This is a genomic window from Microbacterium esteraromaticum (assembly GCF_016907315.1).
GTDB classification, from domain to species: Bacteria; Actinomycetota; Actinomycetes; order Actinomycetales; family Microbacteriaceae; genus Microbacterium; species Microbacterium esteraromaticum.
The window spans coordinates 3107345-3163538 of record NZ_JAFBBS010000001.1; the positions used below are offsets into that span (position 1 = coordinate 3107345).

Here is a 56194-nt window from a genome sequence, read left to right on the forward strand (position 1 = left end):
CGTCGAGCAGGGCGGTGCGACGCACGGTGCGGTCCTGCCGGAGAAGCCCGAGCTATGGCACGCCGCGACCCGGATCATCGGTCTTCGGACACCGCGCGAAGAGCTCGTCCAACGCCTCGACCGGCGTGTCGAGCGAATGTGGCAGGACGGGATGCTCGGCGAAGTGGAGCGGCTTCGGGACGAAGGCCTGGAGCAGGGCGTCACCGCCTCACGTGCGATCGGCTACGCGCAGGCGCTCGGGCAGCTGCGCGGCGATCTCACTCAGGATCAGGCGATCGCCGAGACCCAGGCGCTCACACGCCGTTACGCTCGGCGTCAGGTGTCGTGGTTCAAGCGCTATCCCGACATCGAATGGGCCGAAGGGTCCGTCGATGTCGCCGCTCTCACCGACTGAGGGCCTGGCGAGTGTCGGTGGTCTCCTGCACGATGAGCACATGGCTACGCATTTCTACACGGCGTCATCGCTCGACGGCTTCATCGCCACCGCCGAGCACTCCCTCGACTGGCTCCTGACGCAGGATTTCGATGAGAACGGGCCGATGGCCTATCCCGGATTCATCCGCGGGGTCGGCGCCCTCGCGATGGGCGCGTCGACCTTCGAATGGGTGATGGACCACGAGATGGGCCGCTGGCAGTACACCCAGCCGACCTGGGTCTTCACGCATCGCGACCTGTCGCCGCCCGAGCAGGGTGACGTGCGCTTCACACAGGCGGATGTTCGCCAGGTGCACGCGGAGATGACGGCCGCCGCCGAAGGGAAGGACATCTGGATCGTCGGCGGGGGAGACCTCGCCGGCCAGTTCGCCGACGCAGGACTGCTCGACGAGGTGTGGGTTCAGTACGCACCCGTCACGCTCGGCTCCGGAGCGCCGCTGCTGCCGCGCCGGCTGGACCTCGAGCTGATCGAAGTGGCACGCAATCGCAGCTTCCTGTGCAGCAGATATCGCGTGGCCGGTGGGCGCGATCTCTAGACTGTTCGCATGGTCGCATTCACCAAGGGGCACGGCACGGGCAACGACTTCGTGATCATCGAAGACGTCGACGGGGCACTCGATCTCACCGCCGCTCAAGTGCAGGCGCTGTGCGACCGCAACTTCGGCGTCGGTGCCGACGGCGTGCTGCGCGTCGTTCGCTCACGCTCGCTGCCTGAGGGCGCGGCAGCCCTCGCGGAGGAGCCCGACGCCGAGTGGTTCATGGACTACCGCAACGCCGACGGCTCGATTGCCGAGATGTGCGGGAACGGCATCCGCGTCTTCGCCCACTACCTTCTGCGGGCCGGCCTCGCGACGATGGAGAGCGGCTCGACGCTGCCCATCGGCACGCGAGCCGGTGTCCGCGACGTGATGCGGTCCGAGAGCGGCTACCAGGTCGATCTGGGCCTGTGGAAGCTCGCCGGCGGCGAACCGCTCGCGCGGGCGGCAGGACTGTCCGTTCCCCGCCCGGGGCTCGGAATCGATGTCGGCAACCCGCATATCGTCGTGGCACTGGCATCCGACGACGAACTCGCCGGTCTCGATCTCAACCCCACCCCTGTGCTCGACCCCGCACCTGTCGACGGCGCTAACGTCGAGTTCGTCGTGCCCGCGGAACCCCTGGTGCGTGACGGTATCGGGCACGTGCGCATGCGCGTGCACGAGCGGGGCGTGGGCGAGACCCTCAGCTGCGGAACGGGCGTCGCCGCGACAGCCCTCGCCGTGCGTCATTGGGCGGGCTCGCGCGCCCCTCACCAGTGGCGGGTCGAGGTGCCTGGTGGAGTGCTGGGCGTGCGGATGTTCCCCGCCGAAGACGGTGAGCACGTCGCCCTGTCGGGGCCTGCGCAGCTGGTCTTCCGAGGCGAGATCGATCTGGTCTGACCGCGCGTGGCGACGGACGTGGCTACTCGGGCAGGACGATCGGTGCAGTCGGGGGATTGCCGTGGCGACGCACCTTGAGGATGCGGTAGCCCTTGCCCGTCGCGGCTCGGGTCACGCTGTATCCCGGGGTGAAGACCGACGTCATCCATCGCTGCAGCGAGTCCGAGCCGAGGTTTCGCTGCACGACCATCCACGCGTCGCTGCGCTCGTCGAGACGGGGGATCCAGCGCTCGAGCATGCTGTGCAGTTCGCTCTTGCCGACGCGGATCGGCGGGTTCGAGCGGATCGTCGTGAACGCGACATCGTCGGGAACATCCTCGGGCTTCACGGCGTTGACATTGGTGAGGCCAAGGGACTCGGCGTTGCGTCGGGTCAGATCCAGCGCCCGCTCGTTGACGTCGACCGCCCAGATGGTGGCGTGCGGCGCTGAGAGGGCCATGGTGAGGGTGATCGGACCCCAACCGCATCCGAGGTCGAGGAAATTGCCGCTGGGCGGCAGAGGAGCCATGTTGGCGAACAGCACCGCGGTGCCGGTGTCGAGACGGTCGGGACTGAACACGCCGCCGGCGGTGGTCACCTCGCGGTCGCGCCCCGCGAGCGGGACCGTGATGGTTCGAAGATTCTCGGCACTGGCCGGGGCCGCACTGAAGTAATGATCGGACGACGGCATGCAGTGAGCGTACCGGACACCGCGGGCTAAGGTTAAGGCGCTTCTCAGAGAGGACAGAGTTCACCACCGGATGACGAACACCAACGACGACAACACCACACAGGATGCACTGGATCGCGTGCTGGCGAATTCCGAGCCGCGCACTCAGCCGCGCGTGTTCGGCGCAGCTCAGGCGCTGCAGGACACGGCATCCGCCGCCCACACCGATGCGGACGGCGAGCAGTGGGACCTCGAGGACCGACATGCGCTTCGTCGCGTCGCGGGCCTCTCCACCGAGCTCGAAGACGTCACCGAGGTGGAGTACCGCCAGCTGCGCCTCGAGAACGTGGTGCTGGTTGGCGTGTACCCACAGGGTGCGCAGGAGGATGCCGAGAACTCGCTGCGCGAGCTCGCCGCTCTCGCCGAGACCGCCGGCGCCGTCGTGCTCGACGGTCTGCTGCAGCGCAGGCCGCATCCCGACCCCGCGACCTACCTCGGCCGAGGCAAGGCGCAGGAGCTGAAAGAGATCGTCGCCGCCGTCGGCGCGGACACGGTGATCGCCGACACCGAGCTCGCCTCCAGCCAGCGCCGCGCCCTCGAGGACGTCGTGAAGGTGAAGGTCATCGACCGCACCACCGTCATCCTCGACATCTTCAGTCAGCATGCGAAGAGCCGTGAGGGCAAGGCTCAGGTCGAGCTGGCACAGCTCGAATACCTGCTTCCGCGCCTGCGCGGCTGGGGTGAGTCGATGAGCCGCCAGGCCGGTGGCCAGGTCGGTGCCGGCGGCGCGGGTATGGGTTCGCGTGGACCGGGTGAGACGAAGATCGAGCTCGACCGCCGCCGCATCCGCACGCGCATGGCGCAGCTGCGCAAGCAGATCCGGGACTTCGCACCCGCTCGCGATGCCAAGCGCGCTGAGCGCAAACGCAACACGATCCCGTCCGTCGCGATCGCCGGATACACGAACGCCGGCAAGTCGAGCCTGCTGAACGCGCTGACCAGTGCGGGCGTTCTGGTCGAGAACGCCCTGTTCGCAACCCTGGATGCCACCGTGCGCCGCGCCGAGTCGGCTGACGGCCGGGTCTACACCCTCGCCGACACCGTCGGATTCGTGCGCAACCTGCCGCACCAGCTCGTCGAGGCGTTCCGATCCACCCTCGAGGAGGTCGGTCAGGCGGACCTGCTCGTGCACGTGGTCGACGGCTCGCATCCCGACCCGTCGGCCCAGCTGCAGACTGTGCGCGACGTGATCGGAGATGTCGGCGGGCGGGACATCCCCGAGATCGTCGTCTTCAACAAGGCCGACCTGATCGACGCCGACGAGCGGCTGGTGCTGCGCGGGCTCGCGCCAGACGCGCATTTCGTGTCGTCGCGCACGGGGGAGGGCATCCCCGAACTGCGGGCGGAGATCGAGCGCCGGCTGCCGATGCCGGCCGTCGAGGTCCGCGCGCTGGTGCCGTACGACCGCGGCGACCTCATCTCGGCCGTGCACGAGAGCGGTGTGCTGATCTCGGCTGAGCACGAAGAGAACGGCACCGCCGTGCATGCCCACGTCTCGGAGCGCCTCGCCGCCGAGCTCGCGCCCTTCACCGTCAGCTGAGCGATCTGCTGCGGGCGGACGTCCGCCCGCAGCAGGCGTCGCTCAGGATGCCGAGAAGCGACCTTCGACTGTGGCGGAGACCGTGATCTCCTCGCCGTGGAATTCCATGGCCGGAGCGGAGTCCATTGCCATGCCCCTCATGGCCACGGGTTTGAATGAGGCGCTCTCCGTCGACATCAGCCCGCGATCGGAGATCTCCTTCGGGGTGACGCTGTGCAATCCGAGCGCCTCAGCGTAGGCCTGCGCGCGCGACACGGCGATGCCGACCGCCTGGGTGGCGACCTCGCGCTCGACCTCGCGCTCGGTCTCGGGGGTGAGGTGCCAGTCGACCGAGGAGACCGTCAGACCGTCGTCGGCCGAGATGTCGGTCACCCAGACGGACATCTCGGAGAAGTCCGAGAACGTGGCGGTGAAGTCGATGCTCGCACGGTAGACGGGTGCCAGCTTCTTGCCCTCGCTGTTCCACGGTCGGTCGGCGTACACGCTCACCCGCTGGCTGGTCCACTCGGCGACGCTGCCCGCTGTCTTGCGGGATTCGATGCCCTCGCGCACGGGGGCCGCAGCCGCGAGAGTGCGCTCCACGACCTCAGCGCGGCTGGGGCCCTCGAAGGAGACCGAGAGGTGCACGGTCGCACGTTCGGGGGCGACGCGCAGCTCATGCTCGCCGCGCACGGTGATGATGACTTCACTCATGCGTGCGACTGTACGGCACGGCACCGGCGTGGTGCTCGCGGAATAGCATCCGGGGTGGATCCGTTGTAGTCTGTGATGCTCGGGAGCACATGCTCCCGCTGGTAATTCCACAGTGTGACAGCGGCTCCTTCGCGAGAAGGTCCACGGGGCTGATCGGTTTCGACGGCGCCTGTGTATCGACGAGAAGCGGGCCGAGGATGCAGGGTTATCTCGTGAACGCTCCCTGCGAACCTATAGTTGCCGAATCCAAGCGCAACGACTTCGCCCTCGCTGCCTAAGCGAGCCCGATAGTCCGTCAGACCGTATGTGATCCCGATACGGACCCTGGCGTCATCTAGGGATCTTGCTGCGTGACGGCGTCTGGACGTCACGTGGGACTCTTCCCAGACTGGGCTCGTCGACTTAGGTGTCTGTGACAAAGGTCGGAGCCGAGCAGAACGCTTTCACAGACTGCGCCCGGAGAAGACGTGGATTAGCAGCGTCGGACGGGGGTTCGATTCCCCCCAGCTCCACCACAGCCGTTGTCACACGAAGAGGCCCGCCTCCCCATGGAAACATTGGGGAGGCGGGCCTTTTTGCGTATGTGGATAACTGGTCAGGCGGCGAGCCCTGCCCACACTTTGCCCACATCTGCCGCTGTCGCGCGTTCATCGAGCCTGCTGCGACGTCGTCCAGGTCGTCGTCGAACGGGTCGGCGTAGGTGTCGAGGGTAGCTCGCTGAACACGCCGTGCGCGCGGCCCGGGAAGCCTCCGACGACACCGTGCAGTTGCGCGAAAACGTGCAGGCGCTCCGCAGCGACCTTGGTGGCACTCAATTCGACATCCGCGGTATCCGCAAAGACTTCGGCCGTATCGCTCACGTCATTACCCAAAAGGGGTCCTGATGGACATCACTCTTCCCACCATTCCCGCCGGGGTGCTCGTGCTCCTGGCATTGCCCGCCCCCTATGTGCAGGCGCTGATCCAGCGACCGGCATGGTCTCGGACCGTGAAGAAGGTCGTCGCACTCGTCGTGGCCCTGGTGCTCACGGCCGTCGTGCTTGGCTTCTACTATGTGTACACCGGCGACACGGTGCCGGCGTGGCCGGCCCTCGTGTTGCTCGCGATCGTCGTCACTCAGGCCTCCTACGTCATGGTGACGAAGAGCACCGCGTCCGCGCTCGAACAGCGCACCTCCCCGCCCCGCTACTAAGACTCTGAGAGGGCTCCAATCACGGCGTACCCCGCATACATTCCGACCCGCATCGTCACCCTCGGTGGCGCTGCGAGCCTCGAATCGTCCATGCCCCTGAGGGTGACTGTCCAGATTAAGGCGTCCCGTTCGTTGGTGTGGGGAGCGACCGGTTACCGGTTCGAAGCGACCGGCACTACCGTGACCGGTGAGTCCAACGGCAGCGAGGTGTCACTCCCGCTGCCGCTAACGGATCTCTCGGGATGGCGTGACGCTGTGACTGGAGCGATCATCGACACATCATCGCCGGACTCGTTCAGCCACACGTACACGGCGACAGCGCAGATCGGCGAGAAGGCGTACGCGTATGGCCCGTTCGTCGTCCCAGCCGGAAGTGAGCCGATCGACATCGATCTCACCGTGCCGGCAGGAACAGTCGCGGGCGGCGCAGTGTCGATATCGGACTCGTGGTCCGCTTCGATCCTCGCGGCTGAGGAGGGCGCTGAAGCTGCAGGGCCAGCGGTGCTGCAGGCCCAGGCGGCAGCCGCTGAAGCGGCGGCATCAGCGGCTCAGGCTCAGGCAATCGCGCTGAGTGAGGTGAGCGAGGCGCAGGGTGCCGTCTTCAAGGTGCAGTCGACCCCGCCCGAGAACGCGACCGAGGGTGGGTTGCCGGTGGTCTGGATCGACACGACGGAGCAGTTCGTGCCGACGCCGGTGAACCCGCCGACGCTGGCGTGGGACGACGCGCTGTCGCGGTTCACGGTGCCGACTGGAGTGATCGGCGTCGAGTACGTGTGGACGTCGGGCGGCGGCGGCGTGGGGGCGACCCTGATGCCAGGTGCCACGCTCTCCACCTCAGGTGCGTACCCGAGGACTGTGACGGTTACCCCTGTCGCGAAGCTGGGGTACGTTCTGGCCTCCGGAGTCGTGTCGTTCGTGCACGATTTCCCAGACCCCAGCGCGGTGACCGTGATGACTTCGGATGGTTTCGGTGGCAGTGCCGACCCGGATATAACAGGCCGAGTCGCGGACCTGGGTCTCGGCGGCACACTGACTCCCTCATGGGTGGATGCTGCGGCGTGGAACGTGGATGGGGCTGGCCGGGCTGTCGCATCTGGCGTGACTTCGGGTATCGGTCGACTCGTGCTCGCTCCTGCCATGCGGAACCTGCGCGTCGAGCTCGAGGTTACGACGCTCGCGGAAGACTTCGACTTGTCCGTGCGCGGCCCCAGCAGGGTCGAGGGCAAGCCTCTCGGTTATGTCGAGCTGGCGCTCGGTCCGTCGTCGGTGGGTCTCCGAGTCGCCAATGGTGCCGGAGGTGGCGCCGAAGTCGGTCCCGGCAGCGGCGCCACGCTGGTCCCACAGGCCGGACTCTGGGTGATCCAGATCTACGTGACGACGGTGACCATCACCGACCCGGCGAGCCACGTCCGCGTCTGGGATCTCTCCGATTCGACGAAGTTCGATCCTGGTTCGCTCCGCGACGGGCCGCGCGAGATCTGGATGCGCAAGAACAGCGCCGGCACAGGGACCGTGATTGACAGCATCAAGATGAGCAAGGTGGGCTTCTGACATGGTCGCTGCGATTCGCAGGCATGACGCATCTCGCAATGAGTGGGTGCCCGTCATACCGAAGACATGGGACGGGAATGGATGGTCTCGGCCAGAGAACGACTACACGACCGTCCGTCGTTCGCCATTCGACCCATACCTTCCGGCCGGATCGGTCTTCACTCGTGATGTCTCCGCGATGCCGCTCGCAGCACGGTCCGGTGACATGGCCACCTGGATGGCTGCGAACGTCAACTATGGATCGGGGTTCGGGCCGACAGCCCTGAACACGTCCGTCAGCGGCACGCACCCGGTGCAGACGGTCATCGTGGATTCCCGCATGCCTGGCATTCACCGTGTGCACATGACATGCGGTGGGATCGGCGCGAGCAGGTACGGGCACGAGGTTCTATCCGGGTGGGTCCCGTGGCCCGCGTGGCTGGACGAGTCATGCTTGCAGGGCGGGCAGGACTCCGGCGTCCTAATTATCGACATCGGTTCCGGCCTCATCCGCGAGTACTACCTGGTCGAGCAGTCCGCCGGCTACAAGAACCGATTCACCGCGCTCGTCGGCGGATTCACCCTCTATGAGCGTGATCTCGCAGATCTGGTGGAGCGCAACTACCCTATGCAGTTGCGTGAGGGATCGCAGACTGTGGTCCGCATGCACAATTGGGCGGGGTGGATTGACATCGCCGGGGCGCGGAAGGGGGAGATCAACCATGCGATCGCATTCACATGCGCGAACATGGCGCTCCCTACAAGCCTCGGCGAAGCGATCGACCCGAACGGGCTGCGCTACGTCACCAAGGGAGCATCTTGGCCTCCTCAATCAGGGGACGGCGACACCTCAAATCCGAGCGACATGGTGCCAATCCACGGCCAATGGGCGCGCCTGCCGATGGGCCTCGACCTATCCGAGACAGGCCCATATCCGCCGTTTCTGCGAATGGTGATCCGTGCGATCCAGAAGTACGGGATGGTCTCCACCGACACGAACAATTTCGTTCACGCGTTCAACGCGGAGCCGGGATTCTACGAGCGGGAGTTCCTGGGCGTAGACCCGTGGTCCAGCTCAGGGGACATTGTGGCGAAGTATCGGGCGCTGAACATCCGAGAGGGTCGAGACCCGGTGGATGCGCTTTCGGTCGCTGCGTTCCCTTGGGCGCAAACTCAGTGGGCCCCTCGTCACTGGGGTGCACCGACGAGGATTGCGGCTCAGCCCTGACCTGCGGCCTCGAGCGTGCGCACGGTGGTGCGCGGGGGCTTCACGCGAGCCCGGAGTTTCATCGCCGGGCGCTCGACGAGCAACCAACTCGCCCATGCGAGCGGCACCGTCGCGGCGATTGAGGTCAGAACGTAGAGCCAGAGCGGCAGGTCTCGCCCGATCGTGATCGCGAGAAGTTGCTGCACCGGGAAGGCATAGACGTACATCCCGTAGGAGATGTCGTTCTCGGCGCCGACCCGGTGCAGTGGCAACGCGACGCCAAGCCACATGCAGAGGTACGCCAGGGGAACCGCCGCCAGGATGTCGAACGTGCCAGTTACAATCGTCAGCACGACGGCCGCAGCGGATGCTGCGGCGAACTCCCACCGGTATGCGACCCGGTGGCGGAGGAAATACAACAGCGCACCGGCGGCGAAGTAGGTTCCGAGGCGCACAGTGTGCAGGATTACGTTGATGTGCAGCACGTCAAGATACACGTGCGCGGCGGTGACGGCCATTCCGGCGACCAGCGTGACGACGAGCACGCGCACGAGCCATCGTCGCGAGATGAACGTCATTGCGAGCCCGATGGCGAGGTAACACAAAGCCTCGTAGAACAGCGTCCACAGCGACCCGTTCCACGCTCCCGCGTATGGCGCGTCTGTCAGCGTGCCAGTCATTTCGAACGTGAAGATGTATAGGCCCGCGTTCTTGACCAGGTACTCAAGCCCAGCGCCGATCGAGTAGTCGCCCATGACGAATGCTGAAAGCGGGGCGAACACAAATGCTGTCACCGCGAGCACGACGATGAACGCTGGATAGATCCGCAGGAGTCGACGCAACAGGAACGGGCCGAGCTTCGAGTGGTCCCGGCTGCCCGCGATCAGGTATCCGGAGATCACGAAGAACCCGGCAACCGCCCACGATCCGAGCGAGTTGAACGCACCAGGGCCGGCTGGCTCGTCACCGTGCCCGTTCAACGGCCACGAATGAGAGACGATCACCGCCGTTGCCAAAAGCAACCGCAGAGCATTCAGGCTGTTCCGCTTCGGGTTGAACGCGGCCCCCAGTGAAGTCATAGGCCTGAGCGTACAGACTGAGCGAACTCAGGCTCATTCCTAGGTGACCTCTTCGGGGGTCGTGCTCGGCGGAGGGTCCGGTTCCCTGCGCGATTGGTTGCCCCCACGCCCATGCGGACAGCGTATGTCGGTGGCCGGGGAGACCATAGGGCCATACTGCCCGAAGCCCTGCTCGCATTCGAGCGCGCCCACCCTCGCCACGACGGCACCAAGGAAGACACCATTTGCGCCGAGCTCGGACAATGAGGGACGGGCACGCGGCTCGGCGACGCGACTTAGTGAGCACATTCTGAGCCCACTTTCGATACTCCGCTACTTCGGCTGCCCCTCCCTTGCCCCACCAAAACCCGGGTGATTTCGCCAGGGCGCTATCGTTCCGTGTGCCTGGGCAGAGTTCGATTCCCCCCAGCTCCACCAGCCGCTGTCACTGTGGATGACCCCGCGGTCCCTCATGAGAGTGAGGGACCGCGGGGTCTTCTCATGTCTGAGGGGCGTCGTGTCGCGGCCGCAGGCCGTCGAGCGCCACTGTGCGGATCTCGGCGCCCAGGAGTTCCGGATCGACGGGGCCGTCGGGGCGGTACCACTCGACGACGGAGTTGATCATTCCGAAGATCAGTCGCGTCGCTACGCCGGCATCCAGGTCGCTCCGTACCAGGCCCTCGGCCTGTGCTTCCCGCACCAGGTCCGTGACGGTGTGGTCGAAGCGACGGCGACGTTCCAGCGCCGCGAGCTCGATGGCGCTGTTGCCACGCAGACGAAGCAGTAGGGTCACCTGCGGCTGACGTTCGGTCAGCACCCGCACGGCGCCGTCGACGATCGCGGTGAGCCGCTCGGCCGGAGTCGGACGCTGCAAGGCGTCCTGCAGGGCTGACTCGAGACCTCCGAGGGCATCATCGAGAGCGATCTCCAGGATCTGGGCCTTCGATTCAACGTGGTGGTACAGGGCGGACTTCGTCAGACCCAGGTGCGTGGTGAGATCAGCCACCGATGTGGCGTCGTAGCCCTGCTGATTGAAGAGCTGCACACCGGCGCGGATGACGTCTTCGCGATCGTGCCCTGGGCGTCCTCTGCGCGTTGGACGGCCGGTCGTCTCGGTCACGGAAGGGTCCTCGGCATGTGCCCACTCTAGCGGCGGGTCCCGGTGGGGCCGGGGCGACGGCCGGCGCTGTCAGACCGCTAAGCTGGGAGGGTAATCCGACGATCGGAAAGGCTTCGACGTGGTCGACTTCATCGTGTTCATGGTCCTGTTCCTGGGCGGCTTCTGGCTGTTCGGCGCCGCATGGGAGATGCCGGAGTGGCAGGGTGTCGCGTTCAGCGGCGGCATCATCCTCGTCAGCCTCGCCATGGCCTACGTGATGCGCCAGCGCGGCTCGGCCACGCGTCGCACCGACAACTGGAACCAGCGCCAGAAGTGACAGAAGGCGCCGCCGGTGGCGGCGCCTTCAGCCGGGGGCCTGTTCGCTCATCCCTTCCAGTCGATGAGCAGCAGGCCCTGTTTCGTGTCTGCGAACTTCACCCAGCCGTCGCCGAACTCGTAGGTCATGCCGAAGCCGTCCTCGTCGGTCGCGATCGCGTAGTCGGGATCCTCGGTGAAGTACACGAGGTCGCCCTCGGTCGAGCGCAGCCAGCCGTCGCGCTGAAGGTTCGACTGAGCGGTCTCGGAGGTGCGCTCGTCCACTGTGCCCCAGCCGTACATCTGGCCGTGGTCGGACGGGGTGCTGAAGTCCGCCCACATGCACATCAGACCTTCTTCGACGAGGGTGTCGCCGATGCGCAGCTCCTGCTGTCTGGAGGTCCATCCTTGCGAGGTGAGGGCCTCGACGGTGCCCTTGGTGATGATGGTCTCGCAGGTGGGGTCCGCGTCGGCGGCCGGGGTCTCGTCGTCGACCGGCGCGGTCGTCACGGCGGTCGAGGGCTCGGCGCTGGCCGAGGATGATGCAGGCGGAGGGGTTGTGGGGGCGGGGTCTGGTGAGGCGCAGGATGCCAGCAGCAGAGTCGCTGCAAGCACACTGAAGGCCAGGGGGGTGCGGGGGCTCATGAGATCCGTTGGAGTGAGGGGAGGGGCGGAGACGCGCCTAGGGGAGTCGCGCGTCGCGGAACAGGGACAGGAAGGGGTCGTGCAGGATGCCGTTCGTGGCGAGCGTGGACAGCGCCGACAGGGTCTCGGTGCCGTCGAAGGCGGTCATGCGGCCGCCGGCTTCTCGGACGATCGCCACAGCCGCGGCGATGTCGTACTCTTTGACGTCGAACTCGGCGACCATGTCGATGCGCCCTTCGGCGAGCAGCATGTAGCTGTAGACGTCGCCGTAGGCGCGGTCGCGCCAGACGCGCTCAGCGACCGCGTGGAGTTCGGGCAGCTTCCCGGCATCCGCCCACTGGCCGATGCTCTGGAAGCTGACGCTCGCGTCGTCGAGCGAATCGACTGCAGACACCGCCAGGCGGCGTGGCGAGTCGGAGGGGTCCGTCCAGGCGCCAAGGCCTTCGGCAGCCCACCAGCGGCGCGACAGCGCGGGCATGCTCACGACGCCGACGCGCGGGACGCCATCGATCGCGAGGGCGATCATCGTGCCCCACAGCGGCACGCCGCGAAGGAAGTTGGCTGTGCCGTCGATCGGGTCGATGATCCACTGACGGTGGGTGTCGCCCTCGGCGCCGTACTCCTCGCCGAAGATCCCGTCGGCAGGACGCTCGATCGTCAGGATCTCGCGGATCGCGCGCTCGGTGGCGAGGTCGGCGTCGGTCACATGCGAGCGGTCGGCCTTGCGGGAGACCTGCAGGTCAGCCGCATCGAAGCGGGGGAGCGACTGCTCGTCGGCCGCGTCGGCCAGGCGCAGTGCGAGGGTGAGATCGGCAGCGAGGTCGGCGTCGGCGCGAGTGTCGGTCACCCATCCAGGATAAGCGGCGACCCTTCGCGTCAGAGGCTCGCAGGATATCGGTCCAGAAACGATACGCCGTGCCCGGATGTCGGAGGACGGGCGTCAGAGAAAAGGCGCGAAGGATGACGGGACGGTGACGTTGTCGGGCGCGCCGGCGAACAGGGGTGCGACCTGCTCGGGCGTGTATCCGGCGATGCCGCACCCCACAGGCGTCAGCAGGAACCGCAGATCCGGGTGCTCTGCGGCGTAGGTCAGGAACGCACGAGCCTCAGAGGCGAGCACGCCCAGGCCGCTCATGGTGTCGATCGCGTAGCTCCGACCATGATGACCGTGTCCCTCGCCCCACACCGCGCCGAACCGCTCGTATGCGACCCTGGCGGCGCCGCCGCCATGCTGGCCGCTCGCGTTGCTGCCGAACACGAACACCTCGTCCGGACGCAATGTGACAACGACGTCAGGAGTGATGTCCATGCCGGAACTCTACGGCGATCGCCGCCTGGAGTCATCGAGGAAAGTGCCCGCTCGGCTTTGCCTGGGCTCGGAGGCGCCGCTACGGTGGGCGGCATGGGCGTGCTCAAGTATGGCGACTCAGACGTACCGATAGACATCGATGACAGGACCCTTGCCCACCTTCAAGCAGTCGTCGTGGCCAAATTGCGTCGCAACGAGAGCTTCACGCTTTCGTGGCGTCACTGCTCCGGCAACGGCACAGGCAGATCGACGATCTGGCTGCATCCGGCCATCCCACTGCTCTTCGAGTTCGACCAGGGTGCTCCCGACAAGCTGAATCTCGAATGGCTCGAGCGCCTCATGCACTCCGCCAACACGAGCGGCGGCATCCGCCTGATCGAGGAGAACGCTCCGGAGGGCTAGCCGAGGCGTACCGCCCGGATCGCTCGTCGACCACAATTCCGGTCCTGACGCAGACCAGCGGATCGAGCGACGCGAAGCCCGTGAGGCTCGCGTCTCGGGCATCCTGGATTGATGACCTCTGCCCGCATCATCATCCTCTTCGTTCTCGCCGCGGTCGCAGAGATCGGCGGAGCGTGGCTGATCTGGCAAGGCGTACGCGAGAACCGCGGGTGGATACTCGCGGCGCTGGGCGTGGTCGCGCTGGGCGGCTACGGATTCCTCGCGGCCCTGCAGCCGGACGCGAACTTCGGACGCGTGCTCGCCGCGTACGGCGGCATCTTCGTCGCTGGTTCTCTCGCCTGGGGCATCATCGTCGACGGCTTCACGCCGACCGTCTGGGACTATGTCGGCTCCGCCGTGTGCCTGCTCGGAGCGGCGATCATCATGATCGCACCCGCGGTGTCCGCTCCCGTGTCCGATTGATCTCGCTGGGAGTCGCAGCCCTGCCGGCACCTCGCGATCCCATTCTCGAGAACGCCTGGACCCGACGCAGCACAGGCGCACATGCAGAAAAGCCCCGGTAGATGGCGAGATCTACCGGGGCTTATCCGTGCACCCCCAGGGACTTGAACCCTGAACCCACTGATTAAGAGTCAGTTGCTCTGCCGATTGAGCTAGAGGTGCGTGGCCCGGGAGATTTCCCCGGCCGAGGAATTACATTACCAGCGGCCGGGGGTCGCGCCAAATCGCTCCCGTGCGCCGGGCGCGTTGCGCTCGTCAGGCCTTCACGGACGCCAGGTCAGCGGCTTCCTGCACGGTGTCGACGAGATGCACGTGCTGCTCCATCGGGCGTCCCTTCGCGAGAGCCTGCAGCAGGGGCCACGCGGGGAACTGCTCGCTCCAGTACTCGCGTCCCACGAGGATCATGGGCGCTACGGAGGACTCGTCGGCATAGTAGTTCTCGCAGGCGTCCTGGAAGATCTCCTGGACGGTGCCGCCGGCGCCGGGCAGGAACACGATGCCCGCCTGGCACACCTCGAGCAGTATCGCCTCACGCTGCGCGTTGCGGAAGTACTTGGCGATCGCACTCGCGAAAGGGTTCGGCGGCTCATGGCCGTAGTGCCAGGTCGGGATGCCGAGCGAGTCGCCGCCGTCCGGGAACTCCGCGCGCACCGTGAACGCCGCCTCGGCCCATCCCGCGATGCTCGGCGCGAACCCGGGCACCGCGGCGAGCATGGTGAGCGCCTGCTCGCGGGCATCCGGCCCTCGATCCGCGAGATAGCCGCCGAGGTTGACGGCCTCCATGGCCCCGGGCCCACCGCCCGTCGCGACGGTGAGGGTCTGCGACAGGTGCTGCCCGAGTTCGACGCCATCGGCGTACTCTCGACTGCCGCGAACGATGCCGTGCCCGCCCATGACGCCGACAAGACGGCGATGCGACACCCAGTCGGCGAGTGCGAGGTCGATGCTGTGATCATGCAGCGACTGCGCGAGAGCGGCATCTCGTGACGTCTCCCGCTGCGACCAGGCGTAGGTGCGCGCGTCAGGACTGTCTGCGTACCCGCCGGTGCCGAACAGCTCCGCGGGCGAGTAGAGGGAGGAGCGGTACGTGTCTATCGGGATGCCGGGCAGCGCGGGGAACACGACGGCTCCACGGGCGCGCACGGATGCCTCGTCGGCGAGCGTCAGCCGGCAGCCGAGGAACAGTGATCCGGCGACGTCGACCGAGCGCAGAGCGGCGCTGCGATCGGTGAGGTCGAGAGAGCGCATCCGCCATCCCGACAGCGAGCTGGTTCCGCGCGTGAGGCGTTGATCGAAGTCCTCGATCGTGTCGACATCGACGACCCTCCCGCGCGTTCTTCTCATGCAGACGACCCTAGATCAGCGCCTGCGGCAGCCGGCCGAGGCGATCGCGATCCTGCTCTTCCCTCCCGGGCGCGCCGGTGAGAACATGGCGGACAGGAGGTAGCTCTCATGATCGATCTCGATGACATCGACACCGACGAAGACGGCGCGCTGACCGCGACCGTCGAACTTCCTGGTGGCCGTCGCGTCACCGTCGAGTATGAATTCGACGAGGAGTTCGACCACTCCGACGAAGAGGGTGACGACGGGGAGGACGAGGACGACGAGCCCGTCGAGCGCGAGGATCTGCCTGACCTCGGCACCATGCAGGAGACGGTGCAGCACGCCCTCGCGCGCCTGACCGAGGAGATCCTCGATGCCAGGGAGCAGGAGGTGGTCGAAGAGCTCACCGAGGCCGCTTACGAAGATGACGACGACGAGGTCGACCTGGCGGAGGCCCTGGCCGCACTGAAGGACGACATCGCGCTCGATGGAGTGGTCGTCTTCGGCGACGGAGGCATCACTCTGCTGTACATCGCACCCGAGGAGTACCCCGACCTGATCATCTACTGCCTGCTCGACGAGGACCTCGAGATCGACGACCTGATGGTCGAGTGATCAGGCGACGCGAACCAGCCTGCCGCCGGTGACCTCCACCAGCTGCGCGAAGGTCAGCGGCATCACGGTCTCGGGTGTGCCCCCGGCGGTCCACACCTCGTCGAAGGCCCGCAGATCGCCGTCGATGTATGTCGGCAGGGGAGCGGGATGCCCGACGGGTGCCACTCCGCCGATCACCTGACCCGTCGCCGCGCGCACGGCGGCCGGTGGCGCCATGGTCACGACGTCAGCGCCCAGCTGCTGCGCGAGCACGCCGAAGTCGACACGGTGGGCGCCGCTGGTCATCACGAGGATCGGCTCCTCATCGGCCACGAGCACCAGACTGTCCGCTATCGCCCCGACCGGGCAGCCGATCGCCTCTGCGGCCAGCGCGGCGGTGCGCGCAGAGGCCGGCAGCACGACGATGCGCGCATCGACGCCCGCGTCGGCGAGGCGGTCGTGCACGATACGACTGCGGGACGGAAGGGAGTCGGTCACGGCAATGTCTCCTCGGTGAGGGATGCCCTCAGGCGGCGTCTCCGATGAGGATAGCCGCTGCGTCCTCGGCGTCGTCGTCAGCGGGATCGTCGATGTGCGCGAGCACCCGGCGTCCGAGCAGCACGGTCAGCGCCGCGAGCAGCACGGCCCCGGCGGCGAACAGGTAGGGCACCGTGTCGCCGTACGCATGAGCGAGAGCGGCCGCGACCGGCGGTGCCATCGCTCCGCCGAGGAAGCGCACCGCCGAATACGCGGACGACGCGACAGAACGCGGGAGGTCGGTGGCCTCCATCACCGCCTCGGTGAGCACGGTGTTCATGATGCCCAGCAGCAGACCGCCGACCACGATGCACACCACCAGGGCTGCAGGGCTCTCGACGACCAGGCCTGCGGCGATCAGGTCCACCGCGAGAAGAGGCAGCGTCGCAAGGATGATCGACGTCCGCGACGAGCGGCGCATCAGCGCCGGCGCCACCCATACGCTCGTCACCGCAAGACCGACTCCCCAGCCGAAGAACGTCAGGCCGATGCCCATCGCCGTGAATCCGAGGGGGAAGGGCGAAAACGCCAGCAGCACGAAGAAGCCGATGTTGTAGAACAGGGCGGTCACAGCGAGCACCGCGAGCGCCGGCCGGCGCAGGGCCCGGAACGGAGCCGAGAACGGCATCGGCTCACGGCGCTCGTCGTCGCTGCGCACGAGGGTGAGCACGGCGATGAAGCCGATGGCCATGAGGGCGACGACCCCGAAGAACGGGCCCCGCCAGCTGAGCTCGCCCAGCAGACCGCCGAGCAGCGGGCCCACGGCGATGCCGAGTCCGAGAGCTGCCTCGTAGAGCACGATCGCCGCACCGCTGCCCCCGGCGGCGGCGCCGACGATGGTCGCGAGAGCAGTGGAGATGAAGAGCGCATTGCCCAGACCCCAGCCGGCGCGGAACCCGATCACCCAGTCGACGCTGCCGCTCACCGCGCACAGCAGAGCGAAGACGACGATGAGGGCCAGGCCCGCCAGCAGTGTCGCCTTCGCGCCGATGCGGCTCGAGATCCAGCTCGTGATCAGCATCGCGAGGCCGGTGACGAGGAGGTAGCTCGTGAACAGCAGCTCGGTCTCGACGGGAGATGCTTCGAGCGACTCGGCGATGGCGGGCAGGATCGGGTCGACAAGACCGATACCCATGAACGCCACGACGCACGCGAACGCGACCGCCCAGACCTGCGCGGGCTGTCGCCAGACCGATCCCTGTGGTGTTCCGCTCATTCGTCTTCTCCTGTCTGGTGGTCTGCGGTGTCCTGCGCCCGCTCGCCGAGGATGGCGGCGGTGCGCTCGATCGCCTGCCAGTCGTCATCGCTCAGGTGCTCGAAGCGCGGGGCGAGGGTGCTGCCGAGCTCGGTGCGCCACTCGTCGAGGGCGCGGATGCCCTCGGTCGTGGCGTTCACGACCGTGGCGCGCGAGTCGGCCGGGTCGGCTGTGCGCTCGACGAGGCCTGCCTGCTCCAGCACGCCGATGAGGCGCGTCATGCCTGGCTGCGTCGTGCGTGCCGCGGAAGCCAACGCGCCGAGACGCATGCCGCCGCGCTGACTCAGGATGCTGAGGGCACGCCATTGCGCGGAGGGCGCGTCGTTTCCCGCATCATGAGCCGCGATGCGAGCCAGCGCATGCGCGGCGAGGACGATCGCGGTGATCGCTTCGGACTTTTGCATACCAATAAGTATATACCCTGCGGTATCTATTGCGTCAGCGTCGCCCGCCCGCGATCCGCGAGGAGAGCTGATGTGCATGCGCGAGCAACGTGCGACCGAGCTGCGGCAGCCGGTCGGCGTCGAAACGGAACTCGACACCGGTGATGCTCAGTGCCCACTCCGGACGCCCCTGCCGGTCGAACACCGCGGCGGCCATGCCCCACGATCCCTCGACGATCAGCCCCGGGTTCACGGCGTAGCCCTGGGCCTTGGTCTCACGCAGCCGCCGCCGCAGAGGCCCTTCGCCATGTGCGGACCCCCAGCGCTCGTCGAGCTCGGGGTGGCGCTCGAGGTACGCATCCACATCGTGGTCGGGGAGAAAGGCGAGGATCGCCAGTCCCGCACTCGCCACTCCCAGGGGGAAGCGCACGCCCTCGCTGAGCACGAAGGAGCGGATCGGGAAGGATCCCTCTTCGCGGACCAGGCACACGGTCTCGTCGGCGCGGCGGGTGGAGAGGAATGCGCTCTCCTCGGTCTTCACCGCGAGGGAGCGCACGATGTCGCGGGACAGCTCAGTGATGTCGTAGCGGGCTGCGGCGACGGTTCCCATGAGATACAGCTCGGGGCCTGGCATCCACCGCGCCGTGGCCTCGTCCTGGTCGACCAGCCCCTCGGCCCGGAGCGCCGTGAGCAGACGGTGGGCGGTCGAGCGACTGAGACCGGCATCCCGCGCCAGCGATTGCAGAGCGGCGCCGTCGGCCGAGGCCGACACAAGACGCAGCAGCGCCGCTGCCCTGGCCACGGCCTGGGCGCCGGGCACGGAGCGGCGAAGAGCGGGCTGTTGTTCCACAATGTGGACGGTAGTCGCGAGAGCGACCACATCGCAAGCGGAGTCTTGCCTGCATCGCTGGAGCGGGCGGATGCTGGAAGCACCGCACACGAAGGAGTGGTCTTGATCGACAAACAGTTCGCATCCGCGGCGGAGGCCGTCGCCGACATCCCGGACGGCGCATCGCTCGCCGTCGGTGGTTTCGGCCTCTCGGGCAACCCCATGAAGCTCATCGAGGCGCTGCACGCGCAGGGCACCAGCGGTCTCAGCGTCGTCAGCAACAACTGCGGCGTGGACGACTGGGGGCTGGGCATCCTTCTCGGCTCGCGGCGCATCCGCAAGATGACCTCGTCGTACGTCGGGGAGAACAAGGAGTTCGAGCGGCAGTTCCTCGAGGGCGACCTCGAGCTCGAGCTCACCCCGCAGGGCACGCTCGCCGAGAAGCTGCGTGCAGGCGGCTCGGGCATCGCCGCCTTCTTCACCCAGACCGGCGTCGGCACGCAGGTCGCCGAGGGCGGCCTGCCCCGGCGCTACAACGCCGACGGCACGATCGCCGTCGCCTCACCGGTGAAGGACGTGCGCAGCTTCGACTTCCATGGCGAGCAGCGCGAGTTCGTGCTCGAGGAGTCGATCACCACAGACTTCGCACTCGTGCACGCGCTCAAAGGCGACCGTCACGGCAACCTGATCTTCAATAAGGCGGCGCGCAACTTCAACCCGCTCGCGGCCATGGCCGGTCGCGTCTGCATCGCCCAGGTCGAAGAGCTCGTCGAGCCGGGGGAGCTCGACCCCGACGGCATCCACCTCCCCGGCGTCTACGTGCACCGCGTCGTCGAGGTCGGCAGCGGCATCGAGAAGCGCATCGAGCGCAGGACCGTGCGCACCCAGGAAGGAGCCTGACCATGGCGCTCACTCGCAACGAGATGGCGGCGCGTGCCGCGCGCGAACTCACCGACGGCTCGTACGTGAACCTCGGCATCGGCCTGCCCACTCTGGTGCCCAACTACGTGCCCGATGACGTGACGGTCGTACTGCAGTCCGAGAACGGGATCCTCGGCGTCGGGCCCTACCCGACGGAGAGCGAGGTCGATCCCGACCTGATCAACGCGGGCAAGGAGACGGTCACTCTGCTGCCAGGGGCCGCGTTCTTCGACTCGGCCCTCAGCTTCGGCATGATCCGCGGCGGCAAGATCGACGCCGCGATCCTCGGCGCCATGCAGGTCTCGGTGAACGGAGACCTCGCCAACTGGATGATTCCCGGCAAGATGGTCAAGGGCCCCGGCGGGGCGATGGACCTCGTGCACGGCGCCGGTCGGGTCATCGTGCTCATGGAGCACGTCGCCAAGGACGGCTCCGCGAAGATCGTGAACGACTGCTCGCTCCCGCTGACCGGCAGGGGAGTGGTCGACCGGATCATCACCGACCTCGCCGTGATCGATGTCACAGACGACGGACTCGTGCTCATCGAGACCGCCCCCGGCGTGAGCGTGCAGGACGTCGTCGACGCCACCGAGCCCTCGCTGACCATCTCGGAGACCCTCAAGGAGAACTCATGAGCGACATCGTCATCGTCGCGGCCGCCCGCACCCCGCAGGGGCGACTCAAGGGGCAACTCGCCTCGTTCACCGCGCCGCAGCTCGGAGCGCTCGCCATCCGCGGTGCGCTCGAGCAGGCGTCGATAGCTCCGGATGCCGTTGACGCGGTCATCATGGGGCAGGTCCTGGCCGCCGGGTCGGGCCAGAACGCGGCCCGCCAGGCCGCCATCGGCGCGGGCATCGGCTGGGACGTGCCTGCGAGCTCGGTCAACAAGGTGTGCCTCTCGGGTCTCACCGCCATCATCGATGCCGCGCGCATGATCCGTACCGGCGACGCCAGCACGGTCGTGGCCGGTGGCATGGAGTCGATGACCCGTGCGCCGCACCTGCTCATGGGCTCTCGCGACGGCTGGACCTACGGCAGCATCGAGGTGCTCGACCACATGGCTCACGACGGGCTGACGGACGCGTACGATCGCGAGAGCATGGGCGCCTCGACCGAACGTCACAACCCGCGCTTCGAGCTGACGCGCGAGATGCAGGACACCGTTGCCGCGCTGTCGCACCAGCGCGCGGCGGCAGCGGCATCCGAGGGCGTGTTCGACGCCGAGATCGTGGAGGTGACCGTCCCGCAGCGCAAGGGCGACCCGATCGTGCTCACCAAGGATGAGGGAGTGCGCCCCGAGACCACCGTGGAGTCGCTCGCCGGACTCCGCCCTGCGTTCGCCGAGGGCGGCACGATCACCGCGGGCAACGCGTCGCAGATCTCCGACGGCGCTGCCGCCGTCGTCGTCACATCTCGTGAGAACGCGGATGCCCACGGCTGGCCTGTTCTCGCGGTGGTCGGAGCGAGCGGGCAGACCGCCGGACCCGACAACTCACTGCAGGCGCAGCCGGCGCGTGCCATCGAGCGCGCCCTCGAGAAGCAGGGCATGTCTGCTGATCAGCTCGACATCGTCGAGATCAACGAGGCGTTCGGTGCCGTCGTGGCCCGCTCTCAGCAGGAGCTCGGGCTGCCGAGCGAGATCGTCAATGTGCACGGCGGTGGGATCGCCATCGGGCATCCCATCGGCGCGAGCGGTGCCCGGCTGGTGGTGCACCTCGCGCATGAACTGGCCAGGCGGGGTGCCGGTGCCGCCGTCGCCGCGCTCTGTGGCGGTGGCGGACAGGGAGAGGCGCTCATCCTCACCCGGTGAGGGACCGGCCCGAATGACAGAGGCCCCGGCTATCGCGTTGCGACGGCCGGGGCCTCTGTGCGGGGAGGTCAGCGCTTCTTCGAGATGCGCTTGACCTCCTCGCGACGCTTCTCGCGCCGCTCCTTCTTGTCCGGCTTGGGTGCATACGGCGAATCGGCTGCGACCGGCAGGCCCTTCTCCATCCGGCGCATATCCTTCACCGCGCCGATCGCGAGTGAGAGGGTGATGATCCAGCTCACCCAGGCGAGCACGGCCCGCCAGGTGAACTGCTGGCCGCGCGAGCCGCGCAGCAGGGTGACGCCCGTGGAGATGGCGCTGAAGAGTCCGGTGCGAAGGAGATAGCGCATGCGTCCACGCTAGCCGACGCGGAGAACACCCCGCGGAGGGTTGACAGCGTGGGACGAAGGCGTCGGAGGTGGGGGAGGTCGTCCAGTAAGATAGGTGAGCCTAACCTGCCCGAAGGGAACCACATGCCTGCCTCCCGCATGCGTCCGCTCGCACTCATCGCAGGTGTCGCCGCCGCGGCGCTGCTCGCCGGCTGCGCACCCGCCGCTGACGGCCCGGCCGCGGGTGGCGACGACGCGCTGGTGATCTACAACGCGCAGCACGAGCAGCTGACCGAGGAGTGGACCGCGGCGTTCACCAAGGAGACGGGTATCGAGGTCAAGCTCCGCCACGGCGACGACAGCGAACTCGCCAACCAGCTCGTCCAGGAAGGCGAGGCGTCGCCGGCCGACCTGTTCCTCACCGAGAACTCGCCGGCCATGTCGCTCGTAGAGAGAGCCGGGCTCTTCGCGCCCGTCGACGACGCCACGCTGCAGCAGCTGCCCGAGCAGTTCCGCCCGGGCACCGGGGCGTGGACCGGTATCGCCGCACGCGACACGGTGCTCGTGTACAACCCCGAGCTGATTGCGGAGGACGATCTGCCCACCTCGATCCTCGAGCTGCAGGACGACAAGTGGAAGGGCAAGTGGGGGGCCGCTCCCGGCGGTGCCGACTTCCAGGCGATCGTCTCGGCGATCCTCGCATCCGAGGGCGAAGACGCGACGGGCGAGTGGCTCGCAGGCATGCAGAGCAACGCGAAGATCTACCGGAACAACATCGTCACGATGAAGGCCGTCAACGCCGGCGAGGTTCCGATGGGCATCATCTACCACTACTACTGGTACCGCGATCAGGCAGACACCAAGGAGAACAGCGCCAACACAGCCCTGCACCTGTTCGAGCCGGGCGACCCGGGAGCGTTCGTGAGCATCTCGGGTGGCGGCGTCCTCGCATCCGGCGACCACGCCGAGAACGCGCAGAAGTTCCTGGCCTGGCTGGTCGGAGAGAAGGGTCAGAAGATCCTCGGCGAGGGATACAGCTACGAGTACCCCGTGGCGACGGGCGTTCCGGCCCGATCCCCGCTTCCGGCGCTGGATTCGCTCGGCGCGCCCGATATCGACCCGTCGACCCTCAACGGACCCACGGTGGTCGAGCTGATGACCGAGGCAGGACTCCTCTGACACTCGCAGCCGAGCGCGCGTCGGGTGCCGTCCGCCCGCGGGGGGCGCGCACCTATCCCTGGACGCTGGCGCTCGGCGTCGCGGGTGCCGCCGCCTTCGCGCTGATCCCCGTCGGCTACGTCGTCGTCTCCTCGGTGCAGACCGGAGGACCGCGTCTGCTCGAGCTGCTCGTGCGGCCCCGGGTCGCGGAGCTGACCGTGAACACCGTGCTGCTCGTCGCGCTCGGCGTGGCGGCGACGCTGGTGATCGGCATCGGCGGGGCCTGGCTCGTGGAGCGGACGACGCTGCCGCTGCGCCGTGTGTTCGCCGTCGCACTCGCCGCGCCACTCGCCATCCCGGCCTTCGTCACGAGCTACGGGTGGGCGAGCGCCGCCCCATCATTGAACGGCATAGGCGGAGCCGTGCTCATCGCGGCATGCGCGTACTCGCCCCTGGTCTACCTGCCTGCGGTGGCTGCACTGCGCGGGCTCGATCCCGCGCTGGAGGAAGCGGCGCGCTCGCTCGGGCTCGGCCCATGGACGGTCTTCTTGCGGGTGGTCCTGCCGCAGCTGCGCATCGCCGCTGTGGGCGGTGGGCTCGTCGTCGGGCTGCACCTGCTCGCCGAGTACGGCGCGTTCGCGTTCCTCCAGTTCGACACCTTCACCACCGCCATCATGGATGCCTATCGTGCGAACTTCGGCGGGGCGAACGCGGCGGCGCTCGGTGTGGTCCTCGCCGGCCTCTGCCTGCTGATGGTTGTCGGCGAGGGGCGGATGCGGGGCACGACCCGGCTGTCGCGCAGCGCCGCATCCCGCCCCGGAGGCCGCGCCGCTCTCGGGCGCTGGACCGCCCCGGCGATCATCTCGCTCGTCGTGGTCGTGGGCGCCTCGGTCATCGTGCCGATGGCGTCGGTGCTGCGCTGGACATCGCGCAGTGACGCAGCCGACTGGGCGCCGGTCGGCCCCGCGGCCTGGCAGACCGTGCTGCTCTCGGTAGGCGGAGCTGTAGCGTGCGCGATCGTGGCGCTGCCGGTCGCGTGGCTGGCGGTGCGTCACCGCGGACGCCTGAGCGGAGCGCTCGAGGGAGCGTTCTACCTCGCAGGCAGCTTTCCCGCCATCATCGTGGCGCTCGCCCTGGTCGGTGTCACCCTCAAGGCCGCGCCCGCCCTGTACCAGACCGCCGCAACCGTGATCCTGGCATATGCGATCCTCTTTCTGCCCCGCATCCTGGTGCCTCTGCGAGCTGGACTCGCTCAGATCTCGCCGGCGTGGGAAGAAGCTGCTCGCTCGCTCGGCGCGCCGCCGTGGCGTGCGCGTCTGCGCATCACCGCGCCGCTGCTGGCGCCTGCGGTCGCGAGCGGTGCCGCGCTCGTTGCGCTCGGGGCCTCGAATGAGCTGACAGCGACCCTGCTGCTCGCCCCGATCGGCACCGAGACCGTCGCGACGGGCTTCTGGTCGGCGGCATCGGCGATCGACTACGTCGCAGCTGCCCCGTTCGCGCTGACTCTCATCGCGCTGTCGATCCCCGCTGTCCACCTGATGTTCTCGGAAGCGACCTCGAGAGGCGGCGCATGACCCTCCAACTCACCGGCATCGGGAAGTCGTTCGGTGCTGTGCCCGTGCTCGAGGACGTCGATCTCGCCGTGCCCTCCGGATCGCGCCTGGCGCTCGTCGGCGCGTCGGGCAGTGGCAAGAGCACGCTGCTGCGGCTGATCGCCGGGTTCGAGCGGCCCGACGCCGGGCGCATCGCACTCGACGGAGCCGTGCTCGCCGATTCGCGCACATCTGTGCCCGCCCACCGTCGCGGTATCGGCTTCGTGCCGCAGGACGGAGCGCTCTTCCCCCACATCACCGTGGCGGGCAACATCGGCTTCGGCCTGTCACGGGGACCGCGTCGAGCAGCTCGCGTGCGCGAGATGATGGAGCTCACCTCACTCGCTCCCGAGCTCGCCGATCGACGACCTCATGAGCTGTCGGGCGGACAGCAGCAGCGTGTGGCATTGGCCCGTGCGCTCGCGCCGGCACCTCAGGTGATCCTGCTGGACGAGCCGTTCAGCGCGCTGGACGCCGGCCTGCGCGCACAGACACGCGAAGCGACCGTCGACATCCTCGAGCGGGCTGCGGTCACGACACTGCTGGTCACCCATGACCAGGACGAGGCGCTGTCGTTCGGCGACCTCATCGGGGTGGTTGCCGGCGGGCGCCTGGCGCAGGACGGCGAGCCGAGCGCCGTCTTCGACGCACCCGTCGACCTCGCCACCGCCGAGTTCCTCGGTGACGCTCTCACGCTGAGGGCCCGACGCCAGAGTGCGGCCGAGATCGTCTGCGCCCTCGGCAGGGTCTCCGTACGCCACGACCGCTCCAACGGCTCGGACGAGATCGTCGCCATGATTCGCCCGAACCAGCTGGAGCTCGTCATGCCCGCAGCAGACAGGGGTGCGGCGGGGGCGGGCGCGGGTGCTGCGACGATCACCGCTCGGCGCGCGATCGGCTCGCGCACCGAGCTGCGCGTCGACATCCACGGCGACGACGGCGCGCGCGTCTGGCTGCAGGTGCCCACCCATCGGGCGGCCGAAACCAGAGACGGCGATGTCGTCGCCGCGCGCGTCGGTGGCGGCGCGGTGCTCTATGCGGCGCCCTGAGCATACGAGCGCGGTCGGATGAGCGCCTTGGCCAGCCGCAGGACGGGGCGGTAGACCGCCCAGGCGGCGATGCCGGTGGCGAGTGACAGCAATGTGCCGACGAGCGGCGCCGACTGCTCGAACGGCGGATACACGACCCAGTGCGTCAGGTAGATGAAGAGGGACGCCGACGCGATGGTGGTCAGCCAGGGACGCAGCAGCGAGGGGATGTGGATCGAGGGCAGCCAGATCAGGGCGAGCACGCCGATCGCGACGATGGCCTCACGCAGCGGCTCCCCGAAGAATCCGGGGACGAGAGCGAGCGTGAGCAGCGTGGCGACGATGCGGCGCCGTGGGTCGTCGGCGCGTGCGACGACGGCTCCCAGCGCGATGCACCACAGCACCGTCGCGACCGCATAGCGCTCGATGTGCTGTGCGGGCGCGGCGCCCAGCACGGCGAATCGCACGACGACTGCGATTGCGAGGGCAGCCATCGCGAAGCCCCACGGGGCGCGGCGCTCGAGCCGGTCGACGGCAGGGATGGCGAACAGCGCAGACAGGGGCAGCATGGTCCACACCATCGCCTCGAGGAACCAGAACTGCCACTGCTCGCTCCACAGCCCGTCGCCAGGCACCGCGTTGTTCACGAGCAGCGCGGTCGAGGGATCGTACTTTCCGCTCAGCAGTCCGACGGCGCCGATCCACAGCACCGCGGGGACCACCACGTGTGCGAGTGCGGCGAGAAGGCGGCGCGGACGATCCGGCGCCGAGGGCGAGATCGCGAACCTCGCCAGGTTGTACCCCGCCACCACCAGCAGCAGGTGCGCCCCGCCCTTGAGCGAGAACCCGTCGCCGAGGAACAGATCGGCGTGTGTGCCCACGATCAGCACGATCGCGATCGCCCTGATCAGCACGGGCGTCTCGATCGCGGTGAGCGAGGGCCGTGTCGCGCGCCACCTGCGGGTGGTGTCGGTCGAGAGCGTGACGTCGTCTGCGGACGGCGCCGCCGGCGCGAGCTCGGCGAGCTCGACGGCCGACCGAGCCGGCCAGTCACGGGGGAGCGCACCGAGCAGCTGTTCGAGCCGAACCGACGCCTCGACGTAGCTCAGGGAGTCGCCGCCGAGCGCGGCGAAACTGTCGTGCACAGTGGCGTCGGCTCGTCCGGTGCACACCGCCAGCACATCGCGCAGGCTCGACGGCGTGATCTCACCGGGGACGACACCGGGCATCGCCGCTGCGCGCTCCGCATGATGGTGCGCCACGAGCGCGGCGTTGTCGGGTTTGCCAGACGAGGTGACGGGGAAGGAGTCGATCGTGTGCACCGTGACCGCTGACGACGGGATGCCGACGCGTCGCGACACCTGAGTCCGTGCCTCGCTCGCATCGCGGCCGTCGCGCACGAAGACCAGCAGCTCTTCGCCGTCGGCTGCGGTGCGTGAGGGGATGCCTGCCTCGGCGAGCTGATTCTGCACCGCGTCGAGGTCGATGCGCAGTCCGAAGATCTTGACGAATCGGTTCATGCGTCCGACGATCTCGACGTAGCCGTCCGCCCGCCAGCGGGCGAGGTCGCCGGTGCGCAGCTCGTGAACCGTGCGACCGAGAGCGAGATCCGCGGGTTCCTCGGCGTAGCCGAGCATGACGTTCGGGCCCGAGTAGACCAGCTCACCCGATTCGCCGTCCGTCGCGTCGATGTGGAACGATCCGCCCGGGATGGCCCGGCCGATCGAGCCCGCGGCGCGTACGGCATCCGCCGGTGGCAGGTACGACATCCGCGCCGTCGCCTCGGTCTGTCCGTACATCGTGAAGAACTCGAAGCCGCGGTCCCGGCCCGCGAGAGCCAGCTCGCGAACTCGCTCGGCAGGCAGACGTCCGCCGGCCTGCGTCAGATACCGGATGCTGTCCGGCAGTCTCTCGACTCCGCCGACGGCGTCGATCAGCTCGAAGGTGTAGGGAACGCCCGCGAGTCCCGTGACGCGCGTCTCTGCGGCCCGCAGCCAGAACGCCTCGTCCGACACCGAGGCGTCGCTGAGAACCAGGCTGCCGCCGACGAGCAGATGGCTGTTGATCACCGACAGCCCGTAGCAGTAGTGCATGGGCAGGGTGGTGATCGCCCGATCGGCCGCACCGAGGCTGAGATAGTCGGCAATGGCCGCGGCGTTCGACAGCATGGCCTCTCGCGAGATGCGGACGAGCTTCGGGGAGCCCGTCGATCCAGACGTGCTGGCCAGCAGCGCGAGATCGTCGTGCAGAGTGTGGGCGGTGCCGTCGCGGCGCTCCCAGAGGGGGCCTCGTCCGGCGATGACGTCGGGATCGAATCGCTCGATGAGCGTCTGGCGCGTGCGCTCAGCCGACTCATCGTCGCCCCCGGGGGCGAGCATGACCGGATGCCCGCCGGCAAGCGCTCCGAGGTAGGCGGTGAGCGCATGGGTCGTGTTGGCGGCCTCGAGGAGCACGAGTCGCCGGGTGGTGCCCAGCCGTTGACGGATGTCGTCTGCTCGAGCGGTCAGCTCTGCGTATGTCAGATCCCCGTCGTCTGTGCAGAGCGCTACGGCAGCTGGTTCGCCACGGAGCAGATCCACTGATGCGGCGGGGGAGACGGTGATCACTGGTTGCTGGCTTCTTCTGGCTCGGTGAAACGGGCAAGGTGAGCCTAACCTATCCTCGCGTTCTGATCTGAATCGGGGTGCTGGTTTAGACTGCTCTTCGGGCGCTGCGCCCATTCCACTGTGTATCCACCGGCCGTCGGCGCCCCGACGGACAACGGCGGCACCCGATCCGCGTCGAGCACGCGCGAGAGCCATGACACAGACACCACTTCCCTCGCCGAGTCTGCTGAGACTGACCGGCATCCCGTATTTCGTGATCGCATTCGTCGCGAGACTGCCCTTCGCGATGATGGTGGTCGGCGTGCTGACCATGGTGGTCTCGATCCGCGGATCGCTGTCGCTGGGCGGACTCACCTCGGCGGCGGTGGGTCTCGGCACCGCGCTGTTCGGGCCACTTCTCGGCGCAGCGGCCGACCGCTGGGGTCAGCGTCCGGTGCTTCTGATGTGCGCGGCGCTCAACGCGGCGATGCTCGCCGTCTTCGCACTCGTCGTCTACACGCCGCTTGCCGATGCCGTCGTTCTCGCGTCAGCGTTCATGATCGGCGCCACCGCCCCGCAGGTCTCGCCGATGTCGCGATCGCGGCTGGTCACGATCATCGCCGAGCGGATGCCGCAGGCGCAGCGTGCTCGCACCACCTCGGCCACCATGTCGTACGAGTCCGCAGCCGATGAGACCGTGTTCGTCTTCGGGCCGTTCCTGGTCGGGCTCCTCGCCTCGTTCATCGCCCCCTGGGCGCCGATCGCGATCGCCTCAGCGCTCACCCTGCTGTTCGTCGGGGCGTTCGCGCTGCACCCGACGGGACGCCATGTCTCGGTCGAGCGCGACAGCGACGGGCGCGCGCCGTCGGACGTGTCCGAGCTCTTCCGGCCGGCTCTGCTCGTCGTCGTGGTCGGCATCTTCGGGATCGGGCTGTTCTTCGGCGCCAGCCTGACTGCGCTGACCTCGTTCATGGCCGACCGCGATGCCGCCGAGCAGGCGGGCCTGCTGTACGGAGTGATGGGCGTCGGCTCAGCGGTGCTCGCGCTCGGGGTCGCCTGGCTGCCGCCTCGCTTCACGCTGCACGCGCGGTGGATCGCCTTCGCCGCTGTGCTCGTCGCGGGCTCCCTGCTCTTCGCGACGGCCACGAGCGTGATCACGATGATCGTCGCGCTCGCGCTGGTGGGCATCGGAGTCGGACCGACCATCGTCACGCAGTACAGCCTCGGTGCCGCGCGCAGTCCGCTCGGACGCTCGGCCACGGTGATGACCATGCTCGGATCAGGCGTCGTGGTCGGACAGGCCCTCGCCGCCGCCGTCACCGGCGCTGTCGCGGACGGACCGGGCACGTCGGTCGCGCTGCTGCTGCCCCTCGTCGCGGCATCGATCGTGCTGATCGCGGGCATCGTGAACCGCATCATCAGCCCCCGACAGCACTGAGGCGAACCCCGGGCGCCACGATCGCCGGCGCATCGCCGACCGCCCTGGCATCCGGTGCGCGAAGCGTCAACCCCCGTAACCGCTGCTGCGGTCGTGGGTAGCCTGGAGGCACCGAGCAGAGGAGTCATATGGTCGCCGCAGAGTTCGTGGTCGTCGCCAACCGCCTTCCGGTCGACCGGATCATCACCCCTGACGGTGAGGAGATCTGGCGCACGTCCCCCGGAGGACTGGTCGCGGCGCTCGAACCCATGATGCGCAGCGTCGATGGCGCCTGGGTCGGCTGGGCCGGACAGGCGGACGTCACGATCGAGCCGTTCGAGGGAGACGGCATCCGGCTGCTGCCGGTGACCCTCAGCGAGCAGGAGGTCCAGGACTATTACGAGGGCTTCTCGAACGACACCATCTGGCCGCTGTATCACGATGTGATCGCCCCGCCGCAGTATCACCGCGAATGGTGGGAGGCGTACGTCGCCGTGAACCTCCGATTCGCCGAGGCTGCGGCCGATGCGGTCGCCGAAGGCGGGACGGTCTGGGTGCACGACTATCAGCTGCAGCTCGTGCCGGAGATGGTGCGGGGCCTCCGCCCGGACGTGACCATCGGCTACTTCCACCACATCCCGTTCCCCGCGCACAGCCTGTACGCGCAGCTGCCATGGCGCGACCAGGTGCTGCGCGGACTGCTCGGCGCGGATGTGATCGGATTCCAGCGTGCGCAGGACGCGGCGAACTTCCTCGCGGCGGCCAAGCGTCGCCTGGGCTACGAGACCAAGGCGTCCAGCATCTCACTGCCCGACGGGCGCACCCCGCTCGTCAAGGCATTCCCCATCTCGATCGACACGACCCCCTACCGCGAGCTCGCGCAGAGGCCCGACATCCGCGCGAGAGCGCTCGAGATCCGCGAAGGTCTGGGCAACCCGAAGCACATCCTGCTCGGCGTCGACCGTCTCGACTACACCAAGGGCATCCGGCACCGCATCAAGGCATATGGTGAGCTGCTCGACCAGGGTCGCATCGCGGTGGAGGACGTGGCATTCATCCAGGTCGCCAGCCCCAGCCGCGAGCGGGTGGACGCCTACATGCACCTGCGTGACGAGGTGGAACTCGCGATCGGCCGCATCAACGGCGATCACGACACCCTCGGGCACACCGCGATCCGCTACCTCCACCAGGGCTTCCCGCGGGAGGAGATGGTCGCCATGTACCTCGCCGCCGACGCGATGCTGGTGACAGCGCTGCGCGATGGCATGAACCTCGTAGCGAAGGAGTACGTGGCCACCAGGGCGGACAACCGCGGCGTCCTCGTTCTCAGCGAGTTCACCGGCGCGGCAGACGAGCTGCGCCAGGCGCTGCGGGTGAACCCGCACGACATCGAGGGCCTCAAGGACGCCATCGTCGACGCGATCGAGATGCCCCGCGACCAGCAGGGCAAGCGCATGCGGGCGCTGAGGAAGCGGGTGCTGGAGAACGACGTGACGGCGTGGTCGCAGTCCTTCCTCAGAGCGCTGGAACAGGCCGGACGCAACCGTCACCGACGTCACGAGGGAGCGCACGGATGACCCGCGAGTGGACACCAGGCGAAGCTGACCCCGCGGTCGCCGCGATCGCCCGCACCGACCGGCTGCTGGTCGCCCTCGACTTCGACGGCACCGCATCGGAGCTGGTCGCCGAGCCGATGTCGGCCCGCGCGATTCCGGCGGTGAAGCGCGCGCTCGCCGATCTGGCGGCACTGCCGCAGACGACCGTCGCCTTCATCTCGGGCCGCAGCCTCGTGCACCTGCGCGAGATCGCGGAGCACGACGACGATTCGGCCGTCGTGCTCGCCGGATCTCACGGAGCGCAGTACTGGTACCCGGGGGAGGGCGAGGCGGATGCCGACGCCGCCGACCCCGAACGGATGCTGCGAGACACTCTCCTGGAAGAACTCGGGCCGCTGCTCGCCGACTACCCGGGCATCGAGCTCGAGAGCAAGACGTTCGGCATCGGCATCCATGGGCGGCCCGCGCGACCCGAGGTGGAGCGGGCGGCCTTCGCCGCCGTCGACGAGGTGTTCGCGCGTCGCGCGCGGCACTGGCGGCGCCGCACGGGCGATCGCATCCTCGAGTACTCCTCACGCGACGAGGGAAAGGACACCGCGATCAGCGTGCTGCGTGAGCGCACGGGTGCCACGGGCATCCTGTTCGCCGGTGACGACGTGACCGACGAGGACGCGCTGCGCGTGCTCGGCGACGGCGACCTGGGCGTGCGCGTGGGCCCAGGGGAGACGGCAGCCGCTCTGCGTGTGGAATCTCCACAGCAGATCGCCGAACTTCTGGAAGTCATCGCGTCGGAACGGGCCTCGCGACCGCAATAGACTTCCGTCATGTCCACCCGCGAATCTCAGCCCGGTATGCCCGGAGCGCACCCCGACATCGACATCAAGCCCCGCAGCCGCGTCGTCACCGACGGCATCGAGGCGACCACCTCGCGCGGCATGCTTCGTGCCGTCGGGATGGGTGACGCCGACTGGGACAAGCCGCAGATCGGGATCGCGTCGAGCTGGAACGAGATCACGCCCTGCAACCTCAGCCTCGACAGGCTCGCGCAGGGTGCCAAGGAGGGCGTGCACTCCGGTGGCGGCTACCCGCTGCAGTTCGGCACCATCTCGGTCTCGGACGGCATCTCGATGGGTCACGAGGGCATGCACTTCTCGCTCGTGTCTCGCGAGGTCATCGCCGACTCGGTCGAGACGGTGATCATGGCCGAACGCCTCGACGGCACCGTGCTGCTCGCCGGCTGCGACAAATCGATCCCCGGCATGCTGATGGCCAGTGCCCGCCTCGGGCTCTCGAGCGTCTTCCTGTATGCGGGTTCGATCGCACCCGGCTGGGTGAAGCTCTCGGACGGCACCGAGAAGGACATCACGATCATCGACTCCTTCGAGGGCGTCGGCGCGTGTCGCGCGGGCCGCATGACCGAAGAAGACCTCAAGCGCATCGAATGCGCCTTCGCGCCGGGTGAGGGCGCCTGCGGCGGCATGTACACCGCCAACACCATGGCATCCGTTGCGGAGGCACTCGGCCTCAGCCTTCCCGGTTCGGCCGCCCCGCCTGCGGCTGACCGTCGCCGTGACTACTTCGCGCACCGCTCGGGCGAGGCCGTCGTGAACCTGCTCCGCCAGGGGATCACCACCAAGGACATCCTGACCAAGGAGTCGTTCGAGAACGCGATCGCTCTGGCCATGGCCCTGGGCGGTTCGACCAATGTCGTTCTGCACCTGCTCGCGATCGCGAACGAGGCGGGGATCGAGCTGACGCTGCACGACTTCAACCGCATCGGCAGCCGTACGCCCCACGTCGCAGACATGAAGCCCTTCGGCAAGTACGTCATGAACGACGTCGACCGTCACGGCGGCATCCCGGTCATCATGAAGGCGATGCTCGACGAGGGCCTCATCCACGGCGACGCGCTGACCGTCACGGGCAAGACCGTCGCCGAGAACCTGCGCGATCTGAACCCGGACCCGGTCGACGGCGACGTCATCCACACGTTCGCCGACCCGATCCACGCCTCCGGTGGCATCACAATCCTGCACGGGTCTCTCGCGCCCGAGGGGGCCGTGGTCAAGTCGGCCGGTTTCGACGCCGACGTGTTCGAGGGTCCCGCTCGCGTCTTCGAGCGCGAGCGCGGCGCGATGGACGCGCTGGCCGCCGGCGAGATCAACCCCGGCGACGTCATCGTCATCCGCTACGAAGGTCCCAAGGGCGGCCCCGGCATGCGCGAGATGCTCGCGATCACCGCGGCCATCAAGGGCGCGGGGCTCGGAAAAGATGTACTACTCTTGACGGACGGACGATTCTCAGGCGGCACAACCGGCCTGTGCATCGGCCACATAGCACCCGAAGCGGTGGACGCAGGTCCTATCGCCTTCGTGCGCGATGGTGATCTGATACGGGTCGATATCGCGGCTCGCTCCCTCGAGCTACTCGTCGAGGAGGCAGAGCTGGACTCCCGCCGGGAAGGCTGGGAGCCTCTTCCCCCGCGCTATACCCGTGGCGTCCTCGCCAAGTACTCCCGTCTCGTGCGCTCTGCCGCACAGGGCGCGGTGACCGGCTGACCTTCTGACGACACAGATCACCAAGGAAGCGACATGACTCCTGAATCCGCGCCCGCCGTGCCGCGGCCGCCCGCACGCACATCCTCAGCCCCAGAGATCTCCGGCGCCGAGGCCGTCGTCCGCTCTCTCGAGAACCTCGGCGTCACCGACGTCTTCGGAATCCCGGGTGGGGCGATCATGCCCGTCTACGACCCGCTCATGGACGCCTCAGGCCTGCGCCACGTTCTCGTGCGCCACGAGCAGGGCGCCGGTCACGCCGCCGAGGGCTACGCCGCGGCGACCGGCAAGGTCGGCGTCTGCATCGCCACCTCCGGCCCTGGCGCGACGAACCTCGTCACGGCGATAGCCGACGCGTACATGGACTCGGTGCCGATGGTCGCGATCACCGGGCAGGTGTTCTCGACCCTGATGGGCACCGACGCCTTCCAGGAGGCCGACATCGTCGGCATCACCATGCCGGTGACCAAGCACTCTTTCCTGGTCAAGTCGGCCGAAGAGATCCCCGGTGCGATCGCCGCGGCGTTCGAGGTCGCTTCGACGGGTCGCCCGGGCCCGGTGCTCGTCGACATCACGAAGGACGCACAGCAGCAGACCGCGCCGTTCATCTGGCCGCCGAAGGTCGATCTGCCCGGTTACCGGCCTGTCACCAAGGCGCATGGCAAGCAGATCCAGGCTGCGGCGACCCTGCTCGCCGAGGCCAAGAAGCCGGTGCTCTACGTGGGCGGCGGTGTGATCCGCGCCCACGCATCTGCTGAGCTGCTGACCCTCGCGGAGTCAACCGGCGCGCCGGTCGTCACCACGCTGATGGCGCGCGGCGCCTTCCCGGACTCCCACCCGCAGCACCTCGGGATGCCCGGCATGCACGGCACCGTGCCCGCCGTGCTCGCCCTGCAGGAATCCGATCTCATCGTGTCGCTCGGCGCGCGGTTCGACGACCGCGTCACCGGCAAGGCGGCGCTCTTCGCCCCCGACGCGAAGGTCGTGCACGTCGACATCGACCCGGCCGAGATCTCGAAGATCCGCGCTGCGACGGTGCCGATCGTCGGCGACGTGCGCGATGTGCTCGTCGACCTCGACACCGCCTTCCGCGGCACGATCGCGGGCAGCAAGCCCGACACCGACGAGTGGTGGTCGTACCTCGACGGGCTGAAGGCCGAGTTCCCCCTCGGGTACGCGCAGCCCGAAGACGGCCTGATGTCGCCGCAGTACGTCATCCAGCGCATCGGCGAGCTGACCGGACCCGAGGCGATCTATGCCGCCGGTGTCGGTCAGCACCAGATGTGGGCGGCGCAGTTCATCAAGTACGAGCGCCCGAACTCCTGGCTGAACTCGGGTGGCGCCGGAACGATGGGCTACTCGGTCCCGGCAGCCATGGGCGCCAAGGTCGCCGAGCCGGATCGCGTCGTGTGGTCGATCGACGGTGACGGGTGCTTCCAGATGACCAACCAGGAGCTCGCCACCTGCGTCATCAACAACATCCCGATCAAGGTCGCGATCATCAACAACTCGTCGCTGGGCATGGTGCGTCAGTGGCAGACGCTGTTCTATGACGGACGCCACTCGCACACCGATCTGAACACGGGCCACGGCACGATCCGCATCCCCGACTTCGTCAAACTCGCCGAGGCGTACGGCTGCCTCGCCCTGCGGGTCGAGAAGGAGGAAGACGTGGACGCCGCCATCCAGACGGCGCTCGAGACCAACGACCGGCCGGTCGTGATCGACTTCGTCGTGAGCGCCGACGCCATGGTCTGGCCGATGGTGCCCCAGGGCGTCAGCAACAGCTACATCCAGTACGCGCGCGATCACGCCCCTGCATTCGATGAGGAGATCTGAGCCATGTCGACACACGTGCTGAGCCTTCTCGTCGAAGACACCCCGGGCATCCTGACCCGCGTCGCCGGTCTCTTCGCCCGCCGCGGCTTCAACATCCACTCCCTGGCGGTCGGCGTGACGGAGGTGGCGGGCATCTCCCGCATCACCGTCGTCGTCGACGTCGAGGCCCTGCCGCTCGAGCAGGTCACGAAGCAGCTGAACAAGCTGATCAACGTGATCAAGATCGTCGAGCTCGAGCCGTCGAACTCGGTGCAGCGCGAGCACATGCTCATCAAGGTGCGCACCGACAACAACACCCGGTCGAACGTGCTCGAGATCGTGAACCTGTTCCGCGCCTCGATCGTCGACTACGCCCCGGATGCCGTGGTGATCGAGGTCACCGGCGATCAGGGCAAGGTGCAGGCGCTGCTGCGGGCGCTCGAGCCGTTCGGCATCAAGGAGCTCGCCCAGTCGGGTCTGCTCGCCATCGGCCGCGGCGGCAAGAGCATCACCGAGCGCGTCCTGCGCGGCTGACAAGAACTTACGAACCACAAGCAAGGAGAAACAACACCGTGAGCACCGAGATCTTCTACGACGCGGACGCCGACCTCTCGATCATCCAGGGCAAGAAGGTCGCGATCGTCGGCTACGGCTCGCAGGGCCACGCCCACGCGATGAACCTTCGCGATTCCGGCGTCGAGGTCACCATCGCCCTCAAGGAGGGCTCCAAGTCGATCGCCAAGGCCGAGGAGGCGGGCTTCCCCGTCAAGAACGTGGCTGACGCGGCTGAGTGGGCCGACGTCATCATGATCCTCGCGCCTGACCAGCACCAGCGCACGATCTACAACGAGTCGATCAAGGACAAGCTGACCGCGGGCAAGGCCCTCGCCTTCGCGCACGGCTTCAACATCCGCTTCGGCTACATCGACGCTCCCGAAGGCGTCGACGTCATCCTCATCGCTCCCAAGGCTCCCGGCCACACGGTGCGCCGCGAGTTCGTCGCAGGTCGTGGCATCCCCGACATCATCGCCGTCGAGCGCGATGCGTCGGGCAAGGCCTGGGACCTCGCGCTGTCGTACGCGAAGGCCATCGGCGGCACCCGCGCCGGCGTCATCAAGACGACCTTCACCGAAGAGACCGAGACCGACCTGTTCGGCGAGCAGGCCGTGCTCTGCGGTGGCATGAGCCACCTCGTGCAGGCCGGCTTCGAGACCCTGGTCGAGGCTGGCTACCAGCCCCAGATCGCGTACTTCGAGGTTCTGCACGAGCTCAAGCTGATCGTCGACCTGATGTGGGAGGGCGGCATCGCCAAGCAGCGCTGGTCGATCTCCGACACCGCCGAGTTCGGCGACTACGTCTCGGGTCCCCGTGTCATCGACGCGGGCGTCAAGGAGCGCATGCAGGGTGTCCTCGCCGACATCCAGTCGGGCGCGTTCGCGAAGCGCTTCATCGAGGACCAGGACAACGGCGCCGAGGAGTTCCTGTCGCTCCGCGAGAAGGAGCAGGGCCACCCGATCGAGGCGACCGGCAAGGAGCTGCGTTCTCTGTTCGCGTGGAAGTCGCAGGACGAGGACTACGTCGAGGGCAGCGCCGCGCGCTGATCCATCGTCGTGAGAACGGGCGTCCTTCGGGGCGCCCGTTCTTCGTCTCTGGTCCTGCATACATCCGATGTCTGTGTCATGCTTGGTGCATGCGACAGGAATGGTTCGATGAGGCGCGGTTCGGCATGTTCGTGCACTTCGGTGCATACAGCGTGGCTGCACGGCACGAATGGGTGCAGAACTACGAGCGGCTGACCGACGAGGAGTACCGGCCCTACGTGGACCACTTCGCTCCCGACCGCTTCGACGCGAGGGCCATCGCGCGCAGGGCGAAGGAGACCGGCATGGGGTATGTGGTGCTGACGGCTAAGCATCACGACGGATTCTGCCTGTTCGATTCGGCGCTCACCGACTTCACCTCCGCGGTGGTCTGCGATCGGGACCTGGTGCGCGAGCACGTGGAGGCGCTGCGGGAGGAGGGGGTCAAGGTCGGGCTGTACTACTCGCTCCTCGACTGGCATCACCCCGACTTCACCGTCGACTGGAACCATCCGCGATGCGACGATGAGAACGCCGCGGCACTGAACGAGGACCGCGACATGGCGCGGTACCGCGAATACCTGCACGGCCAGGTGAGGGAGCTGCTCACCGGCTATGGCGAACTCGACTATCTGTTCTTCGACTTCAGCTACCCCGAGACCAGGGACGGCTGGGCGGGCAAGGGCCCCGAGGACTGGGACGCCGAGGCGCTTCTGGCGATGTGCCGAGAGCTGCAGCCGGGGATGCTGGTGAACGACCGGCTCGGCATCCCTGCCGACTTCGTCACCCCAGAGCAGTACCAGCCGACCTCACCGCTCGTCGATGGGGCGGGCGAGCCGCAGGTCTGGGAGGCCTGTCAGACCCTGAACGGCTCCTGGGGATACCACCGCGACAACACCGATCAGAAGTCAGCCGATCTTCTCGTGCGGATGCTCGCGGACTCGGTGTCGATGGATGGCAACATGCTGCTGAACATCGGGCCGGACGGACGAGGTGCCGTCGCGCCTCGCGACGCGCAGACACTGGGGGAGATCGGCGAATGGATGCTGCTCCACCGTGACGCCATCGTCGGCGCGGGCCATGCCGAGTTCGTCCCTCCGCGGGAGGGCGTCTACACACGTCGTGGCGACAGGCTGTACCTGCACCTGTTCACCTGGCCGCTCGGCTTCGTGCACCTGCCGGACCTCGCAGGCAGGGTCTCGTTCGCGCGGCTGCTGAACGACGGATCATGGCTGAAGACCTCGGTCGTCGACCCCGATCAGCGTCCGGAGAACATGACCCCTGCGGGTCAGGCCGAGGGCACGCTCACGGTGCACCTGCCCGTTCGACGCCCCGACGTGCTGCTGCCCGTGATCGAGCTCACCCTGGCCTGATGACTCCCGTCAGGGGCCGGGCACCTCGAGCCCGCCGAGGGCCAGGCGGGCCGCACCGAGGATGATGGCGTCGGGGCCGGTTCCGGCGGCCTCGATGCGGAGCCGCTGCGTGGCGAGGGGGTGACAGGCCTCGTATACGCGGCTGCGGACCGCCGCGAGGAACGGCTCGGACGCGCTCATGCTCCCCGTCAGGAAGACGGCGTGCGGGTTGAAGAAGTTGACGACGCCGGAGAGCGCCTGACCCAGGTGAGTGCCCGCGGTGCGCACGAGCGTCGTCGCAACGGGGTCGGCATCCCGCGCCAGCGCCAGTACCTGATCGACGCCGGTGATGCCCTCGACGCCGCGCTCCCGCATCTGGCGGACGAGGCTCGCGCCGCTTGCGACGGTCTCCAGGCAGCCGGTGTTGCCGCAGGAGCAGGGGATGTCGCCGCTGCCGTCGATCCGCGTATGAGTGATGTCGCCGGCAGCTCCGCTGGCTCCACGATGCACGACGCCGTCGACGACGATCCCGCTGCCGATGGCCGTGCCCGCCTTCACGGTGATGCTGTGCCCGGTCATGCCGAACTGTGCACCGTGCTCGCCCAGGGCGGCGAGGTTAGCGTCGTTGTCAACGGCCACCTGTGTGCCGCCGAAGCGGGCGCTCAGATGCTCGCCGACCCGGAATCCCGACCAGCCGGGCATCCGCGAGGGCTGGTCGACGCTGCCGGTCTCGACGTGCACTGGTCCGGGGAGGCCGATGCCGATCGCGCGCACCGGGGATCCCGTCACCAGGAGCTCCATCGCGTCGGCGATGGCGGCGAGGGTCGCCTCAGGGCCCTCCGTGAGATCGATGGGAATGGTCTCGACGAGCTGGATCGCACCCGACAGCCCATGTCTTCCGATGCGCGCGTGCCCGCCGCCGAGATCAGCGGTCAGCACGATCCCGCCGTCGTCGGCGACTCGGAGGATGCGGGGGCGGCGTCCGCCCCGGGAGGTGCCCTCTCCTGCTTCCGTCAGCATCCCGGAATCGAGCAGTGCCTGGACCCGCAGTCCCACGGTGGATGCGGCGACGCCCAGCTGATCGGCCAGCTGAGAGCGCGAGCGTGCGCGACCACTCGCGACCAGGTCGAGAATCCTTCTGGCGTCATCGGGGGCGGTGGAGGGCATGCAGCTCGTCTCTGTTCGGTCTCGGTCTGGCAACGCTTGCGAGACATCGGATGTTCCGCTTGCGTTGGAGATCGAATCATGACACGGTAACTTCCTGCAACACAATCAAATGTTGTTTCGATTCTCGAAATAACGCCCTGAACTCTGTGCAAGGAGGCATTCAATGAAGAAGATGCGGATGGGAGCCGTCGTCGCCATCGCGGGCGTCGCGGTCGCCATGACGGGCTGCTCGACCAGCGGCGCGGGCTCGAACGGGTCGGGCGACGGTGACACCATCGTCGTCGACATGTGGTCGGGCAGTGAGGACGACACGGCAGCGCTGGAGGCGCAGCTGGATGTCGCCAAGAAGCAGAACCCCGACCTCAAGATCGAGCTGCGCACCGCACCGTGGGGCGACTTCTTCACGAAGCTCACGACCAATATGGCCTCCGGCAACATGGCGTGCGTCACGGGTATGAACTCGGGCATGCTCGCCAGCTACACCGACGGCTTCGTTCCGCTCACGGCGGATGACCTCAAGACCGCGGGCCTCTCGGAGGACGACTTCGCACCGGGCGCCACCGAGATCCTGAAGAACAAGGGCGACATGTACGGTCTGCCGTTCGATGTCTCGACGATGCTCGCGTACTACAACGAGGACATGCTGACGGCCGCGGGCGCCGAACTCCCGAAGGTCGGCTGGAGCTTCGACGACTTCGAGAAGATCGCCGCCAAGGCGACGACCGGCGGCAAGTACGGCTTCGGCATCGGCATGGGCGACTTCCAGTGGCAGGCGCTCCCCATCGCGAAGTCCGGCGTGCAGCCGGTCTCGGAGGACGGGTCGCTCCAGCTCACTGACAAGGACTTCGCCTCGGCCGCCGAATGGTACGCGGGACTGGTCACCGATCAGAAGGTCGCCGCACCCGTGGCCTCGGCATCCGACACCGGATGGGGCGAGAACCAGTTCACAGGTCAGAACGCCGCCATCGCGGTCGACGGCACCTGGAACGCCGTGGGCTACCTCACCAACGACGCCGGGTTCAAGGCCGGCATGGCTCCGCTGCCGACCGGCGAGAACGGCAACCTCAGCCTGATCCTGGGCTCGGGCTTCGGCATCGCCAAGTCCTGCGAGAACAAGGAGGCGGCGCTCAAGGTGCTCGGCTCGCTGCTCAGCAAGGACGCGCAGGACTACATCGCCTCGTCGGGTCGGAGCTACCCCGCGCGCGCCGAGAGCCAGCCGCTGTACTTCGAGTCGCTCGATGAGTCGTACCGCGACCAGGTCGAGCAGGTCTTCACCGCCGCCTTCGAGAACGTCGAAGGCCAGTACGTGTCGGACAACTGGGCGAAGGTCGGCACGTTCGTGCAGCCGCAGCTGGTGAGCGTCTACAACGGCCAGGCGTCGATGAAGGACGTGCTCGAGTCCGCGCAGCAGCAGTTCGGCAACTGAGAATCGATCCGGGACGTCGTCCCGACTAAGGAAATGCAGAGATGACCACCACGACCGCTCCCCGGCGTCGTCGAGGGTCGTTCGCCAAGGTCGAGGCGCGCCAGGCGCTGGGCTTCGCAAGCCCAGCCCTGGTGGGCCTCGCCCTGTTCACGATCGTGCCCGTCGTCTTGTCCGTCGTGATGAGCTTCTTCGACTGGCCGACGTTCGGCGATCGCTCCTTCAACGGCGGGGCGAACTACGTCCGCCTCTTCGAGGATCCGAACTTCCTTCCCGCACTGCGCAACACGATGGTCTTCACGGTGCTCTACGTGCCGGTGAGCATCGCGCTGTCGCTCGCGCTGGCGCTGGGACTCGGCCCCCGCATCCGCGGACGAGGCGTCCTGCGCGTCCTCTTCTTCATCCCGGTCGTGACGCCGATGGTGGCGAACGTGCTGGTGTGGAAGATGCTCCTGCAGCCGCAGGGGCTGTTCAACGGACTCTCGCAGACATGGTTCGGGGTAGAGCTGCCCAACTTCCTGGCGGATCGGCAGTGGGCGATGATCATGGTCGTCGTCATGAGCGTCTGGCAGGGGCTGGGCTACAACATGCTCATCTTCTCGGCGGCCCTCGAGCAGCTGCCCGAGAGCGTCGTCGAGGCGGCGCGCATCGACGGTGCGCGCGGACTGCGGATGATCTGGAGCGTCATGATCCCGATGATCTCGCCGGCGATCTTCTTCGCGACGATCATGACCATGATCACCTCGCTGCAGGTGTTCGTCCAACCGCAGATGCTCACCGGCGGCGGGCCGGGCAACGCGACCATGCCACTGGTCATGTGGATCTACAACCAGGGATTCAAGTTCCAGGACCTCGGGCTGGCCGCGGCCGGGGCGTGGATCCTGTTCGCCCTCATCATCATCATCACTGCGCTGCAGTTCGGTGCGCAGAAGAAGTGGGTGCACTATGAGCACTGACGCGATCATCCAGCCGGTCCTCACGGCCGGAAGCGACGACGGGCATGTCGAATCCGATGCTCGCCGAGGGCGGGCGCCCATGACGCGCGGGGAGCGAGCCCGGCTCGTCTTCGGCCATGTCCTGGTCTACCTCGCCGCGGCACTGTTCATGCTGCCGCTGATCTACGCCTTCTTCTCGGCGCTGAAGCCGAACGCCGACATCTTCTCGATGCCGCCCAGCCTGTTCGGCTCGGAGGTGCGCTGGTCGAACTTCGCCGAGGTGTTCTCCTTCGGTCCGTTCTGGACGTACATCGGCAACTCGCTGTTCACCTCGGTGGCAGGGACGCTGGTCGTGCTCGTGGTGTCGACGACAGCGGGCTACGCCTTCGGCCGGCTGCGATGGAAGGGGCGCGACGCGGTCTTCGTGCTGTTCCTCGCCACTCTCATGGTGCCGGCCGAGGTGCTCGTCATCCCGATGTTCCAGGTCATGCAGTGGTTCGGGTGGGTGGACACCTACCAGGCGCTCATCTTCCCATTCGCGTTCACCGCCTTCGGCACGTTCCTGATGCGGCAGTTCTTCCGTGGCATCCCGTACGAGCTCGAGGAAGCTGCTCGCGTCGACGGGGCAGGCCCGCTGAGATGCTTCCTGCAGATCATCCTGCCGCTGTCGACGTCGGCTGTCGCTGTGCTCGCCGTCTTCACGTTCCTGTCGTTCTGGAACAGCTACCTCTGGCCGCTCATCGTGACGGTCGACTACAACGCGCACGGGACGCTGCCGGTCGGGCTCGCGAGCTTCTCCGGTCTGACGGGCACTCGATGGGACCTGCAGATGGCCGCGTCGATCATCTCTATGATCCCGACCACCATCCTGGTGATCGCGTTGCAGAAGCACCTGGTCAAGGGCATCGCCATGGCCGGCCTCGGTGGACGCTGACCGCGGCATGGCGCAGCAGCATCGGAACGAGGCGATCTCCGGCTACGCCGGGATCGACATCGGCGGCACGAAGATCGCCGCTCTCATCGTCGACGACGCAGGTGGTGTCCTCGCTCGCGGCGCCGTACCCGCTCCGGCGCGGGAGGGCGGAGCTGCCATGGCGGACGCCGCGGCTCGGCTCGTCGCCGACCTGGCTCAGCGCGCCGGGGCTCACCTCCTCAGCGCCGGCGTCGGTGCTGCGGGTGTCATCGATCACGAGACCGGCACCATCCGTGCCGCCTCGGCGACATTCTCGGACTGGGTGGGCTTCCCCCTGGCGACGGAGCTCACGATCCGCCTCGGAGTGCCTGTAGGAGTGGAGAACGACGTCAACGCGTTCCTGCTCGGCGAGGCCGCCGCGGCGTCGGTCCGCGATGACGTCCTGGGCGTCATGCTCGGCACCGGCGTCGGCGGCGCGCTCATCATCGACGGCCACCTTCGTCGCGGCCCCCACGGCGCGGCCGGTGAGATCGGGCATACGCCCGGCTACAGCGACCTCGTCTGCACGTGCGGTCAGATCGGGCACCTCGAGACACTCGCCTCGGGAACGTCGATCGGGCTTCGCTTCGCCGAGCGCGCGGGGGAGCACGTCGGCGGTGCTCGCGAGGTGGCCGCTCGCGCGCGCCGCGGTGACGCCGATGCGATCGCGGTCTTCCGCACGGCAGGGCGGGCGCTCGGCCTCGCGTGCGCGAGCGCCGCGACGCTGCTCGACCTGCCTCGGGCGATCGTGGGCGGGGGAGTCGCTCAGGCCTGGGACCTCCTTCAGCCGGGAGTCGACGAGGCCCTTCGCACGGACGCGCCGGTGTCCGGCATCCCGCTCACCATCCTGCCGGCCCGCCTGGGCGAGGATGCGGTGGCCCTCGGCGCCATCGAGACCGCACGCAGCCTCGATCTGGCTGCGATCCCCTGACCCTCTCGCCGCAAGGAGCGAACGTGAACGAACGACTGGAAGCCAGTGAGATCTGGATGGGCCCGCTGCCCGAACTCGCCGAAGGCGGACTGGCGGCACCGCGCATCGGCATCGCAGGGATCTCGATCGAATCCAGCACCTTCTCACCCCATGTCTCCGGAGACGAGGCATTCACGATCCGGACGGGCGCCGACCTCATCGCCTACTACCCCTTCCTCGATGAGGGTCGTGAACTCCGCGAGGCCGCCACCTGGGTGCCTCTCTACCATGGTCGCTCGCTGCCCGGCGGGGCAGTAGATCCTGCCACCTACCGGCGGATGAAGGATGCCATCGTCGAGGCGATCCGTCGTGAGGGGCCGTTCGACGGCTTCTTCTTCGACATCCACGGCGCCATGAGTGTGCAGGGGATGCAGGACGCAGAGGGCGACCTCGCGGACGCGGTGCGCGAGGCGCTCGGTTCCGACACGCTGATCTCGACATCGATGGACCTGCACGGCAACGTGTCCGAGGTGCTGCGCGACCAGGTCGACCTGCTGACCTGCTACCGCATGGCGCCCCACGAGGACTGGCTCAACACCAAGGAGCGCGCCGTGTGGAATCTGCTCGCGCGACTGCGCGGCGAGCACGGCGCCGACCCGGTGCGCCGTCGTCCGCTCAAGGCGTGGGTGCCCGTGCCTGTCCTGCTCCCAGGAGAGAAGACGTCGACGCGCCTCGAGCCGGCGCAGAGCATCTATGCCGAGCTGCCCGCGATCGAGGCGATGGAAGGTGTGGTCGACGCCTCCGTGTGGATCGGCTACGCGTGGGCCGATGAGCCGCGCTGCCAGGCCTACGTGGTCGTGACGGGAGACGACGGGCCGCTGATCGCCGGCGAGGCGGAGCGCGTCGCGCGGATGTTCTGGGCCGCGCGCGAGGACTTCGTCTTCGTGGCACCGACCGCCACACTCGACGGGGCGCTGAGGAAAGCACTCGCACCGGACGCCGCCCGCCCTTATCTCATCTCCGACTCCGGTGACAATCCGACCGCGGGCGGTGCCGGCGACGTCACCTGGACGCTGGGAGAACTGCTCGCCCGCCCGGAGCTCACCGACCGATCGCGCACGACCCTGGTCGCCTCCATCTTCGACGCGGGCGCCGTCGCCGTCGCCGTCGCTGCCGGAGTGGGCTCGACCGTCACCTTGACGGCGGGCGCGCGCGTCGATGCCGGGCCTCGGGGCCCGCTGACCATCACGGGCGAGATCTTCTCGATCACGCATGGAGATCCGGATGCAGGCACCCAGGTCGTCATCGCAGTGGGCGGCGTGCACGCGATCATCACAGAACGTCGCAAGCCGTTCCATCACCTAGAGGACTTCAGGATGCTGGGGCTGGATCCTGAGGCCGCGGACATCGTCGTGGTGAAGATCGGCTACCTCGAGCCGGAGTTGTACGAGCTCGCCGCCGACTGGACGCTCGCCCTCACCCCTGGCGGCGTCGATCAGGACCTCCTGCGGCTCGGCCACCATCACCTGCAGCCGGGAGTGTTCCCCTTCGACACCGACGGCGACCCAGCGCTCACCGCCCACGTGAGCCGACGAGAGGAGAGCCCCGCATGCTGAACTTCGAGACACGCATCGGCCCCGACCTCGGCGCCCATGCTCCCCGCTACCCGCAGAACGGGGTGCCTGACTGGTATCGCGACGCCAAGCTCGGTTTCTTCGTGCACTGGGGCCTCTACTCCGTGCCCGCATGGGCGGTGCAGCATGGCGAAGGCGTCAACATCCCCGCAGAGGACGCGTATGCCTGGCATCAGTACGCCGAGTGGTACGGGAACACCGTGAGGATCGCGGGGAGCCCCACCTGGGAGCGGCACCAGCGGGTCTATGGCGCAGGCACCTCCTACGAGGACCTCGCGGAACTCTGGGATGCCTCGGCCTTCGATGCCGACGCCTTCGTCGATGAGCTCGTCGGCGCCGGAGCCCGATACATCATCCCCACCACGAAGCACCACGAGGGCTTCTGCCTCTGGGGCACCGGGACGACCGGGTTCAACGCGGTCGCCCGCGGTCCGCGTCGCGATCTCATCCGCGAGTTCCATGACGCCACGCGCAGAGCGGGAGCGCGGTTCGGCGTCTACTATTCGGGGGCGCTCGACTGGCACGTCAGCGACTTCCCGCCGATCGAGTCCGACACCGACCTGTTCCGCTTCCGGCGCAACGACGAGCACTTCTCGCGCTACTCGGCGTCGCAGCTCGATGAGCTCATCGAGCGCTTCTCGCCGGACGTGCTCTGGAACGACATCGAATGGCCGGACGGCGGCAAGGGCGACGACCCGTTCGCCGTGGCCGCACTGCTGAAGCGGTACTTCGAGTCCGTGCCTGACGGCGTCGTCAACGACCGCTGGGGCGTGCCCTACCACGGCTTCCTCACGCGCGAGTACCGGGACATCCCCGACATCCTCGATCAGCCGTGGGAGTCGACGCGCGGCCTTGGCTACTCGTTCGGATTCAATCAGGCGGAGGACGCCCGGCACTCGCTCTCGGGCGATGAGCTGATCCGCATGCTGGTCGACGTGGTCTCGAAGAACGGCAATCTCCTCATCAACGTGGGTCCGGCCGCCGACGGCTCGATCCCCGAACTGCAGCTCGCAGCGATGCGAATGATGGGCTCCTGGCTCCGCCAGAACGGCGACGCCGTATACGGCACGCGGCCGTGGATCCGATTCGGCGAGCCGCTCGCACCGGTTCGCTACACGTCATCGGCAGCCGGCGTGCACGTGCACGCCATGGATCCTGCGGGCGGCGAGGTGACGCTGCCCCCTGAACTGGCCGGGAGGGACGTGCGCTGGGCTGACGGATCCCGCGCCCGGGTCGCGACCGGCGTGAGCGGCGTCTCGATTCTCGAGATCCCGGACGCGCTCCGCGGCGATGCGGTCGCGGTGGCGACGGCGTCATGAGCGCGAGGACTGCCCTCGAGGTCGCCGTGCAGGATGCCGCCGGCGCACGTACGGCGTTCGACGCCGGCGCGGACCGCGTCGAGCTATGCCAGGCGCTCGCGGGTACGGGCGGATTGACCCCGTCGGCCGGAACGATCGAGGCGGTGCTGCGGATCGCAGACGCTCCCGAGCGAGTCGCCGTGCTCGTGAGGCCGCGACCGGGCGGATTCGTCTACGACGCGGAGGAGGTCGCACTGGTCGCCGCGGATGTCCGCGACGCCGTGCGTCGCGGCGCCGGTGGCGTGGTCGTCGGCGCGCTCACGCACAGGGGCGCCGTCGATGAGGAGGCGATGCGGCGCTGGACGGATGCTGCAGATGGCGCGGACGTCGTGTTCCATCGGGCCATCGATGTGCTGCCCGCGCCTCTGGGCGCGATCGATCAGCTGATCGGTCTCGGCGTGCGCCGGGTGCTCACCAGCGGCGGCGCCGCGCGAAGCATCGACGGTCTCGCCACCATCGCGGGGATCGCTCGGGGGTCTGCGGGGCGTATCCAGGTCATGGCCGGCGGTGGAGTACGCCCTCGCGACATCCCCGACCTCGTGCGCGGAGGAGCACACGCCGTCCATCTGTCAGCGCGCACCTCGTCATCGGATGCTATGCCTGCAGGACCCGGCGGTGGTGCCGCCGGGTACGACGTCACCGATGTCGCGATCGTCCGCGCTGCGCGCGCGGCGCTGAACGGCGTTCTCGCGCTCCGCTAGCGGAGCGCGAGAACGGCCCTGACTACTCGCTGGCCGGGGCATCCTCGATCTCGATCGGCGCCTCGCCATCGGCCCACTGGGGAGCAGGCAGCGTCACCGTCTGGCCGCCCTGGATCTGACGAAGGGCATCGGCGATCTCGTCGGAGTTGGACGGAACCGGGAGTCCGCACTTCTCGAGCTCGGACGCGAACCTCAGCGTGAGGCGCTCCTTGCCTGCCTCGACGGCTTCGGCAGTGGTCCCGTACTTGATCTCGCTGCCGGTCTGGATGTCGGATACCGAGTCGCACACGTGGTAGACCTTGCCCCCGTCGACCCAGGTCACGGCGTCCTCGCCGAGCAGCTGGATGACCGTCGACTGGTCGGCCGTGTACTTCTCGACGGACGGCGGGTTGAAGTCGATGCCCACGATCGTCGCGATCACGGCGAGCACGATGCCGAGGGCCCCGGCGATCGTCTTCTGGCCCTTGTCCATGTCCTTGTTCAGGAAGATCAGGATGATCAGCGGCAGGAACGCCAGGATCGCGATGATCGCGCCGAGCTGGTTCTGGACGAAGAAGCGCACGGCGTCGGACCTCTTCGCAGGATCGAGTCGGTTCGCCTTCTTCCACAGGATGGATCCGGTGATCGCCAGCGCCGCGATGACCACGAGCAGCACGAGCAGGGTGATGAAGGCCCACTGCGGGAACGTGGCGTCCGCTCCGCCCTCGACGAGCAGGCCCGTCTCGGGGTCGCGCATCAGCTCGCCATCGCCGCCGGTGACCTCGCGCTGACGCAGCAGCCAGAAGATCGCGACGGCCTCTGCCGCGATGGCCAGCGCCCACAGGACCGCAGCGATCCACCGCAGCGTCGTCGACTTCCTCTTCGCCTCGGCGGTCGGCACCCACGTGCGCTCGCTCATGCCGCGCCCGTCACCGGGCTCGGCGACCGGCCTGCTGTTCTCTGCCACTTTTTCCTCCCCAGGAGCTGTCGACCTGAGCATAGTGGAACGCCTGCCACCGCTCGGGGACCCGTCAGACGCGCGCCCGCTCCTCCTGCTCGATCTCGAGTGGTCCGGTCAACGCGGGCGGTGCCGCGCGGAACAGCCGCGTGCGCCAGAGCAGATAGGCGAAGCCGAGCGCGGTCCAGATCGCGCCGATCAGCATGGCGCTCGGCTCGAGGCTGAACCAGAGCATGACGTTGATCGCCGCGCCGAGCGCGGGCACCACGACCCAGCCGATCACGCCCCTCTTCGCACGATCGTGGCGGAACCGCAGCCACGTGGCGATCACCGACAGGTTGACGAAGGTGAACGCGACGAAGGCGCCGAAGTTGATGAGCGACGCGGCTTGGAACAGATCGAGGAAGACGGCGGTGGCCGCCAGGAGCCCGATGATGATCAGGTTCGCCGACGGCACGCCCTTGTCGTTGAGACGTGCGAACAGCCGACGCGGGAGCACGTCGTCTCGTCCCATCGCATAGAGCAGCCTCGCCGCCGACATCTGCTGGGTGATGCCGCATCCGAGGACCGCCACCATGTAGCCGCCGATGAACAGCGCCTGGAACAGTGCGCCGCCGATGTATTTCGCCATTTCGGGCGATGCGCCGACGATGTCGCCGACGAGTGTCACATCGGGGAACAGCACCTGCATCACGTAGGTGACCGACACGAAGAAGACACCGGCGGCGGCAACGATGAGGAAGATCGCCCGCGGGATGTCCCGACGCGGATCGCGCGCCTCTTCCGACATCGTCGTGACGGCGTCGAACCCGAGGAAGGAGAGGGCGAGGATCGCCGCGCCCGAGGCGACGCCGCTGAACTGCTCTGGGGTGGCGAGGAAAGGAGCAAAGGAGAACGCGGCGCCGTTCGCGCCGTCGAGGATGCTCTTCACGGTCAGGACGACGAACGCCACGGCCGTGACGATCTGGATGACGACGAGTGCGGTGTTGACCTGTGCGGCGAGTCGCACGCCCGCCAGATTGACGCCGGTGCAGATGACGATCGTGCCGAGGATCCACACCCAGGCGGGTACATCGGGGAAGGCGACGGTCATGTAGATCGACGAGAGCAGTGCATTGATCATGGGAAGCAGGAGGTAGTCGAGGGTGGCGGCCCAGCCGACGATGAAGCCCAGGTGCGGGTTGATCGACTCTCTGGTGTACGTGTACGCCGAGCCGGCACGCGGATAGATGCGCACCATCCTGCTGTACGCCCATGCGGTAATCGCCACCGCGACGAAGATCAGCAGATACGACAGGGGCACGCGCCCCTCAGATACCTCCGCGACGATGCCGAAGGTGTCGAACACGGCCATCGGCGCCATGTAGGCCAGGCCGAGGAACACGATCTGAGTGAGCGACAGTGAGCGCCGGAGGCCGGGCGCCGTGCTCGGTGACGATACGGGTGAGGTGGACATCAACGGATCCTTTCTCCGACGGCTTCGGCGGAGCAGTGCGGCGACGATTCGCCGGGGTGAGGGAGGGAGGGGCGGTCCCCGGCGCGGTCTGTCTCGTGGACGACGGTGCCGGCGACGACGGTCAATGCAGCGTGCTGATCGAGGAGGGCGGCGGGGTCCGCCTCATGGCGGTAGAGGTCGTCGCTCCAGGCGACGACGTCGGCGGACGCTCCGACGCGGATCACGCCGAGGTCGCCATCCGCATGCCATGCCCAGGCGCCTTCGCGGGTGTACCCGCGGAGCGCATCGTCGAGGCCGATGCGCTCAGAAGCGGTCCAGCCGTCTCCGCCCTGCAGCCCGGCTCGGGTCAGCGCGGAGTAGAAGCCGACCCGGGGGTCCATCTCGCCGACCTGCCAGTCACTCGACAGCGCCACATGCGCCCCGTCGTCCATGAGCGAGCGAATGCGCCACGCGCGGTCCCAGCGCTCCTCGCCCACGTTCTCCATCCACGTGCCGGCGACGAGGTCGGGGGAGCAGTGTCGCGGCTGCATGGCTGCGGTGACGCCGAGCTGTGCGAAGCGCGGCAGGTCGTCGGGGTGCAGGCATTCGACATGCACGATGCCGTGCCGTCGGTCATGTGTGCCGTTGACGCGGGCTGCCTGCTCGATGGCGTCGAGCGCGAGACGGACGCCGCCGTCTCCCGTGGCATGGGTGTGGGTCTGGAAGCCCATGGCGTCCAGCTCGGTCACGATCCGCGTCAGCTCTCCTACGGCGGCGCTCGGATGGCCCCGGTGGCCGGGCCGGTTGGCGTAGTCGTCGAGCATCCACGCGGTGTGCGGCTCGATCACGTCGTCGGCGTAGAGCTTCAGAGGTCCGAATCTGAGCAGCGGATGCTCGGCAACCGAGTCCACCGCCTCGCGCAGTCGTGCGCGGAATGACGCGTCGGCGTCGATCGGGTGGAACAGGGCCGCGATGACGCGCGAACTCAGTCGGCCCTCGTCGCGCGCGCGGAGCATGAGGTCCATCTCGGCGAGGGGGACCTGGGGCTCGACGGCGGTGGTGATCCCGGTCGCGGTCGCCATGCGCAGACTCGAGAGCATCCGGCGGTACCGGCGGTCGGGGGAGTAAAGAGGGATGTCTCTGCGCAGGGCATCGAGGCCCGCTGTGGTCATAGCACTCGTGTAGAAGTCGGTCACCCATCCGGTGGGCCGGCCCTCACTGTTCAGCTCAGGGCGGCCCCACGCGATCTGTCCGCCGTCGGCGATTCCCAGCACGCGCAGTGCGACGTCGTTGAGCCAGACCGAATGCTGGTCGTAGGTCGTGACGAACACGGGCCGGTCGGTGATGCCCGCGAGGTCAGCCGAATCGGGACGGCGTCCGGAGACGATCGAGTACACGGCGTTCTCTCCGCACACCCAATCCAGATCCGGGCGGGCGTCCGCGAGGCCCGTGAGCCTTCGCCGGACCTCGGCGAGGGTGTCGGCGCCCTCGAGGCTCACCGCGTCCTCGTCGAAGCCCAGCAGGAGGTGATTGTGGCTGTCGATGATCCCCGGTGTCACGAGCGCGCCGTTCAGGTCTCTGACCTCGCGAGCCGGGGGCGCATCCGCCGTGCTCCCGACGTACGTGATGCGCCCGGCGGTGATCCCCACCGCCTCGGCCCAGGGCTGGGCGGGGTCGAATGTGCGCACGGTGGCGTCGGTCAGCAGCAGATCTGTCATGTTCGTCCTCGAAGTTTTTTGACTACAGCGTCAAAGAATGGGTCGAGTGTTGCATTCATTCGCGGTAGTGTCAAGGAATGGCCAGACCGAAGCGGCAGGATGCCAGACGAGCCGACCTTGTGGAGGCGGCGCTCTCGGCGGTGTCCGAGCACGGCCTGCGCTCCATCTCGCTCACGGACGTGGCGCAGCAGGCAGGGCTCACCCGTGGTGCGATCCTCTACTACTACGCCGACCTCGACGCGCTGCTGGTCGAGGCTCATCGTGCGGGAGTCGAGCGATACTGCGACGCGCGCGACGAGCTGATCGCGGGGCTGAGCGACCCGCGCGAGCAGCTCGCCGTGGCGATTCAGGAAGGCCTGCCCGACGGACCTGACGACGCGCTGATGCGGCTGCTGTACGAGTTCGACATCCTCGCCGGCAACTCGTCACTGCACGACGAGATGGTGGAGACGATGTACTCGCGGCAGCTGGCGACCTACACGGGCGTGCTGCACCGCGGCATCGCAGCGGAGATGTTCGCTCCGCAACTCGATGTGGCGACGCTGGCGATGACGCTGGTCGCCCTCGAGGATGCTTACGGGCTGCACATCGTCGGTGGCAACTCGCTCATCGACGTGCCTCAGGCGGAGCAGGCGATGCGACGTGTCGCCGAGAAGCTCGGCGCGGCTCCGGGGGCGGGCCGCCGCGGAACGCGATCGGCGTGAGTACTCTGGGACGGTGAGCTCCGACCCCGATGACGATGCCCCGAGCTGGGAGGGCGACGCTGCGCTCGACGCGCGCCGTCCTGCACCCCACCCGAGCGAGCAGCGCGCGACCCGGCCTGCGCCGGCGCCGCAGGGCGGTGACGCGGCCCCTTCGCGCGACGACCAGGCTGACGTGCGCGATGACGAATCGCAGGGAATCGGAACGGCGACGCTCGTGATGCTCGGCATCCTCGGCGGCGTATACCTGCTGTACACGGTCGGCTGGGTGATCGGCGGTGTCGGCATGCAGGCCAAGGCGATGTTCATGCTGCCCGCACCTCTCTATCTCGCGAGCATGTGGATAGCGGCGCTCGCCCCCGCTCTCTGGTTCGTCGCGACGCTCATTCTGACCCGTGGCGGCAGGGACTGGGTGCGCATCAGCGCCCTGGTGGTCGGAGCCGCGCTGCTCGTGCCATGGCCGTTCGTGGTCGCCGGGGGAGGGGGAGCGCTGTGAGCGAGAGCACGTCGTCCGCCGGGGCGGCACCCACGGCATCCCGCATGATGAGCATGCTTCGCGGCTTCGTCACAGGCATCCTCGGACTCGCCTATGCGTTCCTCATCTGGAACGCGACCTTCTATCTGATCGAGATGGCGCAGGCAGGCATCAGCGGATACGGCTGGACGGTTCTGCTCATGCCGGTGATCGTGCCGATGATCGTGTTCGTGGTGGCGCTGCTGATGACACGCCGACGGCCCCTCGGGGTCTTCATCGTCGGGATGCTCGCCGGTCTCGGGCTGAGCGCGGTGTTCTGGCTCGACACGCTGAGCTACGCGCTGCGCAACGGGGCATCGCTGCTCGGCTGAGTTCCACGGCGGCCTGCTGCAATGGCCCGTCACACGGTCGGGGCCCTCGACGGCGCTGAGGTAAAGTGTGTCCCGATCGCGCCCCGACGGCGTGCGGCGCATCGGCTTACTCCCGCTCGTCCTGCCCCGAAGGATCTCTGTGCCGAACAACACCGCCACCAAGCCCGTCGTCCTGCTCGCCGAGGTGCTTTCGCCCGCGACGATCGAGGCGCTCGGCCCCGACTTCGACGTGCGCGAGGTCGATGGAACCGATCGTGAGGCGCTGTTCGCTGCCCTCGCCGACGCCGATGCCGTGCTCGTCCGCTCGGCTACGCGCATCGACGCAGAGGCGCTCGCCCACGCTCCGAAGCTGAAGGTCGTCGCCCGCGCCGGCGTCGGGCTCGACAACGTCGACATCAAGGCCGCGACCGCAGCCGGCGTCATGGTCGTCAATGCGCCCACGTCGAACATCGTCTCCGCGGCCGAACTCACCGTGGGACACATCCTCAGCCTCGCCCGTCGCATCCCCGCCGCCCACGCGTCGCTCTCGAGCGGAGCCTGGAAGCGCAGTTCGTTCACCGGGGCCGAGCTCTTCGAGAAGACGGTCGGCATCATCGGCCTCGGTCGGATCGGCGCGCTCGTCGCCGCGCGGCTCAACGCGTTCGACATGCGGGTCATCGCGTACGACCCCTACGTCACGAGCGCGCGGGCGCAGCAGCTGGGCGTGCAGCTCGTGACCCTCGACGAGCTGGTCGCGGAGTCCGACTTCATCACCATCCACATGCCGAAGACCCCCGAGACGACGGGCATGATCGCCGCCGAGCAGTTCGCCGCGATGAAGCCCACCGCGTTCGTCGTGAATGTCGCACGCGGCGGCCTGATCGACGAGGCCGATCTGCACGAAGCACTCGTCGCGGGTGAGATCGCCGGCGCCGGACTCGACGTCTTCACCTCCGAGCCCCCGGCCGAGGGCAGCACGGCTCAGGCGCTGCTCGGTCTGCCGAACGTCGTCGTCACGCCGCACCTCGGTGCCAGCACCGACGAGGCACAGGAGAAGGCGGGCGTGTCGGTCGCGCGATCGGTGCGCCTCGCGCTCGGCGGCGACCTCGTTCCTGACGCGGTCAACGTCGCGGGCGGCGTCATCGACCCGTACGTGCGTCCCGGCATCCCGCTGGTCGAGAAGCTGGGCCAGATCTTCTCGGCTCTCGCACAGTCGCCGATCACCAGCCTCGACGTCGAAGTGCACGGCGAGCTCAACAACTACGACGTCAGCGTGCTGCGGCTCGCCGCGCTCAAGGGCGTCTTCACGAACATCGTGAGCGAGACGGTCTCGTACGTCAACGCGCCGCTGCTGGCCGAGCAGCGCGGTATCGCGGTGCGGCTCGTGCAGGACGACATCAGCGAGGAGTACCGCAACGTCATCACGCTGCGCGGGGCTCTCTCCGATGGTTCTCAGCTGGCGATCTCGGGCACCCTCACCGGGCCCAAGCAGATCGAGAAGCTCGTGGCGATCAACGAGCACGCCATCGAGCTGCCGATCGAGAAGCACCACGTCGTGATGCTCTACACCGACCGCCCCGGCATCGTGGCCGTGTACGGCCAGAAGTTCGGCGACGCCGGGATCAACATCGCGGGCATGCAGATCGCCCGTCAGGCCGCCGGCGCGCAGGCGCTCAGCGTGCTCACCCTCGACTCGCCGGTCTCGGACGAGCTGCTCGAAGACGTCAGCGTCGCGATCGACGCCGACCTGTTCCGTCAGATCGAGATCGCCGAGGTCTGATCGCTCACACGCGCTGACGCGGGTTCCGGTTCATTCCGGGGCCCGCGTCGTCGCATCCACCACCAGCGCGACCAGCCTGTCGAGCGCGGCACCGGTCGGCACGAACTCGCTCATCGCGCCCTGGTCCTCGCCGGGCTCCGCGAGGGAGTTGTTGAAGTACAGGCCGTCGCTGAGCAGCATGACGAGGTCCAGCGCGGTCTCGTCTCGCACGTGCGGTCGGATCGCATCAGCCCAGCGTGTGCGGACATCGCGCAGTGCGTCGGACGCCGCCGCCGAGCCCCCCTGAGCGAGCCGCGTCGTCGCGATAAGGGCCCGATCGAGGGCGTCATCCTCCATGACCGACGTGCGCACGTAGTAGGAGATGGGTCCGTCATCCGCAGCCGACATGCGTTCCAGGTCGTCGTCGGTCAGGGCGCTCAGCCGTGCGGTGAGGCCGTTAGCCAAGTCGTCCTTCGAGGCGAAGTGGTACAGCAGTCCGCCCTTCGATACCCCGGCCGCCCTCGCGACGGCTTCGAGCGTGGCCGCTCGCTCGCCCTCGGCGATGAGGATGCTCTGGTAGGCGTCGAGCACGCGTTCGCGTGCCAGGGGTGGACGAGGCATCGGCTTCTCCTGATCGTCGGCTTCTGTGTTACTGTACCAGCCGGACGGTTTAGAAACGCTGCCGTCCCCTGAACCCGAAAGGTGCGGTCATGTCCATCACAGCCCCGATCCGGCTCTCCCAGGAAGACGGTGCGCGCGTCGGCGCCCGCGGGTGGGCCGCGCTGGCTGTGCTCATGCTGCCGGTGCTGCTCGTGTCGGTCGACAACACCGTGCTGAGCTTCGCACTGCCGGAGATCTCGCTCGCGCTGCGCCCGAGCGGCGCAGAGCAGCTCTGGGTGATCGATGTCTACTCGCTCGTGCTCGCCGGCCTCCTGGTCACGATGGGGGTGATGGGCGACCGGTTCGGCCGTCGGCGGATGCTGTTCATCGGCGCGACGGGTTTCGCGGTGGTCTCCGCGCTGGCGGCCTTCGCGCCGACTGCGGGGCTGCTCATCGCCGCCCGT

Annotated in this window: 57 protein-coding genes, 1 tRNA gene and 1 other RNA gene (2 of these 59 cut by a window edge); 38 read left to right on the forward strand and 21 right to left on the reverse strand. The window is 68.0% G+C overall.

Going from position 1 to position 56194, the window contains the following annotated elements; all coding sequences use genetic code 11:
• The 3 genes in view from miaA to dapF are tightly spaced (at most 40 nt apart) and all read left to right on the forward strand, a layout consistent with a single transcriptional unit that may run on beyond the window.
• Positions 1-394 carry the final stretch of a tRNA (adenosine(37)-N6)-dimethylallyltransferase MiaA gene (gene miaA, locus JOE67_RS14760; RefSeq protein ID WP_239528169.1) on the forward strand. It extends 521 nt beyond the left edge of the window, so only the last 394 of its 915 coding nucleotides appear in the window; its start codon lies off the left edge, out of view; it ends in the stop codon at positions 392-394.
• 40 nt (positions 395-434) lie between these two features.
• Positions 435-971: a dihydrofolate reductase family protein gene (locus tag JOE67_RS14765; protein WP_204976265.1), complete on the forward strand. Its 537-nt coding sequence runs from the start codon at positions 435-437 to the stop codon at positions 969-971.
• Between the two features lie 9 nt (positions 972-980).
• On the forward strand, positions 981-1853 hold the full coding sequence (gene dapF, locus JOE67_RS14770; RefSeq protein ID WP_204976266.1) for a diaminopimelate epimerase: 873 nt from the start codon (positions 981-983) through the stop codon (positions 1851-1853).
• Between the two features lie 22 nt (positions 1854-1875).
• Here dapF and JOE67_RS14775 read toward each other — a convergent pair whose 3' ends face one another.
• Complete coding sequence (locus JOE67_RS14775; protein WP_204976267.1) at positions 1876-2523, reverse strand: class I SAM-dependent methyltransferase; 648 nt, start codon at positions 2521-2523, stop codon at positions 1876-1878.
• Positions 2524-2593: 70 nt separating this feature from the next.
• Here JOE67_RS14775 and hflX point away from each other — a divergent pair, with 70 nt between their 5' ends.
• Positions 2594-4102, forward strand: a complete 1509-nt coding sequence (gene hflX / locus JOE67_RS14780) for a GTPase HflX (RefSeq protein WP_204976268.1) — start codon at positions 2594-2596, stop codon at positions 4100-4102.
• A 42-nt stretch (positions 4103-4144) separates the two neighbouring features.
• Here the strand turns inward: hflX and JOE67_RS14785 are convergent, their stop codons facing one another.
• Positions 4145-4795, reverse strand: coding sequence for an SIMPL domain-containing protein (locus JOE67_RS14785; protein ID WP_204976269.1), 651 nt, complete (start codon positions 4793-4795; stop codon positions 4145-4147).
• Between the two features lie 145 nt (positions 4796-4940).
• On the opposite strand from JOE67_RS14785, the gene ssrA reads away from it, so the two are divergent.
• Positions 4941-5310: a transfer-messenger RNA gene (gene ssrA, locus JOE67_RS14790) on the forward strand.
• Between the two features lie 132 nt (positions 5311-5442).
• Here ssrA and JOE67_RS14795 read toward each other — a convergent pair.
• Positions 5443-5655 (reverse strand): hypothetical protein, encoded by a 213-nt coding sequence (locus tag JOE67_RS14795; RefSeq protein WP_204976270.1) that lies wholly within the window; start codon positions 5653-5655, stop codon positions 5443-5445.
• A gap of 23 nt (positions 5656-5678) precedes the next feature.
• Here JOE67_RS14795 and JOE67_RS14800 point away from each other — a divergent pair, with 23 nt between their 5' ends.
• From JOE67_RS14800 to JOE67_RS14810, 3 genes are all read left to right on the forward strand, one after another.
• The gene (locus tag JOE67_RS14800; protein ID WP_204976271.1) at positions 5679-5987 is read left to right on the forward strand and encodes a hypothetical protein; all 309 of its coding nucleotides are present in this window, start codon (positions 5679-5681) and stop codon (positions 5985-5987) included.
• A gap of 255 nt (positions 5988-6242) precedes the next feature.
• Positions 6243-7538 (forward strand): hypothetical protein, encoded by a 1296-nt coding sequence (locus JOE67_RS14805; protein WP_204976272.1) that lies wholly within the window; start codon positions 6243-6245, stop codon positions 7536-7538.
• Positions 7539-7743: 205 nt separating this feature from the next.
• Positions 7744-8745 carry a hypothetical protein gene (locus tag JOE67_RS14810; RefSeq protein ID WP_204976273.1) on the forward strand — a complete coding sequence of 334 codons (1002 nt, stop codon included), beginning with the start codon at positions 7744-7746 and terminating at the stop codon, positions 8743-8745.
• Here JOE67_RS14810 and JOE67_RS14815 read toward each other — a convergent pair.
• Positions 8736-9803: an acyltransferase family protein gene (locus tag JOE67_RS14815; protein WP_204976274.1), complete on the reverse strand. Its 1068-nt coding sequence runs from the start codon at positions 9801-9803 to the stop codon at positions 8736-8738. The genes JOE67_RS14810 and JOE67_RS14815 overlap by 10 nt on opposite strands.
• Positions 9804-10281: 478 nt before the next feature.
• Positions 10282-10902 (reverse strand): TetR-type transcription factor C-terminal domain-containing protein, encoded by a 621-nt coding sequence (locus JOE67_RS14820; RefSeq protein WP_204976275.1) that lies wholly within the window; start codon positions 10900-10902, stop codon positions 10282-10284.
• 118 nt (positions 10903-11020) lie between these two features.
• Here JOE67_RS14820 and JOE67_RS14825 point away from each other — a divergent pair, with 118 nt between their 5' ends.
• Positions 11021-11218 (forward strand): hypothetical protein, encoded by a 198-nt coding sequence (locus tag JOE67_RS14825; RefSeq protein WP_204977177.1) that lies wholly within the window; start codon positions 11021-11023, stop codon positions 11216-11218.
• Between the two features lie 47 nt (positions 11219-11265).
• Here the strand turns inward: JOE67_RS14825 and JOE67_RS14830 are convergent, their stop codons facing one another.
• The 3 genes from JOE67_RS14830 to JOE67_RS14840 all read right to left on the reverse strand — a co-directional run bounded on the left by JOE67_RS14830 (position 11266) and on the right by JOE67_RS14840 (position 13150).
• Positions 11266-11841, reverse strand: coding sequence for a hypothetical protein (locus JOE67_RS14830; protein WP_204976276.1), 576 nt, complete (start codon positions 11839-11841; stop codon positions 11266-11268).
• Between the two features lie 37 nt (positions 11842-11878).
• The gene (locus JOE67_RS14835) at positions 11879-12688 is read right to left on the reverse strand and encodes an inositol monophosphatase family protein (RefSeq protein ID WP_204976277.1); all 810 of its coding nucleotides are present in this window, start codon (positions 12686-12688) and stop codon (positions 11879-11881) included.
• A 93-nt stretch (positions 12689-12781) separates the two neighbouring features.
• Positions 12782-13150: an A1S_2505 family phage non-structural protein gene (locus JOE67_RS14840; protein WP_204976278.1), complete on the reverse strand. Its 369-nt coding sequence runs from the start codon at positions 13148-13150 to the stop codon at positions 12782-12784.
• Between the two features lie 93 nt (positions 13151-13243).
• Here JOE67_RS14840 and JOE67_RS14845 point away from each other — a divergent pair, with 93 nt between their 5' ends.
• The gene (locus tag JOE67_RS14845) at positions 13244-13552 is read left to right on the forward strand and encodes a DUF7882 family protein (RefSeq protein WP_204976279.1); all 309 of its coding nucleotides are present in this window, start codon (positions 13244-13246) and stop codon (positions 13550-13552) included.
• A 111-nt stretch (positions 13553-13663) separates the two neighbouring features.
• Positions 13664-14014, forward strand: a complete 351-nt coding sequence (locus JOE67_RS14850) for a YnfA family protein (protein ID WP_204976280.1) — start codon at positions 13664-13666, stop codon at positions 14012-14014.
• A gap of 128 nt (positions 14015-14142) precedes the next feature.
• Here JOE67_RS14850 and JOE67_RS14855 read toward each other — a convergent pair.
• Positions 14143-14215, reverse strand: a tRNA-Lys gene (locus JOE67_RS14855).
• Between the two features lie 93 nt (positions 14216-14308).
• Complete coding sequence (locus JOE67_RS14860; protein WP_204976281.1) at positions 14309-15397, reverse strand: LOG family protein; 1089 nt, start codon at positions 15395-15397, stop codon at positions 14309-14311.
• A gap of 108 nt (positions 15398-15505) precedes the next feature.
• Between JOE67_RS14860 and JOE67_RS14865 the strand changes: the two genes are divergently transcribed.
• The gene (locus tag JOE67_RS14865; RefSeq protein WP_204976282.1) at positions 15506-15994 is read left to right on the forward strand and encodes a hypothetical protein; all 489 of its coding nucleotides are present in this window, start codon (positions 15506-15508) and stop codon (positions 15992-15994) included.
• Here the strand turns inward: JOE67_RS14865 and JOE67_RS14870 are convergent, their stop codons facing one another.
• Genes JOE67_RS14870 through JOE67_RS14885 form a run of 4 tightly spaced genes read right to left on the reverse strand, consistent with a single transcriptional unit; the run spans position 15995 to position 18998 of the window.
• Positions 15995-16471, reverse strand: a complete 477-nt coding sequence (locus JOE67_RS14870) for a YbaK/EbsC family protein (protein ID WP_204976283.1) — start codon at positions 16469-16471, stop codon at positions 15995-15997.
• 28 nt (positions 16472-16499) lie between these two features.
• Positions 16500-17726: an MFS transporter gene (locus JOE67_RS14875; RefSeq protein ID WP_204976284.1), complete on the reverse strand. Its 1227-nt coding sequence runs from the start codon at positions 17724-17726 to the stop codon at positions 16500-16502.
• Positions 17723-18169: a MarR family winged helix-turn-helix transcriptional regulator gene (locus tag JOE67_RS14880; protein WP_204976285.1), complete on the reverse strand. Its 447-nt coding sequence runs from the start codon at positions 18167-18169 to the stop codon at positions 17723-17725. Before JOE67_RS14880 ends, JOE67_RS14875 begins: the two co-directional genes overlap by 4 nt.
• Before the next feature lie 34 nt (positions 18170-18203).
• Entirely contained in the window at positions 18204-18998 is a 795-nt protein-coding gene (locus tag JOE67_RS14885; RefSeq protein WP_338041632.1) for an IclR family transcriptional regulator, read from the reverse strand.
• Between the two features lie 102 nt (positions 18999-19100).
• On the opposite strand from JOE67_RS14885, the gene JOE67_RS14890 reads away from it, so the two are divergent.
• The 3 genes from JOE67_RS14890 to JOE67_RS14900 are packed head-to-tail and all read left to right on the forward strand — an operon-like array spanning position 19101 to position 21708.
• Entirely contained in the window at positions 19101-19877 is a 777-nt protein-coding gene (locus JOE67_RS14890; RefSeq protein ID WP_204976286.1) for a CoA transferase subunit A, read from the forward strand.
• Between the two features lie 2 nt (positions 19878-19879).
• A complete protein-coding gene (locus tag JOE67_RS14895; protein ID WP_204976287.1) occupies positions 19880-20533 on the forward strand; it encodes a CoA transferase subunit B in 654 nt (217 codons plus the stop codon).
• A complete protein-coding gene (locus JOE67_RS14900) occupies positions 20530-21708 on the forward strand; it encodes an acetyl-CoA C-acetyltransferase (RefSeq protein ID WP_204976288.1) in 1179 nt (392 codons plus the stop codon). Before JOE67_RS14895 ends, JOE67_RS14900 begins: the two co-directional genes overlap by 4 nt.
• Positions 21709-21776: 68 nt before the next feature.
• Here JOE67_RS14900 and JOE67_RS14905 read toward each other — a convergent pair whose 3' ends face one another.
• A complete protein-coding gene (locus tag JOE67_RS14905) occupies positions 21777-22055 on the reverse strand; it encodes a hypothetical protein (protein WP_204976289.1) in 279 nt (92 codons plus the stop codon).
• Between the two features lie 123 nt (positions 22056-22178).
• Here JOE67_RS14905 and JOE67_RS14910 point away from each other — a divergent pair, with 123 nt between their 5' ends.
• From JOE67_RS14910 to JOE67_RS14920, 3 genes are all read left to right on the forward strand, one after another.
• Complete coding sequence (locus JOE67_RS14910) at positions 22179-23213, forward strand: iron ABC transporter substrate-binding protein (RefSeq protein WP_204976291.1); 1035 nt, start codon at positions 22179-22181, stop codon at positions 23211-23213.
• 134 nt (positions 23214-23347) lie between these two features.
• Positions 23348-24766, forward strand: coding sequence for an ABC transporter permease (locus JOE67_RS14915; protein ID WP_338041633.1), 1419 nt, complete (start codon positions 23348-23350; stop codon positions 24764-24766).
• Positions 24763-25833 carry an ABC transporter ATP-binding protein gene (locus JOE67_RS14920; protein ID WP_204976293.1) on the forward strand — a complete coding sequence of 357 codons (1071 nt, stop codon included), beginning with the start codon at positions 24763-24765 and terminating at the stop codon, positions 25831-25833. The genes JOE67_RS14915 and JOE67_RS14920 overlap by 4 nt, the downstream gene beginning before the upstream one ends.
• Here the strand turns inward: JOE67_RS14920 and JOE67_RS14925 are convergent.
• The gene (locus JOE67_RS14925) at positions 25818-28418 is read right to left on the reverse strand and encodes an AMP-binding protein (protein ID WP_204976295.1); all 2601 of its coding nucleotides are present in this window, start codon (positions 28416-28418) and stop codon (positions 25818-25820) included. The genes JOE67_RS14920 and JOE67_RS14925 overlap by 16 nt on opposite strands.
• Positions 28419-28611: 193 nt before the next feature.
• On the opposite strand from JOE67_RS14925, the gene JOE67_RS14930 reads away from it, so the two are divergent.
• The 8 genes from JOE67_RS14930 to JOE67_RS14965 all read left to right on the forward strand — a co-directional run bounded on the left by JOE67_RS14930 (position 28612) and on the right by JOE67_RS14965 (position 38696).
• Positions 28612-29835, forward strand: a complete 1224-nt coding sequence (locus JOE67_RS14930) for an MFS transporter (RefSeq protein ID WP_204976297.1) — start codon at positions 28612-28614, stop codon at positions 29833-29835.
• A 128-nt stretch (positions 29836-29963) separates the two neighbouring features.
• The gene (locus JOE67_RS14935; RefSeq protein ID WP_204976298.1) at positions 29964-31391 is read left to right on the forward strand and encodes an alpha,alpha-trehalose-phosphate synthase (UDP-forming); all 1428 of its coding nucleotides are present in this window, start codon (positions 29964-29966) and stop codon (positions 31389-31391) included.
• Positions 31388-32185: a trehalose-phosphatase gene (gene otsB / locus JOE67_RS14940; protein WP_204976299.1), complete on the forward strand. Its 798-nt coding sequence runs from the start codon at positions 31388-31390 to the stop codon at positions 32183-32185. The genes JOE67_RS14935 and otsB overlap by 4 nt, the downstream gene beginning before the upstream one ends.
• Before the next feature lie 36 nt (positions 32186-32221).
• Positions 32222-33928, forward strand: a complete 1707-nt coding sequence (gene ilvD, locus JOE67_RS14945; protein ID WP_204977156.1) for a dihydroxy-acid dehydratase — start codon at positions 32222-32224, stop codon at positions 33926-33928.
• 33 nt (positions 33929-33961) lie between these two features.
• Positions 33962-35764 (forward strand): acetolactate synthase large subunit, encoded by a 1803-nt coding sequence (locus tag JOE67_RS14950; protein ID WP_204976300.1) that lies wholly within the window; start codon positions 33962-33964, stop codon positions 35762-35764.
• 3 nt (positions 35765-35767) lie between these two features.
• On the forward strand, positions 35768-36277 hold the full coding sequence (ilvN, locus tag JOE67_RS14955) for an acetolactate synthase small subunit (RefSeq protein ID WP_204976306.1): 510 nt from the start codon (positions 35768-35770) through the stop codon (positions 36275-36277).
• Positions 36278-36315: 38 nt separating this feature from the next.
• A complete protein-coding gene (ilvC, locus tag JOE67_RS14960) occupies positions 36316-37344 on the forward strand; it encodes a ketol-acid reductoisomerase (protein WP_204976308.1) in 1029 nt (342 codons plus the stop codon).
• A gap of 89 nt (positions 37345-37433) precedes the next feature.
• Positions 37434-38696, forward strand: coding sequence for an alpha-L-fucosidase (locus tag JOE67_RS14965; protein WP_204976310.1), 1263 nt, complete (start codon positions 37434-37436; stop codon positions 38694-38696).
• Positions 38697-38705: 9 nt separating this feature from the next.
• Here JOE67_RS14965 and JOE67_RS14970 read toward each other — a convergent pair whose 3' ends face one another.
• Entirely contained in the window at positions 38706-39842 is a 1137-nt protein-coding gene (locus JOE67_RS14970; RefSeq protein WP_204976314.1) for an ROK family transcriptional regulator, read from the reverse strand.
• A gap of 163 nt (positions 39843-40005) precedes the next feature.
• Here JOE67_RS14970 and JOE67_RS14975 point away from each other — a divergent pair, with 163 nt between their 5' ends.
• Genes JOE67_RS14975 through JOE67_RS15005 form a run of 7 tightly spaced genes read left to right on the forward strand, consistent with a single transcriptional unit; the run spans position 40006 to position 47755 of the window.
• A complete protein-coding gene (locus tag JOE67_RS14975; RefSeq protein WP_239528171.1) occupies positions 40006-41268 on the forward strand; it encodes an ABC transporter substrate-binding protein in 1263 nt (420 codons plus the stop codon).
• Positions 41269-41309: 41 nt separating this feature from the next.
• On the forward strand, positions 41310-42221 hold the full coding sequence (locus JOE67_RS14980; protein ID WP_204976315.1) for a carbohydrate ABC transporter permease: 912 nt from the start codon (positions 41310-41312) through the stop codon (positions 42219-42221).
• Positions 42211-43134: a carbohydrate ABC transporter permease gene (locus JOE67_RS14985; RefSeq protein ID WP_204976316.1), complete on the forward strand. Its 924-nt coding sequence runs from the start codon at positions 42211-42213 to the stop codon at positions 43132-43134. Before JOE67_RS14980 ends, JOE67_RS14985 begins: the two co-directional genes overlap by 11 nt.
• Positions 43124-44083, forward strand: coding sequence for an ROK family protein (locus tag JOE67_RS14990; protein WP_338041634.1), 960 nt, complete (start codon positions 43124-43126; stop codon positions 44081-44083). Before JOE67_RS14985 ends, JOE67_RS14990 begins: the two co-directional genes overlap by 11 nt.
• 56 nt (positions 44084-44139) lie before the next feature.
• On the forward strand, positions 44140-45678 hold the full coding sequence (locus JOE67_RS14995) for a M81 family metallopeptidase (RefSeq protein WP_239528723.1): 1539 nt from the start codon (positions 44140-44142) through the stop codon (positions 45676-45678).
• The gene (locus JOE67_RS15000; protein WP_204976319.1) at positions 45672-47015 is read left to right on the forward strand and encodes an alpha-L-fucosidase; all 1344 of its coding nucleotides are present in this window, start codon (positions 45672-45674) and stop codon (positions 47013-47015) included. The genes JOE67_RS14995 and JOE67_RS15000 overlap by 7 nt, the downstream gene beginning before the upstream one ends.
• Complete coding sequence (locus tag JOE67_RS15005; RefSeq protein WP_204976321.1) at positions 47012-47755, forward strand: copper homeostasis protein CutC; 744 nt, start codon at positions 47012-47014, stop codon at positions 47753-47755. The genes JOE67_RS15000 and JOE67_RS15005 overlap by 4 nt, the downstream gene beginning before the upstream one ends.
• 22 nt (positions 47756-47777) lie before the next feature.
• Here the strand turns inward: JOE67_RS15005 and JOE67_RS15010 are convergent, their stop codons facing one another.
• From JOE67_RS15010 to JOE67_RS15020, 3 genes are all read right to left on the reverse strand, one after another.
• Positions 47778-48701: a hypothetical protein gene (locus JOE67_RS15010; RefSeq protein WP_338041635.1), complete on the reverse strand. Its 924-nt coding sequence runs from the start codon at positions 48699-48701 to the stop codon at positions 47778-47780.
• A 64-nt stretch (positions 48702-48765) separates the two neighbouring features.
• Positions 48766-50148 (reverse strand): APC family permease, encoded by a 1383-nt coding sequence (locus JOE67_RS15015; RefSeq protein WP_204976322.1) that lies wholly within the window; start codon positions 50146-50148, stop codon positions 48766-48768.
• Positions 50148-51845, reverse strand: coding sequence for an amidohydrolase (locus JOE67_RS15020; protein WP_204976324.1), 1698 nt, complete (start codon positions 51843-51845; stop codon positions 50148-50150). The genes JOE67_RS15015 and JOE67_RS15020 overlap by 1 nt, the downstream gene beginning before the upstream one ends.
• Before the next feature lie 77 nt (positions 51846-51922).
• Here JOE67_RS15020 and JOE67_RS15025 point away from each other — a divergent pair, with 77 nt between their 5' ends.
• The 4 genes from JOE67_RS15025 (at position 51923) to serA (ending at position 55151) form a co-directional block, all read left to right on the forward strand.
• On the forward strand, positions 51923-52549 hold the full coding sequence (locus tag JOE67_RS15025; RefSeq protein WP_204976327.1) for a TetR/AcrR family transcriptional regulator: 627 nt from the start codon (positions 51923-51925) through the stop codon (positions 52547-52549).
• 13 nt (positions 52550-52562) lie between these two features.
• The gene (locus JOE67_RS15030; protein WP_204976329.1) at positions 52563-53042 is read left to right on the forward strand and encodes a hypothetical protein; all 480 of its coding nucleotides are present in this window, start codon (positions 52563-52565) and stop codon (positions 53040-53042) included.
• On the forward strand, positions 53039-53392 hold the full coding sequence (locus JOE67_RS15035; RefSeq protein ID WP_204976331.1) for a hypothetical protein: 354 nt from the start codon (positions 53039-53041) through the stop codon (positions 53390-53392). Before JOE67_RS15030 ends, JOE67_RS15035 begins: the two co-directional genes overlap by 4 nt.
• Positions 53393-53531: 139 nt before the next feature.
• A complete protein-coding gene (gene serA / locus JOE67_RS15040) occupies positions 53532-55151 on the forward strand; it encodes a phosphoglycerate dehydrogenase (protein WP_204976333.1) in 1620 nt (539 codons plus the stop codon).
• A 30-nt stretch (positions 55152-55181) separates the two neighbouring features.
• Here the strand turns inward: serA and JOE67_RS15045 are convergent, their stop codons facing one another.
• Complete coding sequence (locus JOE67_RS15045) at positions 55182-55751, reverse strand: TetR/AcrR family transcriptional regulator (protein WP_204976335.1); 570 nt, start codon at positions 55749-55751, stop codon at positions 55182-55184.
• A gap of 89 nt (positions 55752-55840) precedes the next feature.
• Between JOE67_RS15045 and JOE67_RS15050 the strand changes: the two genes are divergently transcribed.
• Positions 55841-56194 carry the beginning of an MFS transporter gene (locus JOE67_RS15050; protein WP_204976336.1) on the forward strand. The gene runs 1176 nt beyond the window's last position, so only the first 354 of its 1530 coding nucleotides appear in the window; the start codon lies at positions 55841-55843; its stop codon lies beyond the right edge, outside the window.

Bases quoted from the DNA above. Each gene is read 5' to 3' on its own strand.
- JOE67_RS14765 (WP_204976265.1), top strand. From the start codon at position 435: ATGGCTACGCATTTCTACACGGCGTCATCGCTCGACGGCTTCATCGCC.
- dapF (WP_204976266.1), top strand. From the start codon at position 981: ATGGTCGCATTCACCAAGGGGCACGGCACGGGCAACGACTTCGTGATC.
- JOE67_RS14775 (WP_204976267.1), bottom strand. From the start codon at position 2,523: ATGCCGTCGTCCGATCATTACTTCAGTGCGGCCCCGGCCAGTGCCGAG.
- hflX (WP_204976268.1), top strand. From the start codon at position 2,594: ATGACGAACACCAACGACGACAACACCACACAGGATGCACTGGATCGC.
- JOE67_RS14785 (WP_204976269.1), bottom strand. From the start codon at position 4,795: ATGAGTGAAGTCATCATCACCGTGCGCGGCGAGCATGAGCTGCGCGTC.
- JOE67_RS14800 (WP_204976271.1), top strand. From the start codon at position 5,679: ATGGACATCACTCTTCCCACCATTCCCGCCGGGGTGCTCGTGCTCCTG.
- JOE67_RS14810 (WP_204976273.1), top strand. From the start codon at position 7,744: ATGGCCACCTGGATGGCTGCGAACGTCAACTATGGATCGGGGTTCGGG.
- JOE67_RS14815 (WP_204976274.1), bottom strand. From the start codon at position 9,803: ATGACTTCACTGGGGGCCGCGTTCAACCCGAAGCGGAACAGCCTGAAT.
- JOE67_RS14830 (WP_204976276.1), bottom strand. From the start codon at position 11,841: ATGAGCCCCCGCACCCCCCTGGCCTTCAGTGTGCTTGCAGCGACTCTG.
- JOE67_RS14840 (WP_204976278.1), bottom strand. From the start codon at position 13,150: ATGGACATCACTCCTGACGTCGTTGTCACATTGCGTCCGGACGAGGTG.
- JOE67_RS14845 (WP_204976279.1), top strand. From the start codon at position 13,244: ATGGGCGTGCTCAAGTATGGCGACTCAGACGTACCGATAGACATCGAT.
- JOE67_RS14850 (WP_204976280.1), top strand. From the start codon at position 13,664: ATGACCTCTGCCCGCATCATCATCCTCTTCGTTCTCGCCGCGGTCGCA.
- JOE67_RS14860 (WP_204976281.1), bottom strand. From the start codon at position 15,397: ATGAGAAGAACGCGCGGGAGGGTCGTCGATGTCGACACGATCGAGGAC.
- JOE67_RS14865 (WP_204976282.1), top strand. From the start codon at position 15,506: ATGATCGATCTCGATGACATCGACACCGACGAAGACGGCGCGCTGACC.
- JOE67_RS14875 (WP_204976284.1), bottom strand. From the start codon at position 17,726: ATGAGCGGAACACCACAGGGATCGGTCTGGCGACAGCCCGCGCAGGTC.
- JOE67_RS14880 (WP_204976285.1), bottom strand. From the start codon at position 18,169: ATGCAAAAGTCCGAAGCGATCACCGCGATCGTCCTCGCCGCGCATGCG.
- JOE67_RS14895 (WP_204976287.1), top strand. From the start codon at position 19,880: ATGGCGCTCACTCGCAACGAGATGGCGGCGCGTGCCGCGCGCGAACTC.
- JOE67_RS14900 (WP_204976288.1), top strand. From the start codon at position 20,530: ATGAGCGACATCGTCATCGTCGCGGCCGCCCGCACCCCGCAGGGGCGA.
- JOE67_RS14905 (WP_204976289.1), bottom strand. From the start codon at position 22,055: ATGCGCTATCTCCTTCGCACCGGACTCTTCAGCGCCATCTCCACGGGC.
- JOE67_RS14910 (WP_204976291.1), top strand. From the start codon at position 22,179: ATGCCTGCCTCCCGCATGCGTCCGCTCGCACTCATCGCAGGTGTCGCC.
- JOE67_RS14920 (WP_204976293.1), top strand. From the start codon at position 24,763: ATGACCCTCCAACTCACCGGCATCGGGAAGTCGTTCGGTGCTGTGCCC.
- JOE67_RS14930 (WP_204976297.1), top strand. From the start codon at position 28,612: ATGACACAGACACCACTTCCCTCGCCGAGTCTGCTGAGACTGACCGGC.
- JOE67_RS14935 (WP_204976298.1), top strand. From the start codon at position 29,964: ATGGTCGCCGCAGAGTTCGTGGTCGTCGCCAACCGCCTTCCGGTCGAC.
- otsB (WP_204976299.1), top strand. From the start codon at position 31,388: ATGACCCGCGAGTGGACACCAGGCGAAGCTGACCCCGCGGTCGCCGCG.
- ilvD (WP_204977156.1), top strand. From the start codon at position 32,222: ATGCCCGGAGCGCACCCCGACATCGACATCAAGCCCCGCAGCCGCGTC.
- JOE67_RS14950 (WP_204976300.1), top strand. From the start codon at position 33,962: ATGACTCCTGAATCCGCGCCCGCCGTGCCGCGGCCGCCCGCACGCACA.
- ilvN (WP_204976306.1), top strand. From the start codon at position 35,768: ATGTCGACACACGTGCTGAGCCTTCTCGTCGAAGACACCCCGGGCATC.
- JOE67_RS14965 (WP_204976310.1), top strand. From the start codon at position 37,434: ATGCGACAGGAATGGTTCGATGAGGCGCGGTTCGGCATGTTCGTGCAC.
- JOE67_RS14970 (WP_204976314.1), bottom strand. From the start codon at position 39,842: ATGCCCTCCACCGCCCCCGATGACGCCAGAAGGATTCTCGACCTGGTC.
- JOE67_RS14975 (WP_239528171.1), top strand. From the start codon at position 40,006: ATGAAGAAGATGCGGATGGGAGCCGTCGTCGCCATCGCGGGCGTCGCG.
- JOE67_RS14980 (WP_204976315.1), top strand. From the start codon at position 41,310: ATGACCACCACGACCGCTCCCCGGCGTCGTCGAGGGTCGTTCGCCAAG.
- JOE67_RS14985 (WP_204976316.1), top strand. From the start codon at position 42,211: ATGAGCACTGACGCGATCATCCAGCCGGTCCTCACGGCCGGAAGCGAC.
- JOE67_RS14995 (WP_239528723.1), top strand. From the start codon at position 44,140: ATGGGCCCGCTGCCCGAACTCGCCGAAGGCGGACTGGCGGCACCGCGC.
- JOE67_RS15000 (WP_204976319.1), top strand. From the start codon at position 45,672: ATGCTGAACTTCGAGACACGCATCGGCCCCGACCTCGGCGCCCATGCT.
- JOE67_RS15005 (WP_204976321.1), top strand. From the start codon at position 47,012: ATGAGCGCGAGGACTGCCCTCGAGGTCGCCGTGCAGGATGCCGCCGGC.
- JOE67_RS15015 (WP_204976322.1), bottom strand. From the start codon at position 50,148: ATGTCCACCTCACCCGTATCGTCACCGAGCACGGCGCCCGGCCTCCGG.
- JOE67_RS15020 (WP_204976324.1), bottom strand. From the start codon at position 51,845: ATGACAGATCTGCTGCTGACCGACGCCACCGTGCGCACATTCGACCCC.
- JOE67_RS15025 (WP_204976327.1), top strand. From the start codon at position 51,923: ATGGCCAGACCGAAGCGGCAGGATGCCAGACGAGCCGACCTTGTGGAG.
- JOE67_RS15045 (WP_204976335.1), bottom strand. From the start codon at position 55,751: ATGCCTCGTCCACCCCTGGCACGCGAACGCGTGCTCGACGCCTACCAG.